Source organism: Methanosarcina siciliae T4/M (assembly GCF_000970085.1).
Taxonomy (GTDB): Archaea; Halobacteriota; Methanosarcinia; order Methanosarcinales; family Methanosarcinaceae; genus Methanosarcina; species Methanosarcina siciliae.
The window spans coordinates 173,015-230,685 of record NZ_CP009506.1 but is presented as its reverse complement, the minus strand read 5'-3'; the positions used below and the strand labels follow the sequence as shown (position 1 = coordinate 230,685).

At 44.5% G+C, this 57,671-nt stretch carries 47 protein-coding genes and 2 tRNA genes (1 of these 49 cut by a window edge); 30 read left to right on the top strand and 19 right to left on the bottom strand.

Features of this window, described 5'->3' with window-relative positions; all coding sequences use genetic code 11:
• Nucleotides 1-222: 222 nt before the first annotated feature.
• On the top strand, nt 223-1,143 hold the full coding sequence (locus tag MSSIT_RS21555) for a type IV pilin N-terminal domain-containing protein (RefSeq protein WP_082088835.1): 921 nt from the start codon (nt 223-225) through the stop codon (nt 1,141-1,143).
• A 28-nt stretch (nt 1,144-1,171) separates the two neighbouring features.
• Entirely contained in the window at nt 1,172-2,089 is a 918-nt protein-coding gene (locus tag MSSIT_RS01065) for a DUF7289 family protein (protein ID WP_048169284.1), read from the top strand.
• 58 nt (nt 2,090-2,147) lie between these two features.
• On the opposite strand, the gene MSSIT_RS01060 is transcribed toward MSSIT_RS01065, so the two are convergent.
• The 3 genes from MSSIT_RS01060 to MSSIT_RS01050 all read right to left on the bottom strand — a co-directional run bounded on the left by MSSIT_RS01060 (nt 2,148) and on the right by MSSIT_RS01050 (nt 4,258).
• Complete coding sequence (locus tag MSSIT_RS01060; protein ID WP_048169282.1) at nt 2,148-2,405, bottom strand: hypothetical protein; 258 nt, start codon at nt 2,403-2,405, stop codon at nt 2,148-2,150.
• 302 nt (nt 2,406-2,707) lie between these two features.
• On the bottom strand, nt 2,708-3,241 hold the full coding sequence (locus tag MSSIT_RS21010; protein WP_156157234.1) for a type IV pilin N-terminal domain-containing protein: 534 nt from the start codon (nt 3,239-3,241) through the stop codon (nt 2,708-2,710).
• A gap of 552 nt (nt 3,242-3,793) precedes the next feature.
• On the bottom strand, nt 3,794-4,258 hold the full coding sequence (locus MSSIT_RS01050) for a type IV pilin (protein ID WP_048169280.1): 465 nt from the start codon (nt 4,256-4,258) through the stop codon (nt 3,794-3,796).
• 301 nt (nt 4,259-4,559) lie between these two features.
• Between MSSIT_RS01050 and MSSIT_RS01045 the strand changes: the two genes are divergently transcribed.
• The 4 genes from MSSIT_RS01045 to MSSIT_RS01030 all read left to right on the top strand — a co-directional run bounded on the left by MSSIT_RS01045 (nt 4,560) and on the right by MSSIT_RS01030 (nt 9,105).
• On the top strand, nt 4,560-5,570 hold the full coding sequence (locus tag MSSIT_RS01045; protein ID WP_048169278.1) for a type IV pilin N-terminal domain-containing protein: 1,011 nt from the start codon (nt 4,560-4,562) through the stop codon (nt 5,568-5,570).
• A 47-nt stretch (nt 5,571-5,617) separates the two neighbouring features.
• Nucleotides 5,618-6,544, top strand: coding sequence for a hypothetical protein (locus tag MSSIT_RS01040; protein WP_048169276.1), 927 nt, complete (start codon nt 5,618-5,620; stop codon nt 6,542-6,544).
• A 164-nt stretch (nt 6,545-6,708) separates the two neighbouring features.
• Nucleotides 6,709-8,268 (top strand): hypothetical protein, encoded by a 1,560-nt coding sequence (locus MSSIT_RS21005; RefSeq protein WP_052721464.1) that lies wholly within the window; start codon nt 6,709-6,711, stop codon nt 8,266-8,268.
• Between the two features lie 111 nt (nt 8,269-8,379).
• A complete protein-coding gene (locus MSSIT_RS01030; RefSeq protein ID WP_048169273.1) occupies nt 8,380-9,105 on the top strand; it encodes a formate dehydrogenase accessory sulfurtransferase FdhD in 726 nt (241 codons plus the stop codon).
• Between the two features lie 121 nt (nt 9,106-9,226).
• On the opposite strand, the gene hisB is transcribed toward MSSIT_RS01030, so the two are convergent.
• From hisB to hisG, 3 genes are all read right to left on the bottom strand, one after another.
• A complete protein-coding gene (gene hisB / locus MSSIT_RS01025; protein WP_048169271.1) occupies nt 9,227-9,802 on the bottom strand; it encodes an imidazoleglycerol-phosphate dehydratase HisB in 576 nt (191 codons plus the stop codon).
• A 56-nt stretch (nt 9,803-9,858) separates the two neighbouring features.
• On the bottom strand, nt 9,859-10,611 hold the full coding sequence (gene hisA / locus MSSIT_RS01020; RefSeq protein ID WP_048169268.1) for a 1-(5-phosphoribosyl)-5-[(5-phosphoribosylamino)methylideneamino]imidazole-4-carboxamide isomerase: 753 nt from the start codon (nt 10,609-10,611) through the stop codon (nt 9,859-9,861).
• Between the two features lie 101 nt (nt 10,612-10,712).
• The gene (gene hisG, locus MSSIT_RS01015; RefSeq protein WP_048169266.1) at nt 10,713-11,582 is read right to left on the bottom strand and encodes an ATP phosphoribosyltransferase; all 870 of its coding nucleotides are present in this window, start codon (nt 11,580-11,582) and stop codon (nt 10,713-10,715) included.
• Nucleotides 11,583-12,074: 492 nt separating this feature from the next.
• Here hisG and MSSIT_RS01010 point away from each other — a divergent pair, with 492 nt between their 5' ends.
• Complete coding sequence (locus MSSIT_RS01010; RefSeq protein WP_048169264.1) at nt 12,075-13,271, top strand: methionine adenosyltransferase; 1,197 nt, start codon at nt 12,075-12,077, stop codon at nt 13,269-13,271.
• A gap of 381 nt (nt 13,272-13,652) precedes the next feature.
• Here MSSIT_RS01010 and MSSIT_RS01005 read toward each other — a convergent pair whose 3' ends face one another.
• On the bottom strand, nt 13,653-13,991 hold the full coding sequence (locus MSSIT_RS01005) for a protease inhibitor I42 family protein (protein ID WP_048169263.1): 339 nt from the start codon (nt 13,989-13,991) through the stop codon (nt 13,653-13,655).
• A 221-nt stretch (nt 13,992-14,212) separates the two neighbouring features.
• On the opposite strand from MSSIT_RS01005, the gene MSSIT_RS01000 reads away from it, so the two are divergent.
• The 8 genes from MSSIT_RS01000 (at nt 14,213) to MSSIT_RS00965 (ending at nt 20,367) form a co-directional block, all read left to right on the top strand.
• Nucleotides 14,213-14,325, top strand: a tRNA-Tyr gene (locus MSSIT_RS01000).
• Nucleotides 14,326-14,435: 110 nt separating this feature from the next.
• Nucleotides 14,436-14,508 (top strand) — tRNA-Asp (locus tag MSSIT_RS00995).
• 332 nt (nt 14,509-14,840) lie between these two features.
• Nucleotides 14,841-15,491 carry a hypothetical protein gene (locus MSSIT_RS00990; protein ID WP_048169261.1) on the top strand — a complete coding sequence of 217 codons (651 nt, stop codon included), beginning with the start codon at nt 14,841-14,843 and terminating at the stop codon, nt 15,489-15,491.
• A 109-nt stretch (nt 15,492-15,600) separates the two neighbouring features.
• Complete coding sequence (locus MSSIT_RS00985; protein WP_048169259.1) at nt 15,601-16,773, top strand: M24 family metallopeptidase; 1,173 nt, start codon at nt 15,601-15,603, stop codon at nt 16,771-16,773.
• Nucleotides 16,774-17,008: 235 nt separating this feature from the next.
• Nucleotides 17,009-17,899 (top strand): type II methionyl aminopeptidase, encoded by an 891-nt coding sequence (gene map, locus MSSIT_RS00980; protein ID WP_048169257.1) that lies wholly within the window; start codon nt 17,009-17,011, stop codon nt 17,897-17,899.
• A gap of 65 nt (nt 17,900-17,964) precedes the next feature.
• On the top strand, nt 17,965-18,759 hold the full coding sequence (locus MSSIT_RS00975) for a hypothetical protein (RefSeq protein WP_048174404.1): 795 nt from the start codon (nt 17,965-17,967) through the stop codon (nt 18,757-18,759).
• A 40-nt stretch (nt 18,760-18,799) separates the two neighbouring features.
• On the top strand, nt 18,800-19,087 hold the full coding sequence (locus tag MSSIT_RS00970) for a YunC family protein (protein ID WP_048174403.1): 288 nt from the start codon (nt 18,800-18,802) through the stop codon (nt 19,085-19,087).
• Nucleotides 19,088-19,320: 233 nt separating this feature from the next.
• A complete protein-coding gene (locus tag MSSIT_RS00965; protein WP_048169255.1) occupies nt 19,321-20,367 on the top strand; it encodes a TRM11 family SAM-dependent methyltransferase in 1,047 nt (348 codons plus the stop codon).
• 157 nt (nt 20,368-20,524) lie between these two features.
• Here the strand turns inward: MSSIT_RS00965 and truA are convergent, their stop codons facing one another.
• Together truA and MSSIT_RS00955 are read right to left on the bottom strand one after the other, a co-directional pair.
• Nucleotides 20,525-21,334 carry a tRNA pseudouridine(38-40) synthase TruA gene (gene truA / locus MSSIT_RS00960; RefSeq protein ID WP_048169253.1) on the bottom strand — a complete coding sequence of 270 codons (810 nt, stop codon included), beginning with the start codon at nt 21,332-21,334 and terminating at the stop codon, nt 20,525-20,527.
• An 11-nt stretch (nt 21,335-21,345) separates the two neighbouring features.
• A complete protein-coding gene (locus tag MSSIT_RS00955) occupies nt 21,346-22,338 on the bottom strand; it encodes an ArsR/SmtB family transcription factor (RefSeq protein WP_048169251.1) in 993 nt (330 codons plus the stop codon).
• A gap of 197 nt (nt 22,339-22,535) precedes the next feature.
• Between MSSIT_RS00955 and MSSIT_RS00950 the strand changes: the two genes are divergently transcribed.
• Both MSSIT_RS00950 and MSSIT_RS00945 read left to right on the top strand, forming a co-directional pair.
• Nucleotides 22,536-23,606, top strand: a complete 1,071-nt coding sequence (locus MSSIT_RS00950; protein WP_048169249.1) for a formate--phosphoribosylaminoimidazolecarboxamide ligase — start codon at nt 22,536-22,538, stop codon at nt 23,604-23,606.
• Nucleotides 23,607-23,789: 183 nt separating this feature from the next.
• Nucleotides 23,790-25,127: an ATP-binding protein gene (locus tag MSSIT_RS00945; protein ID WP_048169247.1), complete on the top strand. Its 1,338-nt coding sequence runs from the start codon at nt 23,790-23,792 to the stop codon at nt 25,125-25,127.
• Between the two features lie 136 nt (nt 25,128-25,263).
• On the opposite strand, the gene MSSIT_RS00940 is transcribed toward MSSIT_RS00945, so the two are convergent.
• Entirely contained in the window at nt 25,264-29,058 is a 3,795-nt protein-coding gene (locus tag MSSIT_RS00940; RefSeq protein WP_048169245.1) for a PAS domain S-box protein, read from the bottom strand.
• Nucleotides 29,059-29,545: 487 nt separating this feature from the next.
• On the opposite strand from MSSIT_RS00940, the gene MSSIT_RS00935 reads away from it, so the two are divergent.
• The 3 genes from MSSIT_RS00935 to MSSIT_RS00925 all read left to right on the top strand — a co-directional run bounded on the left by MSSIT_RS00935 (nt 29,546) and on the right by MSSIT_RS00925 (nt 31,724).
• Nucleotides 29,546-30,034 (top strand): 3-isopropylmalate dehydratase small subunit, encoded by a 489-nt coding sequence (locus MSSIT_RS00935; protein WP_048169243.1) that lies wholly within the window; start codon nt 29,546-29,548, stop codon nt 30,032-30,034.
• A 94-nt stretch (nt 30,035-30,128) separates the two neighbouring features.
• A complete protein-coding gene (locus MSSIT_RS00930; protein WP_048169241.1) occupies nt 30,129-31,256 on the top strand; it encodes an isocitrate/isopropylmalate dehydrogenase family protein in 1,128 nt (375 codons plus the stop codon).
• A gap of 162 nt (nt 31,257-31,418) precedes the next feature.
• The gene (locus MSSIT_RS00925) at nt 31,419-31,724 is read left to right on the top strand and encodes a DUF190 domain-containing protein (protein ID WP_048169240.1); all 306 of its coding nucleotides are present in this window, start codon (nt 31,419-31,421) and stop codon (nt 31,722-31,724) included.
• A 224-nt stretch (nt 31,725-31,948) separates the two neighbouring features.
• On the opposite strand, the gene MSSIT_RS00920 is transcribed toward MSSIT_RS00925, so the two are convergent.
• Nucleotides 31,949-32,974 carry an amidohydrolase family protein gene (locus MSSIT_RS00920; protein WP_197080318.1) on the bottom strand — a complete coding sequence of 342 codons (1,026 nt, stop codon included), beginning with the start codon at nt 32,972-32,974 and terminating at the stop codon, nt 31,949-31,951.
• Nucleotides 32,975-33,323: 349 nt separating this feature from the next.
• Between MSSIT_RS00920 and MSSIT_RS00915 the strand changes: the two genes are divergently transcribed.
• A complete protein-coding gene (locus MSSIT_RS00915; RefSeq protein WP_231590309.1) occupies nt 33,324-34,373 on the top strand; it encodes a class I SAM-dependent methyltransferase in 1,050 nt (349 codons plus the stop codon).
• A 223-nt stretch (nt 34,374-34,596) separates the two neighbouring features.
• On the opposite strand, the gene alaS is transcribed toward MSSIT_RS00915, so the two are convergent.
• Complete coding sequence (gene alaS, locus MSSIT_RS00910) at nt 34,597-37,374, bottom strand: alanine--tRNA ligase (protein WP_048169238.1); 2,778 nt, start codon at nt 37,372-37,374, stop codon at nt 34,597-34,599.
• A gap of 588 nt (nt 37,375-37,962) precedes the next feature.
• Complete coding sequence (locus MSSIT_RS00905; RefSeq protein ID WP_048169236.1) at nt 37,963-38,223, bottom strand: YhbY family RNA-binding protein; 261 nt, start codon at nt 38,221-38,223, stop codon at nt 37,963-37,965.
• A 490-nt stretch (nt 38,224-38,713) separates the two neighbouring features.
• Here MSSIT_RS00905 and MSSIT_RS00900 point away from each other — a divergent pair, with 490 nt between their 5' ends.
• A complete protein-coding gene (locus tag MSSIT_RS00900; RefSeq protein WP_048169235.1) occupies nt 38,714-39,511 on the top strand; it encodes a helix-turn-helix transcriptional regulator in 798 nt (265 codons plus the stop codon).
• 7 nt (nt 39,512-39,518) lie between these two features.
• On the opposite strand, the gene MSSIT_RS00895 is transcribed toward MSSIT_RS00900, so the two are convergent.
• Together MSSIT_RS00895 and MSSIT_RS00890 are read right to left on the bottom strand one after the other, a co-directional pair.
• A complete protein-coding gene (locus MSSIT_RS00895; protein ID WP_048169233.1) occupies nt 39,519-40,457 on the bottom strand; it encodes an SWIM zinc finger family protein in 939 nt (312 codons plus the stop codon).
• A 1-nt stretch (nt 40,458) separates the two neighbouring features.
• Complete coding sequence (locus MSSIT_RS00890; RefSeq protein ID WP_048169231.1) at nt 40,459-43,719, bottom strand: DEAD/DEAH box helicase; 3,261 nt, start codon at nt 43,717-43,719, stop codon at nt 40,459-40,461.
• 226 nt (nt 43,720-43,945) lie between these two features.
• On the opposite strand from MSSIT_RS00890, the gene MSSIT_RS21000 reads away from it, so the two are divergent.
• Entirely contained in the window at nt 43,946-46,453 is a 2,508-nt protein-coding gene (locus MSSIT_RS21000; RefSeq protein ID WP_052721462.1) for a tetratricopeptide repeat protein, read from the top strand.
• Between the two features lie 139 nt (nt 46,454-46,592).
• On the opposite strand, the gene MSSIT_RS00880 is transcribed toward MSSIT_RS21000, so the two are convergent.
• Complete coding sequence (locus MSSIT_RS00880) at nt 46,593-47,132, bottom strand: MogA/MoaB family molybdenum cofactor biosynthesis protein (RefSeq protein ID WP_048174399.1); 540 nt, start codon at nt 47,130-47,132, stop codon at nt 46,593-46,595.
• A 182-nt stretch (nt 47,133-47,314) separates the two neighbouring features.
• On the opposite strand from MSSIT_RS00880, the gene MSSIT_RS00875 reads away from it, so the two are divergent.
• The 4 genes from MSSIT_RS00875 (at nt 47,315) to MSSIT_RS00860 (ending at nt 51,506) form a co-directional block, all read left to right on the top strand.
• Nucleotides 47,315-48,436 (top strand): DUF1786 domain-containing protein, encoded by a 1,122-nt coding sequence (locus tag MSSIT_RS00875; protein ID WP_048169228.1) that lies wholly within the window; start codon nt 47,315-47,317, stop codon nt 48,434-48,436.
• A gap of 306 nt (nt 48,437-48,742) precedes the next feature.
• Complete coding sequence (locus MSSIT_RS00870) at nt 48,743-49,264, top strand: 50S ribosomal protein L16 (RefSeq protein WP_048169226.1); 522 nt, start codon at nt 48,743-48,745, stop codon at nt 49,262-49,264.
• Nucleotides 49,265-49,302: 38 nt separating this feature from the next.
• Nucleotides 49,303-49,911 carry a translation initiation factor IF-2 subunit beta gene (locus tag MSSIT_RS00865; RefSeq protein WP_048169224.1) on the top strand — a complete coding sequence of 203 codons (609 nt, stop codon included), beginning with the start codon at nt 49,303-49,305 and terminating at the stop codon, nt 49,909-49,911.
• A gap of 380 nt (nt 49,912-50,291) precedes the next feature.
• Nucleotides 50,292-51,506 carry a radical SAM protein gene (locus MSSIT_RS00860; protein WP_048169221.1) on the top strand — a complete coding sequence of 405 codons (1,215 nt, stop codon included), beginning with the start codon at nt 50,292-50,294 and terminating at the stop codon, nt 51,504-51,506.
• Between the two features lie 77 nt (nt 51,507-51,583).
• Here the strand turns inward: MSSIT_RS00860 and hepT are convergent, their stop codons facing one another.
• Together hepT and mntA are read right to left on the bottom strand one after the other, a co-directional pair.
• A complete protein-coding gene (gene hepT, locus MSSIT_RS00855; protein WP_048169219.1) occupies nt 51,584-52,006 on the bottom strand; it encodes a type VII toxin-antitoxin system HepT family RNase toxin in 423 nt (140 codons plus the stop codon).
• A 1-nt stretch (nt 52,007) separates the two neighbouring features.
• Entirely contained in the window at nt 52,008-52,412 is a 405-nt protein-coding gene (gene mntA, locus MSSIT_RS00850; protein ID WP_048169217.1) for a type VII toxin-antitoxin system MntA family adenylyltransferase antitoxin, read from the bottom strand.
• A gap of 361 nt (nt 52,413-52,773) precedes the next feature.
• On the opposite strand from mntA, the gene MSSIT_RS00845 reads away from it, so the two are divergent.
• Both MSSIT_RS00845 and pheS read left to right on the top strand, forming a co-directional pair.
• Complete coding sequence (locus MSSIT_RS00845; RefSeq protein WP_187151840.1) at nt 52,774-54,087, top strand: tryptophan--tRNA ligase; 1,314 nt, start codon at nt 52,774-52,776, stop codon at nt 54,085-54,087.
• A gap of 145 nt (nt 54,088-54,232) precedes the next feature.
• Nucleotides 54,233-55,711 (top strand): phenylalanine--tRNA ligase subunit alpha, encoded by a 1,479-nt coding sequence (pheS, locus tag MSSIT_RS00840; RefSeq protein WP_048169213.1) that lies wholly within the window; start codon nt 54,233-54,235, stop codon nt 55,709-55,711.
• Nucleotides 55,712-55,960: 249 nt separating this feature from the next.
• Here the strand turns inward: pheS and MSSIT_RS00835 are convergent, their stop codons facing one another.
• Nucleotides 55,961-56,827: a class I SAM-dependent methyltransferase gene (locus MSSIT_RS00835; RefSeq protein WP_048169211.1), complete on the bottom strand. Its 867-nt coding sequence runs from the start codon at nt 56,825-56,827 to the stop codon at nt 55,961-55,963.
• 258 nt (nt 56,828-57,085) lie between these two features.
• Between MSSIT_RS00835 and MSSIT_RS00830 the strand changes: the two genes are divergently transcribed.
• Nucleotides 57,086-57,671 carry the 5' portion of an MFS transporter gene (locus tag MSSIT_RS00830; RefSeq protein ID WP_082088833.1) on the top strand. Its footprint extends 767 nt past the window's final position, so 586 of the gene's 1,353 nt are visible here — the first part of the coding sequence; it begins with the start codon at nt 57,086-57,088; its stop codon lies off the right edge, out of view.

The following is a 57,671-nucleotide window of genomic DNA, read 5'->3' as shown; positions in this document are numbered from 1 at the left end:
AAACCGATGATTTTGATATCGAATACTATGACATCACCAATTACATTCATAATGCAGAAAAACTTTCAAAATTCAAAGAAAGAATTGAATACTGTGAGATAAATGGGGACTAATGTGTATATATAGACCAACTTACCATATAGATAGAGTGATCTTTGAAAAAAACAGATGATGATGAAAGAACTGGGTTAGAGAAAAAGAGTTCAAAGAGAGGGATCGGTTTTGCCTGGTATAAAAGAACTCATGAAAAAATGCACTGCAGTTTCGGATGTTGTGGGAGAAGTTCTTATGACGACAATTGCGGTAATCTTCATAAGTTCAATTGCAGTTTTCATATTTTCATATGATGGAGCTGCTGACGTACCCCACACCCATGTGAAAGAATGGACAGATTCTCGAATCGATACAATCTACTTAGAACATAACGGGGGAGAATTTATCGAGACCGAAGCCCTTGAAATTGCAATAAACATCAATGGAAACCGATACACTTATTCCTCGCCCCAGATTTATGCAAATCTCGGGAATAAAAGCAGCTGGGAACTGGGGGATAGAATAGAGATCAATACCGACAGCGAATGGAATGTAGATATAAAAGATGAAGATGAGATAAACGTATACCTGATAGATAGGCCTTCCAGAAAAGTGTTTCAGAACCTTCGGCTTTCCACCAAAGAAAGTGCGAATTCCGGTTGGCATACACCTCAAGGCTCAGCAGTTGACACTTCCGAAGGCGGTTCAGCAATCCTCCTCCATGTCCAGAAAGAAAACGATGGATTGTATACCAGCTACCATCCACCTGTAAGTCAAAACGACAACACATATGAAGAATTTAATTTTGGATTAAGTGCTGCCATATGGAGGGAAAATATTACTTCTGTGACCCTGAAGCTCGTCTACAGCGGGAATAATAACACATGTGAACAAATAAAATTGAAGTTATGGGACGAAAGCTCAGGAACCTGGCAACAACAGAATCTCCCTGAACATACCTCATTTACAGCTTACTCCACGGACCTATCCTCATATATAAATAACACCACGGATCTCGAAAACTTAAAAATACAGCTGGTTGCTACGGGAAACGCCGGTGCAAGCACCACAAATCTCCATGTGGATTACACGGCATTGTATGTAAGTTAAAAATTAAAAAGCAGGAAAAGGTAAAAAGATGAAAAATAGGTTCTTTGAAACAATCTCTTCTTTTTGCAGTTCCGAATATGGAGTTTCCTCCGCTGTTGCCGCAGCCCTTCTGCTTGGAATAATAGTTGCCACGATGACAACAATTCAGCTCAATTACGTGCCTGTCTGGAAAGAAGACGCAGAATACGCTCACATGTCAAACGTCTGGCAGGATATGTCCAGACTTAAATCTAATGTTGATATTCTTGCTGCCGGGATTGAAATAAATCCTGATGCAAGAATTGTCCTGAACAGTCCGATCCGGGTAGGAGGAAGTGACGTTCCCTTCATAGGCGGCACAACAACAGGGGGTACCCTTGCTGTAAATAATGAAATATCGGGGCTTTCTATAATTATCACGACAGACAATGCAACCACCGAGTATAACAGCGGAACAAGTCTCTTTTACACAGGTACGGTCACTTACCATCCGACAAATAGCCATTACGTGGACGAGACTTATTGCTATGAAAACGGAGCTCTCATAATATCCAGAAACGGTAGGTCGATGATGAAATTGTCCCCGGGAATAGTGCTTGAAAGAGATACGGGCTCGGTAAATCTTTCCGTAAGAGCTGTAACTCTTGATGGAAACCAAAGGGTCATGGCAAGCAACAGCATTGAAGACATAAGGCTTACATCCGAATATTTTACTCCCCTTTTCGACCTTACAGGGATAGAACAATTTTTCAACATAACCTCGGCCAATCTCACGGTCTATACGGGAAACCAGGAAGCTTGGGAAAGATATTTCGAAAATTCAGCCAGAGAAGTCAATCTCCAGAAAGGTACTGATTACAACATTACCAACGGCACCTACACAGTTACCCTATCTCTCTCCCCTGAAGATGAAGACCTATATGTTAACATCTACAAAGCCGCGATAAAAGTAGAAACGGGGATTTAGTCAAAGTTGCACTGGCAAGCCTGCTGTAAGCAACAGGGTATTAACCTAGTATAAGTACTTACAGCCATCCAAAACTAAAGAGAAAAGAAACCTTTGGTAGTGCATGTCCATTTTTAAGAATATAAGAAGCCTTCATTTTCCAAATGTTCACTATATCAAATCTGAAAACTGAAACCGAAAAAGAATCGGCCGCAGAAATATGGATGTCGGTTATTTTCAGTTCAAACAGGAAAATAACCTCATTTTCCTCCAGTATGATCTTATCATTTTCATCAATATAATCCCGTAAATAATCTTCAATTGAATCCTGATCCATAGCCCCGGAATTTAAGGGATGGCATCACCATTCCTGAGTACTTTTAAATTTGGAGAATAACTCGTAGAACGATCGGTGTCTGGAAGAATCCAAGAATCCGTATCATGTCCATTGAGGTTGCGGGTCACCGACAAATTATAATCTCCCCGGGGATCAAATGCTTCATCTCCGACCTTCAACCGAGAAGTTACCATCCTGTTGTTACCATCCTGATATACGTATGTCCATGATATTGATATTTATGTGAGCTCCAAGCATCTTAAAACTGCTGATGAAGTCCTCCTGTGGAACTACTGTATCGTCTATAATCTCAAGGACACATCATCTTCAGGTACATTGTCCTCAGACACATCATCTTCAGGTGAACTGGCAGAAGACTCTGGTGAGAAGCCAATTCTATATTTGGGAAGTACTTCCTTTGAACGCGTATCAACTAATTTTACATTTATATCTTCATCATTTGCGATGCCGATACCCCATTCCTGGCTAGTATTTATTTGAATAACATCTGCCAGTTCCCAGAAACCTTTCCCACCTAAATTTTTAGAAATATTAGAAGGAGAATATACATAAGTGGTACCATTTATCTGGACATTGATCTTCATGTCTTTAGTATCGATCGGTTCTCCTCCAGCGTGGCGCAGGAAAATAGTATCAGAAGGTGCATCTATCCATTCTTCTGCCAAAACCCTGGGAGAATCAACCGGCTTGTCAATGGAAGTTATAATTACGAATAGCGAACCAAATGCAATAACAACAATCCCTGCAAGAAGAACCTCAGCCATGACAGATGAGACCCCTACGTAATCCTTGATGAGTTTTTCAAGTATATTCAAAGTAAATCCCCCTGAATAATTTTCAGGCTTTGCCTTCTTCTGCAAAAGGAAAAAATACTGACCTTTAAAGGAGGGAGTGGACAAACTAACCTAATTAGTAGTTACAAACTTCTCTCTTTCAGGATCAAGATTATACAATTTCCCTTTTAGAACACAAGATAAAATAATGAAGATAGTTATAATCTACAACTATAGAAAAAGATATATATAGCTAATTCGGGCGGGGAAACAGTGTGAAAAAACAAACCAAGCCCCGGAAGAAGTAAACAATATAAATAAAAGTAGACTGTTTTGTAAATAATTCTTATAAGAGATATTTATTTGGCAGGTTTATTATCCGAAAGAATTGAAAATAAATCGACATATTTCAAGTAAGAGGATACATACAGTTAGGAAGTTGAAAAATACAAATATTTAGTATGATTACTTTACAATAAAATTAAACTTTAAATAAGGAGTTTCCAACAAACTCAATACGAATGTAATTCGACCTTAGTAAGATGTGGATATAAAAAAGAAAAAAGCAACTTTTTAAGGTGCTTGAGATTTAATTTAGAATCTTACATCCGTGTCACAGATAAGCTGCTTGGTTTGGACATCTATAATTTTGATATTGACAGTGTCACCGGAAGAAGGACCGCCACTGAATGCAGCAGAGGTATTATTCGAAGCATCATTCAACCCGATTGTGACCATATCACCCACATCTAATGTGCCAAGACCAGTAGCATCAATTTCTACAGATGTACCATCAAGAGCTGCCATAACCTTAGTGGTGGAGTTTTCATTGAAATAAATAGGCTCACCACCAAGGTGTTCAAACTTTATATACCCGGGATCTGAGGCGTTAACTGCTTTAATATCTATGTTAGCCTGCGGTGCAGATTTGGCGGGGCCCTGGCCAAAGACAGAGGAACCGATTGCAGCAGCGAGGATGACAGTAATTGCAACCATCAGCACGACACCGATAACTGGGGACACTGCCTTATTATCATTAAATATTTTTTTGAGATCCATATATGATTCTCCCTCCTGAGTTAAAGACATCCAGACAGGACAGTCTGTCCGAATTTTAACACTTGAATATACACATCAACAATTACTAATTTTTATAACTGCTTTTAAAGATATTCTTCATTCGTATATAAATTTTTGCTGACACTTCAGTAGATTATTAAGTGATTATCTCACTTATTTTTCATAAATATTCCCAAAGACCTCAATGGACTTAATGAATTATATTTAGATAGTCAAGTTAATATCCAATCCATAATATTTAGATAGTTAAGCAAGAAAATTAGAAAAGGTGACTGTTGTCGTGGAGGATAAAAAAAACGGGGCACTTGGGAAGGACTGCCAGGCAGTTTCAGAGGTAATGGGACAGGTGCTCATGTTGGTCATAGTTGTGTTGGCTTTTTCTTCAATAGCCGTGATCATATTTTCGGACGAGGTAAATATAAATCCGCCTCACACGCCAAAGGCTGACCTGCAAGAAAGAATCGACACGGATGCGAATACCGTGCAGATCTTCCATAAAGGGGGAGAAGCTATTGATCTGAAAGATGCGAAGATTGTTCTCAATATTAACGGGCAACAGGAAGAATATGAGTTGTCTTCCGACCCCAGCGTTAGTTACGACGCCACAAATAATGTCCTGATGACCGGGGATTACATTGTAATCGATACTAACCTTAGCAGAGGGATAGACCTGAAGAGTACGGACACAATCGATATGTACTTTGTAGACACCGAATCAGATCAGCTAATCCAGAGAGTTATGCTCCAGAGCGGAGGCGAAGAAAGCGAAATTTCTGATGATACTGATGATACCGACAGATACTGGATAACTCCTTATCCGAATGGAACAGCAGATGATACTTCCGAAGGATGGATATCTACAGAAGCGATTAATGAGATCGGAGATGGGATTTTTACCACTTATTATGCCCCGAATAAAAAAGATGGAAACCCTAACTCCACAGCCCAGGTATTCGATTTTGACATCGACGTAGATGAGGAAGGACTTACAGAACCATTCAGCAACGTAACCTTAAAAATAGTATACAGCGTGCACGATAAAAATTACGAATATATTGCACTTGACATCAGTGTTGACGACTCTGAAGAAAACCCCGAATGGATAAGAGTCGAACAAAACATGCCGGAGTACAATGAAAATTTCGAACCTTATTACATAGATCTTACTTCCTATGTGGAAAATATTGAAGAAATTGAGGCATTCAAGGTAAGGATAGTTGCTGTCACACATGCAGACAAAAAAGCCGATAAAACCTCATGGATAGACTTCCTGGGAATCCACGTCGAATAAGAATAAACACACAAAAGAAAGGAGATGGGCAGGAAAATGAGGGAAACATGGATAGAAAGAGCATCGCACTAAAATTCGGCAAGGATTCTTTTTATCGATCTGATTCTGCTGCATCTACAGCTATTGCAGCTATTTTACTTTTAGGGATAATATTTTCAGTTTTTTCCGTGATCCATCTCGGATATGTTCCAGAATGGAAAACTGACGCAGAATATTCTCACGTATCCAGTATATGGGAAGACTTGACAGAACTCAAATCTAAAATAGACAGAACCACAATACTCCTGATGTCAGACCCGGATTCCTCTTCCCCAAAAATCAGGATAACAATGCCTCTTCACACCGGAAGCATGGAAATGCCGTTTACCGATTATTCAAAGTTCAGCGGGACGGTTTCCATAAATACTGATACATGCAAAATGGCAATCAATCCTGCAAACGACAGTGAAAAAATTATAAACTGTGGCACCATTTCCTATAGTTCTAATAATAATTATTATGTTGACCAGATATTCAAGTATGAAAACGGAGCCTTGATTCTTGCGCAAAAAGAGCAATCGGTAATGAAACTGTATCCAATGATGTTTGTCTCCGAAGTTTCAGATGGGAATTACAGTTTCTCGATAAATGCAATTGAGATACAGGGCTTGGAAGATACCCTTTCATCAAGATCTGACTGTTCTGTTTATCTGAAAAAATGTTCATTTACCCCTTTCTATGACAGTAATGAGTATGAAAATGTAGACTTTTTCATGTTGAAAATATACACAGCCCATCCGGATGCCTGGGAAGCGTATTTTGACGAAATGATGAAAGGGGCCGGGCTTGAGAAAAATAAAGATTACACCCTTGACCTTATAGAAAACGACTATCTATACTTCTCATTCCCTGAAAATGGAAGCGACAAAAACCTCAAAAGGCTTTATGTTAGCAAGACTGCAGTTAGTGCAGAGCTGATAAATGGTTTAAACTGAACTTTTTAATTATTGGTCCAAATAACAGACTAAATTGAAGAATAAAATAAACCAGAGTTTTTAGCTTTCAGCATAAAGAATTAAAAGACAGAAAAATGAAAAAACGGAAATTTAAGGTTCAATATCTGAAACATAGTAAATAAAAAATTATGTGATGTTCCGCTATGACGACCGGAAAAAACAAAAGCAGGGAAAAGGCCAGAAAAAGCCTCTTCAACTCGGAATCTGCAGGAGCTACCGTAATTGCGGCAGTCTTGCTGCTGAGTATCATATTTACAGTACTTGCAGTTGTCAGGATTGAATATGTTCCGGCATGGAAGACTGATGCAGAACAATCACATATGAGTGAAGTCCAGAACGATATGGCCGAACTCAAATCAACTGTAGATATGGTATCCCTCTTTACTTCTTCAGACTTTAATTATTCAGAAAATAGATTTCCAGTAACTATTTCGTTTAGTATGGGGGGAGGAGAGATCCCCATTCTGGAACCATCAAAATCAAGCGGAACACTTTCATTAAATAGAGAATATTGCAGAATGACCATAATTCCAGAAAAATCTTCGATCTCAGCCTCCCATCAAATAGTGGACTGTGGAGGGATTACCTATTATTCGAACAACAGAGAGTATATAAACCAGGTTTTTAGATATGAAAACGGAGCCCTTATCCTTTCCCAAAAAGGCAGATCATTGATGAGGCAGTTTCCCTCATTCAATATAAAACACACTGATGAAGATAACTATACAGTTTCGATCAATGCGATCAAAATTACAGGAGAACCTGACAGCATCTCTTCTAACACCGATGCTTCTTTGAGGCTGACAGGACTTTATGCAATCCCTATATATGACAGCAATGATTCAGAAGGAATCGACTCTTTCACCTGCACAATTCTCACCGGATACCCGGATGCCTGGATCTCCTACCTCAACGAAACCTCAAAAAATGCAGGTCTTGAATACGGCACGGATTATGCGCTTGATAAAATAGGTTCAGACACCGTATACTTTTCTTTCCTGCCCGGCAGTAATAAAACTCTTGAGAGGCTCTGTATCAGCAAGTCTGTGATTGAAGCAGAACTGGGGGCAGGAGGCAGTCTGAAAGAGGGAGAAGTCGACGGTTCTGAGTCCGGCGAAGAAGAGGATGGATCTGAAGAAGAGGAGGATGAACCCGAAGAAGAATTAATTCATGGAAACAGCATTATATTGAATAAACCTGGAATTGGAGGAGTTATCTCTTCGGGAACTTACATCCAATTCAAAAATAATGGAAATAGCGGAAATAATAACTATTATTGGATTAAAATTAATGGCTCCGAAAATAAATTTAAAAATAATGACATTGTAAAGCTCATAATAGATGGAGACCAGACATCCGGAACTGCAGATATGAGCAACAACCAGATCACCGACTTCAATTTTAATGTTAAGATGTATATTGATGGGGAATACGTGGATCAGGGAAAAGTCACTGGGATATATGTGAAGGATTATACAGACTATGAATCGACTTTAACATATTTACTTCCTTCATATTCATCTGGAACTCAATTCCAGGTTGATGGGGTAAGCCTTATTGGCTGGTGGCCGGAAAATGACTCTGCAGTTAATCTATACAATATAGGACCATCACCTACCAATAATGAGTTTCTGAGAATTGATTTTAACTCAGGAAATACATACTTTGACTGCAGTGCAGACTATGAAATTGTAAGCAGTTAAAAGTAGAAAGAAGAAATTGAAGGGACATTCAAAAGCTAAACAGGCAATAAAAAATGAACCGCTATCAATGAAATAATAAATCTGAAAAACATATCAAAATTCAGACCAAAAATGCCTGAGAGATACACCACTCCTTACCCTGCAAAAAGAATCCATTCCGACGGCAGGGTAGAAGATACGGAAGTATTGCTTGCAAGGGAATGCCCTGTCAAACTTTTTCTGGACGGGAAAGCTTTTACAACCCTTTTTGCCTCTCCTTTCGAGCTTAAAGAGCTTGCAGTAGGGCATCTGATCACTGAAGGAGCTGTCAGGTACGGAGAGATTGCAGGGATTGAAGTGGAGGGTGATGAAGTCCATATCCTGACTAAAAAGAAAAGCTCCCCTCCTCGTGATGAGCCAGCCCCGGCAGAGATTTACATAGAGGCAGATACTGTTTTTGATCCAGAAGCCATTTTTGCAGGCACAGGACACCTTGAATCCGAGACTTACAAACTTACCAGAGGCACCCATCTTGCCGCCCTTATAGACAAAAAAGGAAAACTCGCAGTCCAGATTGTTGATATAGGCCGACACAACGCCGTAGACAAGGTAGTTGGAGCCGCCTTCCTCCGGGGACTCGACCTTTCACAGCACTACATGCTTTCCACAGGCAGGCAACCTGCCTACATGGTAACAAAAGCAGCTAGGGCAGGAATTTCCCTTGTTGCCACCAAAGCCATGCCGTTTGACTCTGGAGTGAAGGCTGCAAAAAAAGCAAACATGTGCCTTGTCGGGCAGCTCAGACCTGAAGCAATGCTGGTCTTTGCAGGGGAGTGGAGGATCAAAACAACAAAATAAAGAGCTTAAAACTTAAATGTTAAGTATTGCTACCAAAATGATACATAAGTTAGTCCTCTTGAGCGGAGAGAAAAGGATGGCGGGCTCCCGAATCGCAATTCGGGTGGCGCAACTAAGGAATTCATAGAGTGCCCTTCGTGCTTTTTACTTCTTTGCCTTCGATTTTTACAGCCCTTTTCATTGCATAGGCAAAAGCCTTGAAGAGGGCTTCTATCTTGTGGTGGTCGTTATCTCCATAGACACTTGCATGCATGGTAATTTTTGCATTTGAGGCAAGGGTTTCGAAGAAGTGCCGCACCAGCTGGGTACTGAACTGCCCCACCTGAGGACTTGAAAACTCGGCTTTCAGAACAAGATAGTTGCGCCCTCCGACGTCCAGCGCAACTTCGGCAAGGGATTCGTCCATGGGAATTCTGGCTTCCCCGAAACGGGCAATACCGGCCATGTCTCCAAGAACTTCGGCAAGAGCCTTCCCGAGGACTATCCCGACATCTTCTACCAGGTGGTGCTCGTCTACATAGAGGTCGCCTTCGGCACGCACCTTAAGGTCAAATTCCGAATGCCGTGAAAAAGAAGCAAGCATGTGGTCAAAAAATCCCAATCCGGTGCTGATGTCTGCACTACCTTTGCCATCAAGGTTCAGTTCAAGCTGGATATCGGTTTCCTTTGTCTTGCGGGAGATTCTGCAGGTTCTCATACACCATCACATTCTCTTTTAAATTTCTTAAATACTTTGCCCCGGAGTAACTGTAATTAACCATCTAAAAAGCAATCATCTAAAATAGCTTCGATAGCCTCCTCAAGGGTGAACCTGCCTGTGTAGAGGGCACTACCTACCACAACCCCCGAGGCTCCGGTCTGCTTTAAAACCTTCAGATCTTCGAGGGAACTCACCCCTCCGGATGCAATCACAGGGATGATGACAGACTCCACAAGTTCCCTCGTCGGGTCAGGGTTTACTCCCTGCATCAGGCCTTCATTATCTATATTCGTAAAAAGGAGGCTTCCGGCTCCAAGCTCTTCAAACTTTCTGCCCATTTCGACAGGAGTTTGCGCGCACTCTTCGGTCCAGCCTTTGATCGAGATTTTCCCGTTCTTTGCATCCAGCGCGACATTTACACATGAACTTCCAAAGGCACTGGAAAGCTTTTTTACAAGTTCGGGATTCTGAAGGGCAGCAGTTCCGAGAATTACCCTTGAAACCCCAAGCTTAAGCAGGGAAGCCGCATCTTCAAAGCTCCGGATTCCCCCTCCCACCTGGATACCCACGCCTTTCTCCCTGCAGGCCCGGACTATATTTTCAATAATAGGAGCATTTTTTCGATCCCCTTCAATTGCTCCGTCAAGGTCTACCAGATGAAGGGTCTTTGCCCCTTTTCTTACCCAGTCAAGCGCAACTGCGAGAGGATCTTCAAGGGACACGATCTCACTGCCAGGCACGCCCTGCACAAGCTGAACGCATTTCCCACCCCTCATGTCCACTGCAGGAATCACTTCAAAAGTCATAGAAAGCTACATCTCCGGATATCTGCAAGAAAAATTTTCCGTATATATCTGTTTACTCTTCATTAATTTCAGGGCTAATTTCCTTTAAAGAGCTATTTCCTTTAGGGCATGATCCTTTCGATAGGAACGACAAGTATATCCCTTGCACCTACATTCTTGAGCTTGTTCACGATGGTAAAGATCAGGTCTGCGTCAACAACGGAATGAACGGCAAGGAAGGATTCTTCAGACGACCTGCTGGATTCGACCTTCATGACTGTTGGTCCGGACATTCCCGGAAGGAGCTCTTTTACTGCTTGGAGAGATGCCTCGGGAACATTCATCATCAAATAGCGTTTTTTCTTTGCATTAAGCACACTTTCGAGTGCGGTTTTTATGTCCAGGATTTTTTCCTTTTCCCTGAGGCTTTTTTTGTTAGCAATCAAATGGACAGTGGAAGAAAAGACTGTGTCAATAGCTTTCAGGTGGTTTATCAGAAGGGTTGTCCCGGAACTGGAAATATCTACAATGGCATCTGCAATTCCCACATGAGGAGTCATCTCACATGCCCCGCTGACCGTTATAACTTCAACGTTGATTCCAAGGCTCTTGAAGTACTGGCGCGTGATCTCCGGAAACTCTGTTGCCACTTTTTTGCCTTCAAGATCCCGGGCACTCTGGAAAACAGAGTCCTCAGGGACTGCAAGGACAAGGCTTGCCCTCCCGAATTTAAGATCCAGAAGAGCCTCAACCTCTGCCCCTCTTTCCGTAATAAGATCCATGCCCGTAATACCTACATCCGCAGCTCCGTCCTGAACGTACTCAGGTATATCAGCAGCCCTGGCAAAGAGAATATGAATATCAGGGTCCGTAGTTTTTGCGAAAAGTATTCGACTTTCGGCTCCACCGCTAATGGGGAGCCCCGCATCTTTAAAAAGAGACATTGTGGGTTCGTGAAGGCGACCTTTGTTTGGTATTGCAATGCGAATCATCTGCTATGTCCTCTAATAGAGTAGTCTGTCGGGAAACTTATCCCGGGTATGCTCATTCCGTATAAAACATTTATCCAGAATACTCTCGTATAAAATACTCTCGTATAATATAGACTTCACGGTAAGGTTCAGGGTAAACTTTTTTCACGAAACCCTGTTAATTAGAGCGTTAAATCCAAAATGAGATAAATTTTTACACAAAGATAAGGGGTTAATTTTTGAAGTCGAAGTAGAAAGATAAACCATTTAAATATGATATAACTACCAGTAATGAATATATGGGAAGCATTATATAGCCGTAGTAATTTAATAGAAACAATCTATCGAATCATAAAAATAATAATATAAATGTTACAATAGCATCGCAATTAATTTAAGTTACCCCCGGGAAAATAAATTATGAAAACAGAGTAAAGATTAATAAAGTGGTAATATTAACATCTAACAATCTAACAATAAATGTACCAATAATTTTGAAAAAAGAGGATCCAAATGGCCCGAAATATAAAAGTAGAAGAGCTTTTGCAAACTCCTATCGAAAAACAACGTATAGAGCTTGTAGAACGCAAAGGGATAGGGCACCCTGACAGCATATCGGACGGACTTGCCGAAGCCGTAAGCCGAGCGCTATGCAGGGAATACATAAGCAAATGTGGAACCGTACTCCACCACAACACTGATGAAACCCAGATAGTAGCCGGAAGATCAAGCCCGGAATTCGGAGGAGGAGAAGTACTGCAGCCAATTTATATGCTACTCGTAGGCCGGGCCACTAAAGAGTTCGAAGGTGTAGAACTTGCCACCGAGTCCGTAGCCCTCCAGGCTGCCAGGAATTACCTGAGAAAGACTATGGTAAACATGGATCTTGAAAGAGACGTGATTATGGACTGCAAACTCGGAACAGGATCCTCAGACCTCAGAGAGGTCTTTAAGAGAGACAGGGTTCCGGTTGCAAATGACACCTCTTTCGGAGTTGGGCACGCTCCCTTTTCCGAACTTGAAAATATAGTCTACAATACCGAAAGACAGCTCCTTACCGATCTGAAGTCCCGCATGCCTGCAATAGGAGAAGACATGAAAGTAATGGGGCTCAGGGATGGAGAAGATATAACCCTTACAATATGCAGCGGCATGATCGGACGCTATGTTGACGACCTGGACAGCTACATAAACATGACTCAGGAAATGAAGACCTATGTAAAAGAGCTTGCAACTCGCTATACCGAGCGGGATGTAAATGTCTACATTAACACGGGCGATAACCTGAAAACAAGCTGTATCTTCCTCACCGTCACCGGAACCTCAGCCGAGATGGGGGACGACGGCTCGGTAGGGCGTGGAAACCGTTGCAATGGGTTAATCACACCAAACAGGCCTATGAGCATGGAGGCAACCAGCGGAAAGAACCCGATTAACCATATCGGAAAAATCTACAACCTCCTCTCGACCCAGATGGCCAGGGATATCGTAAAACAGGTTCCGGAAGTACAGGACGTATATATCAGACTGCTCTCGCAGATTGCAAAACCAATTGATCAGCCCCTTGTGGCAAGCGCTCAGATCATTCCAAAAGAAGGTACTTCCTTTGAGAAGGTCAAATCGGAAGCTGAAGTTGTAATTGACGACTGGCTTTCCAATGTAACAAAAATCACTGAAATGGTCATCAGGGGTGAACTGAACACCTTCTGATAAAACCAAAAATTTCTGAGCCCGGAGATATCAAGAAGAAACTTCGGGTTCCTTTCGCATCTTTTTGCCGTACCTTTCTTTTTACTGGATCATTATTTTGTTGCAACTTTTTTGCCTCAACTTTCTTTTACCATCCCTTTCCCAATATCCAGCCCATTAGCCGTTCAGAATTTTAAGATAGAGTTTAAAATGGGGCTTATAGCTTAGAAAGGAATTATTAAAGAAGGAATTTTTCAACCTTTCAGATCCTTTCCAAAATCAGGTGTTAAATAGTGAAAGCAGCCTCAGGAACCAGGCTGACATCTCCAACTATATGAGGCAGACTTTTAATTAGATAAGAAGTCACAAAAAAATAAAAAATGTTTGAATTCAAAAAATTTCTTAAACAACCTTAACAGTTAGTTTGAACTTTCTCTCGCCTCCAAAACGGAAAATGGTGTAAGTGCCTTCAACATCCCAGGTACCCGGTTTTACAGCCTCGTATTCCCATTCATGAATTCCTGGAATAGTCTTTGTGTCCGGAATATCCGGAGTGAATTGTTCCCGGAGCAATTTGAGACCCTCTTCGGCCTCCATTTTCCATACAGTTTCAGCAACGGGTTCTTCCTTACTGTACAGGTGCTCTCCAGGTTCATCCCTGAGTTTTATCACAAAGGTGTCTCCAAGGCTGACGCTGACCGTATCGAAACAATTGGCGTTCGTAAAAATTTGGGCGACCATATTCCTTACCCTTTCTATTTGTGAGATCTGTCCGTTTTCTTACTTTGATTATGCTTTATGTTCCCTGTAATATACAAAAGTATTTTTGATATATATGAAAAATGTCATAAATGTCAGCTATTATTCCAACTTCCAGCGAAAAACATAAATACCATCACCATATATGGAGATGGTGCACTGAAGCAGTGTAGCCCTGTGCAACACTGAAGCAGTATCATAATCCCGCCTTAACTCAGTGGTAGAGTGCGCGGCTGTAGTTCGGCTCGTGCGGGTTCCTCCCGTACATCTCTGCGCAGGCACCGCGATGTCCCCGGTTCGAGTCTGGGAGGCGGGACCTGAACATTCACCAGAATCGAAGTCAGTCAACGGGAACATTTATATATCGGAAAGACATTTAAGATTTGCTCGCAATGCGGGAAAAACAGCAGCTAAGAAGACCGAAGTGTCCGGATAGTGTAGAGGCCTATCATGGAGCCCTGTCGAGGCTCCGACTCGGGTTCGAATCCCGGTCCGGGCGCTTCTTTTTTTTCAATTGGCCGACTGTGTAAATTTTGTTTTACATTTAACTGTTGAACCTGTTTTTATATAATTCAAGATTTTTACCGGTGGTATCCATTCCTAATAAATAAGGCCGTTATTCCTGAAACTTCTGGCCCGGATTACTTGCTTCTGCCCTTTACTTCCCCGCTCTGTCAGTTACCCCTGCTTCCTGCCCAATCCTTCCGCTTTTATGGACCCTTTTAACCGCATTTTATCAAATCCATAATCTTGAAACCCCGAATACTTTTCCATAAAAAACATGTAAAGAGAAGAGCATTAAGGAATGAAACTGAAAGAAGAGGTTAGAAAATGGGAATTAAGTCCCATACTCAGGATTGTTCCGGAGAAAAAGTCGACATAGTTAGAGAGCTCCATAAGAATATGGATAGTACCAGAGAAAAAATGGAAAAGGAAACTCTCATTTTTATCGAAGCCACTAAAAGTTTCACCCTGGAATGGATTCAAAGGGAGCTGGAATTAAACACGCTTCCTATGGGAAAAGACGTTTATCCCAGGAATAAAGACACCGACAAAAAGAAACCGGATAAAATGTCACACCTGAAGGAAATGAATTCCGGAATCCCTCTTATTGTTGAAGAGAACCTCAACAGGGATGAGTACTGGGCCCACAGGGATCAGCTGCTTCAGAACGACGTCTTCCGCGACTACCTGGAGTTTAAAAAAGATAAAATGAAAAAAGGGTTGACATCAAGCGTCCGGATGATCCTGGGCTGCGCGGCAGAAATTTTCGCCGACCTGAAAGATGAAGCCCCTGGAGATAGGATATGGGTGAAAGAGCGGGGGAGACGAAAATATATATGCATTCTCAGGTTTTCAGACGAGATGACAGCTTCCCTTGACAGATATTTCACTATGCTGGAGGAACTTTTAATTCTTGGGAACGAAATGAAGGAGATAGAAAAAAGAACACAGGCAAGGGAAAATAAAAAGGGAAGATGAAAAAGTAAGAAATGATCCTGGTCAGTATCCACCGGGTAAGCATCCGTACACCGGCCTGCCAGCAAGCCGACGATAACAACTTTATCTACAAACACCAGAATTACCTTGCATGAAAGAGACAGACTTCAGTATAAAAAAGGCCCTTGAGGAAGCAGGAGCAGACGCCTATCTGATGACAGGGGATATTCACAGTGCCGATATTTACTACGTAACCCGCTTCCTGGCATCGGACGAGTTCATTTACCTGCAAACCGAAAGCGGGAGAGAAATTCTTTTCATCTCAGAAATGGAGCGCGGAAGAGCTGAAATCGAGTCAAGGGTTTCGAATATAAAAACCACTCAGGACTTTGGCTACCGTGAAAAAATCAAGGAGAAAAAGGATGCATCTATTGCCTATGCAGCCTGTATATCCGAGCTGCTCCTTGAAGAAAAAGTAAAAAAAATTGCTGTAGCCTACGATTTTCCTATCTTTTACTCAAAATACCTTACAGAAGCAGGTTTTACCGTACTGCCTGTAAAAAGCCCTTTCAGGAAAATGAGAACTGTGAAGGGACCGGAAGAGATTGAAGCCATAAAGTATGCTCAAATGGCGGGAGAAAAGGCAATGGAAGCAGCAATTGCCCTGATAGCAGGAGCAGAGGAAAGGGATGACATACTCTATTTTGAAGGGCAGGTCCTTACCGGGGCTAAAGTAAACTCGGTAATTGACCATACCCTGCTGGATTTCGGGTGTGAAGCCGAAGAGACAATTGTTTCCTGCGGGGAAGACACCTCAAACCCTCACGGAACTACGGAAGGCTCTCTCAGGGCAAATGCCCCAATCATCCTGGACATATTCCCAAGGAGCAAAAAGAAGCGTTATTTTGCAGACATGACGCGGACCGTGACCAGAGGCGAAGCTTCGGAAAAACTAAAGGCAATGTATGAAACCGTACTTACAGTCCAGCAAAAAGCGCTGGAAATGGTTAAGCCCGGAGTTCATTCATCTGAAATACACAGGGCGGTCTGTGACCTTTTTGAGGCAAGGGGGTATCACACCTACAGAAGCGGGTCAAAAGCCGGATTTACTCATTCTACAGGCCATGGGGTAGGGCTTGACATCCACGAACTTCCCAGTGTAGGAGAAAACGGAGCTATCATGGAGGCAGGCAACGTGATAACCATCGAGCCGGGCCTGTATTATCCGGGAATAGGGGGTATCCGGCTTGAGGATATGGTACTGGTTACCGAAACCGGATGTGAGAACCTTACAGGACTGGAAAAGAGATTTGTATTAAAATAATATATAAATTAAGCCGCCGGAGATCGTCAGAATTTGCTTTAATTTGCCTTATATAGCCCCGGATTACAGGAAATAAGCATAAATACAGCAGGAATCTACCATAATAAGGGGGTATAAATCAAAATTTCACAGATAGGATTTCATAGTCAGAACTGCTGACAGAAATGCTTTAACAAGGTTCAAAATCAGTATAACAATCAGGATAAATCAAGAGAGATTACTAAGTGGGGTTAACATGACAGATAACGTATACAACAAAGAAGATATCACTGAAAAGTACAGAGAGGCCGGCAGGATCCTGAAGATTGTCAGGGCCGAGGCCGCAGACATGATAAGAGTCGGAAACAGCCTGCTCGAAGTTGCTGAATTTGTTGAAAAGAAAACCATAGAACTCGGAGGCAAACCTGCCTTCCCCTGCAATATCTCAAGAAACCAGGAAGCTGCCCACGCAACTCCTAAGGCAGGAGACCAGGACGTCTTCGGAAACGATATGGTAAAGCTGGACCTCGGAGTCCACGTTGACGGATACATAGCAGACTCGGCAATAACCGTGGACCTTTCGGGCAATTCAGATATCGTAAAAGCATCGGAAGGAGCCCTTGCAGCAGCTATTGACCTTATGAAACCGGGAATCAGCACAGGAGAGGTCGGGGCTGCAATAGAAGAGAAGATCCGCAGCTATGGCTTAAATCCCATTACAAACCTCACAGGCCATGGGCTTTCCCAGTATGAGGCCCATGATAATCCCTCGGTGCCCAACAAACATGTAGAGGGGGGAGTTATCCTGAAGGAAGGAGACGTTCTTGCAATCGAACCCTTTGCAACTAACGGAACGGGCCTTGTGCACGATGGAAGCTGGGCAGAGATCTACAGCCTTATAAAGAAAAAACCTGTCCGCCTCCCAGCAGTCAGAAACGTCCTGAAACAGGTAGAAGCGTACAGGGAACTCCCCTTTGCAAAGCGCTGGATCGAGTCGGACAAACTTGATTTTTCATTGATCCAGCTTGAAAAAGCCGGAATTCTCCACTCTTATCCTGTACTTGTTGAAAGTGCCGGAGGGCTTGTGGCCCAGACAGAACATACGGTAATAATAACCCGGGACGGGTGTGAAGTTACGACAAAATAAAGCCCGGAAAAGAAAAAACAGAAAAAAGAATAGGATGAAGGACGGATAAAAAAGAGTTGACAATCTTGAAACTGTATCCCCTCCTTTCGGCCAGTCTTTTACTGGCAACTTTCCTCATTCCTTCCCTTCTTTCAGAACCCTGTTCTGCTGCCTTTATTCCCGGCAACAATATCACAGTGGAAAGAGACGGAATGACATGGAATTACGATGAGAAAATTACGGATGAAGAAGCTGTTTTTTTCAGGAATCTCATAGACATCGAAACAGGTGAAGGTGACGGTTTTGTTAATGCCTGGGAAATCCTGAAGATGGAAGTTATTTTAAATGGCAAAATGAAGAAATCCCTAGAAGAGGAACCGGATGTAAAGCTCAACTCGAGTTCGGAACCTGTTGAATTGAAGGACGTTGAATTCTGGATCTCAAAAGAGGCCCTCGGAAGAACTGGAAAAAAATCGGCAATTACAAACAGCGCCAGCGTAACCTACAGTTTCAAGGAAGAAGCCGGCCCCGGAACAGACATATGGCTGATGGGCACTCCGGATTCAAGTGTTACGATTATCCTTCCACCGGGCTTTGATGTAGAATTAACGGAAGGGCTTGAAAACAAAAGCCTTGAGTTTAAAACTAACCGGGCCTTACTGAAAGGAAATTTCGGCTCAGAAAAAAACATTACCATATTGCTTTCGGAAAATGAGACTTTCAAAGCCGAACTGCAGAACATGGAAACTAATAAAGACAAAAGTCCGGAAAACGGAAGTGAAGAAAACGTAACCCGGACTGCCGGGGAAAATACTGAAGCAGGTCAAGTAGCCGGTTTTTTCAGAAATATCCTTAAAGAAATTAATCGGAACCTGACCTGAGCCCAAAAGTTAATCTGGCTTGAAGCTTATTGAGAAAAACATGCTCATTGAACAGATCTCACTTGAAAACGGATGCGCACTTGGCCTCCGGTTTGAAATGCAGAAGTATCCTCTGCTGGTCATAAGGGCAGAGAAAGGTTTTCTGATGTGCGGATATCTTAATGTCAGTGCCGCAGAGACCCTCGGAGATGCGGCAGCAAAAGTGAAAGGTGTGCAGAGTTTCGAAGATATGCTCAAAGCCCCTGTTGTCGAGATAACGAAGTTTGCCGGAGAACTTGGAATTGAGATAGGAATGACTGGAAGGGAAACACTTGAAAAGATGTTTTAATGAGTCCGATTCACAGGCAGTCCTCTCCGGAAACATCATAATAGAAATCTTGCAGGCTGCCTCCTGTCAGGTAGCTTCTCTTACCTGTAACCCGCTTTTGACTTCATTGAGACTTTAATTTCATTGTGATCTTGTTTAGACCTCAATACTCTACACGAAACTCGAAATTGAGTTATTTTGAACTGCCTGAAGATCATTTTGAACTATATTAATCAACTTATTTCCGATCATCAATGTTATACGCTTTTGAACTATCCGGAGAACACGAAGAACTGCCAGCTGCCGAAGTCCTTGCCTGCCTTAAAATTGAGGGGCTTGATTTCCGGCTCCATTCAAGAGTAGACCAGTGCCTTGTAGTGGATATAGCAGGCAGAGAAGAGGATGTTGAAAAAACCCTTGCAGGTCCTGTAACCGGAAGGCTGGCAATGACCCACCATATCCTGAAGGTGGTGGGAACTACCGAAAACAACCCTGATGCATTCCTGAAGCTTGCAGAAGCCTTTGAACCTGAAGGGTATATCAGGGAAGGAGAAAGTTTTGTTGTCAGGGCAAAGCGGATCAAACACCACGTTGATTTTCCGTGCGAGTACCTGGAGCAGAAAATTGGAGGCTTTATTTACAGGAAAGGGTTCAGGGCAAACCTGAAAAACCCTGATGTGGAATTCCGGCTCATCCTGAGCGAAAAAGCTGTGCTTGGGACTCTCCTATCTTCAGTTGACCGGAGTGCTTATGAAGCCAGGACTCCCCAGAACAAGCCATTTTTTCACCCCGGAGTCCTCATGCCCAGGGTTGCCCGCGCCCTTACAAACCTTTCCGGGATAAAGCCCGGGGAGCTTTTTCTTGATCCTTTCTGCGGCACTGCCGGCATACTCGTAGAAGCCGGGCTTGTGAGGGCGAGGGTCATCGGGGTCGATGCCCAGGAAAAACTTGTCCTCGGGGCTCACATGAACCTTGAGGCCTACGAACTGGACTACCTACTGATGGAAGGGGATGCCTGCAGGATCCCTCTGAAGGACTCTACAATCGATGCCGTTGTCACCGACCCTCCCTATGGAAGGTCTGCAGCAATCCTTGCAGGGTCCTTAGAAGAGCTTTACTCCGGCGCCCTTGAAGAAATCCACCGTGTCTTAAAACCCGGAGCTATCGCAGTTGTTGTCTCGGACAAAACATCATTTGAGTATGGAGAGAAAGCAGGACTTAAGGTTCTTGAGATTTACGTGCAGAGAGTTCACAGGAGCCTCACGCGAATAATAACTATTTTCCAGAAGGATATGAAGTAGAATTTTTCGGAAAACTGAAAGAGTAAAGGGCAGTAAAAAGTGAAGAACAAAGTGAAGAACAGGAAAAAAGAATAAAGTAAGGTGAATAAAGTTGGGTAAAGGGATTTAAAAAGAGGTTAACGATAGAAAGGTGATTTTTCACATTTAAAGGTATTTCTCACTCATGGGAAATCAGTTCTTCCAGCACCTCAGCCATTACCCTGTGTCTGAGAATGCGTTTGTGGTTCTGCTCACCTGCCCGCCTGATCGAGTAATCATCTTCAATCCATTCTATATTTTCTCCATAATTTACTCCCATAAGGGTTAGCCCGTAGGGAGGAGCCGGTTCGATTCCTTCTTCATAAATATCGGGATTCAGCATCTGGAGCAACCAGTCATTATCACGCACCCCGTTTCCGATCATTGAGAGAGCTGTCACTATTTTTCTTACCATGTTCCAGAGAAAACTGTTACCAACAACATCAATCTTTGTAATTTCCCCGTCTAAACGGACGTTGATCCTCTCCAGAGTGCGAACAGTACTTTTTTCACCGTTTGCCCTGGAAAAATTTTCAAAATTGTGGGTTCCGAGCAACAGTTTTGAAGCTTCCCTCATCTTTGAAATATCATAATCATCGCCGCTCATCACGTAGCGGTAATGCCTGGAAACCGCACTTCTCCTTGCATCAAAGTAGTAGGGGACTTCCGCATGAGCCCATGCCCATATGGCCGGAGGGAGTTCGGAGTTGATAACTCTTGGAATTGCCAGGTTCGGTTTTTCCGTATCAAAAGCAACAACCTGTCCGAGGGCATGGACTCCTGCATCAGTCCTGCCCGCACAGGTATAGCTCGCAGATTTGGGGCTTTCTATAATCCTGAGGTTCCGAAGAGCCTTGAAGAGTTCTTTCTCCACGGTCTCAACATTCGGCTGAATCTGGGACCCATGAAACTCGGTGCCTATGTATGCAAGTTTTAAAGCGACTCTCATACAATCCCTGATTACTTGGTTTTTTTCTTATAATAGACTTCTCTTACAATTATCAAAAATATTACAAAGATGCAGCCGAAAAGGAACCAGACCCCCGGGTGAAGAGAAAGAGTATCGTAAAGCCCATGAAGCCCTCCGAGAGGGGTGAGCCCTTCCGAAGGAACCGAAGGCAAATCCGAAGTAGAGTCCAGAGTCTCAGAGGCAGAGACTTCCGTTGCAGCTTCTCCCTGGAAGGTTTCCCCTCCGGTTCCTGCTCCCGATGAAAGATTTTCCGCACCCCCACCGTCTTCTACCTGCTGCCCGGCAAAGGTTTCGGGGGTCTCATCCATTGCCCCCTCTACCACTACTTCCTCATCCATTACCTCCTCTTCCGGCACTACCTTGTCAAAATCCGAATTATAACTATCTGATTCCGGGCTCAGGTTTTCTGTTTCAACGGTCTCCATAATTGTTGCTTCTGGATAAGTCTCATTTACCGGACCCGTGATCCCCCTCCGCAAAGGAGCCGTGGCATCAATAATCTTTTTTGCCCGTAGATAGGCCGAGAGGTATTCTATTCCTGCAGCAGCAAAGACGGCTGCTCCTATTACTCCGATGTATTTCTGCAGCAAGTTTATAATGGAGAGTTTATCCATCGTGCTTCTGGAAGGGACAAGGACAATCAGCTTTTCCGCTGACTCGTAGATCTTGACCTGCCTCCCTTTCTGGCTCCACTTTATCTGTTTGACCTTAATAAGGTCGGATTCGGCCAGAGAATCCAGATTATACTTGACTGTGGTAAGGGGGAGCTTCAACTCTTCTGCAATATTGGTTGCAGACATGCTTTTCTTCCCGAGAAGTTCAAGAATTTTCAATGAGGTTTCGTTGGAGAGGACCTGGGTAATTTTTCTTGAATCCCCGTTTACAGGGAGAACAAGCACCCTGTTATCCTGCTCCTCTGATCCAGGCCCCTGGGGAGGCGCGCCGATTTCGGATAAACCGTCTCTATCTTCAAGCCCTTTCATGCGTATTTCCTGAATTAAAAACCTTATTATCAGTATTTTAAGTATACTCTGTACTGTACTTTGAACCGATCTTAATATAAAGTTTTTATTTCTTCAATTTATTATAGATAGGCTGCTATATTTATATATAGAAGCCTGCCCTTAACCTTAAATACAACATTGTGTATTCTAATCTAAATTTTCCGCTGGTAGCAATCATGATCACAAAACAGCAGATTCTTGAATTTCTGAAAAATTACGATATAGAAAACATTACTATTGCAACAGTCTGTTCTCACTCAAGCCTTCAAATTTTTGATGGAGCTCGAAAAGAAGGTTTCAGAACTCTGGGGATCTGCGTTGGCAAACCGCCTAAATTCTATGAGGCATTCCCCAAAGCAAAACCCGATGAGTATCTTATTGTTGACAGCTATTCGGATATCATGAATAAGGCTGAGGAACTCAGAAAGAGAAACGTAATCATTATCCCTCACGGCTCATTTGTTGCTTACCTTGGCACTGAGAACTTTGCAGAGATGGCCGTTCCCACCTTTGGGAACCGGGCTGTACTGGAGTGGGAATCGGACAGGGACAAAGAAAGGGAATGGCTGCTCGGAGCAGGCATCCATATGCCCGGGAAAATAGATGATCCCCATGACATTAACGGGCCTGTGATGGTCAAGTACAACGGGGCAAAAGGAGGAAAAGGCTTCTTCGTTGCAAAAACCTACGAGGAATTCGACGAACTCGTTGACCATACCCAGAAGTACACTATTCAGGAGTTCATTACAGGAACTCGCTATTACCTGCATTACTTCTATTCCCCTATCCGAAACGAAGGATATACTTTAAGCGAAGGAAGCCTTGAGCTTCTCAGCATGGATCGCAGAGTGGAATCCAATGCCGATGAAATCTTCAGGCTCGGTTCCCCCAGAGAACTTATCGAAGCCGGGATCCGCCCGACATATGTAGTCACAGGAAACGTCCCTCTTGTCGCAAGAGAATCCCTCCTGCCCCTTATCTTCTCCCTTGGAGAAAGAGTAGTTGAAGAGTCTCTCGGGCTTTTCGGCGGGATGATAGGGGCTTTCTGCCTTGAAACCGTCTTCACGGACTCCCTTGAAATCAAGGTATTTGAGATTTCTGCCCGGATCGTGGCAGGGACAAACCTTTACATTTCAGGCTCTCCCTATGCGGACCTGATTCAGGAAGACCTCTCAACCGGACGGAGAATAGCCCAGGAAATTAAAGAAGCAGTATGGAAAAACCAGCTGGATAAAATAATATCCTGAAGCTGTTGGAGAATTCAGAAGCTTTCAAAATTCATACTTTTTCAAAAATCATACTTTTTTTCACTTTCCGGCTTGAAACAAGCTTTCAAGCCCTGATTTGGATATATTGTCGGGTTTGGGAATATTATTTTATTACATAGTAATAAATTATTTTAAGTAGAAGTCAATCCGATACTATCAAGGATGCCTGAAGGAAAGAATAAAAAGTTCAGACCTGTTTTCGGGGGAAGGCTCAGCGGGACGCTGCGAGTGCTCGGGAACGAAGAAAATAATGGAGAAGGCCTCCTGTTTCTTGGGAACTATATGGCACTTGACCATTCAAGGGGTGCCGCCGTTTATCTGGATGCCCTTAAGCCCCATGCTGTTTTGATCTGCGGGAAAAGAGGATACGGAAAGTCCTACACGATGGGATGTATGCTGGAAGAGCTTGCCTTTCTTCATCCTGCCATCAAGGGAAAACTTGCCTCTCTTATCATCGATACCATGGGGATATTCTGGACAATGAGTTATCCGAATGCTTCCGAAACAGGAAGACTGAAAAACTGGGGTCTCGCCCCCAAAGGCCTCGAGACCGAGGTTTTCGTGCCAGCAGGAAAGGTGGAAGCCTATAGGAAGCGAAACATAGAGGTAAAACCTTTTTCGATTTCTATCCGGGACCTATCCGGAAGCCAATGGTGCAGGGTTCTCAAAATTGAAGAGGTTTCTCCTCTTGGGATCCTGCTCGTAAGAACCATTGAATCACTCCGGGAGAAAGGCCACCATTATTCTTTTGAAGACATCATCAGTGAGATCTTCCTGGACACTCGTTCGGACCCGACAACTAAAGGGGCTGCAGAAAACTATTTCAGGGCTGTGAAAGCCTGGGGGCTGTTCTCAAAAGAAGGAACATCTCTATCAGAATTGATATCCGGAGGCAGGACAACAGTTCTTGATGTAAGTCCCCTGGAAAACGAAAACGTTTGTGCTGCGGCAGTATCAATTCTTGCGGGCAGGTTTTATGCGGAAAGGCTTGAGGCAAGAAGATCCTACGAAAAAAAGCAGATGGGAGAAAAACCTGAAGGAAAAGAATTTCCCATGGTCTGGCTGTTTATCGATGAGGCCCACATCTTCGTGCCTGCGGGAAGAGAAAGCCTGGCTTCCGAAATGCTTATTAACCGCTGCCTCAGGCAGGGCAGGCAGCCCGGGCTCTCCCTGGTACTGGCAACCCAGAGGCCTGCAAGCCTTCAACCTGATGTTGTCTCGCAGAGTGACCTGCTTATCTGCCACCGCCTTACCTCAAGTGATGATATCCTTGCTCTTGAAAGTTCCAGACCTCTTTATATGCAGGAAAGCCTCAGGACATACCTTAAGAAAATGGGAAGCGAAAAGGGAGCAGCATTGATAGTGGACGACCACTCAGAATCTGTCCATATGGTACGCATCCGGCCGAGAAGAAGCTGGCACGGGGGAGGTGAGCCGAGTGCTCTTGAACCTTATGCCGAGGAAAGAAATGAAGAAATGACAGTTCAACGATCAAAATAATTTTTTGCATTATTCAGGATTAACTGGATCAAAAAATGAGGTTCTTACAAATCTTTTGAACCAAATATAAATGAGGTATATTAAGCTAATTTTATTGGTATTTCTTAAGCTAATTTTATTGAGATTTCGCCGATGCTTATTCATTTTTATCTCTTACTGTGAACCTTACAGTAACCTCTGTCCCATTGTTCCTTTTCAGTTCAAGTTTCCCATCTAACTGGTCTACAAGAGAAGTTATTAGCTGAAACCCAAGACTGTCAAGATCTTCAATATCAAAATTTTCAGGAATGCCCACGCCGTTATCTGAAACGGTTAGAGTAAAATTTTTACTCTTACAGCCTTCTTTTTTGCTTTTTTCTCCATTGTTTATACACTTTCCTTTTTTTTCTCTACGGAGTTTGATTCGGATTTCTCCCCTGCTTCTTCCTTGAAATGCATACTTGAAGGAATTGGAAACAAGTTCATTAATGATCATCCCTAACGGGACTGCAGTATCCATATCAAAGAAAATATTTTCTTCCAGATCCATGTTTAAGCTGAAGTCTGTATTTCCAAGCCTGTATGTCAGGAAAAGATTCTCAGTGAGTTCCTCAATGTAAGACGAAAAGTCAAGTGTATCGAACTCTCCACCTTTGTACAGTTCCTCATGGATAAGAGCCATAGATATTACTCTATCCTGGCTTTCCCTGAAGGCTTCCAGCACTTCCGAATCCTTAATATCCTCTCTTTTATTGAACTTTTCAGCCTGCAGGTCCAGCAGAGAGGAAATTACCTGCAGGTTATTCTTAATTCTGTGGTGAATTTCCTTTTTGCGGGCAATCTCGATATTTGCAAGGGTCTCTTCAGCTTCTTTTCGCTCGGTGACGTCAGTAAGCATGCTCAGAGAGCCTGCAAACTTGCCACCCATATCAAAAAGAGATTTAGCGTTTATAAGTACCCACAAGGGTGAGCCATCCCCACGTATCAATTTCAATTCGTAGCTTCCATTGGCACCCCGCCGCCTCCTTCCCAGGTTCAGTTTGGCGATAGCCTTACTTTCTTCACTGATGAAGTCCCATATCAGTCTGCCAATACTTTCTTCCAGACGGTATCCGGACATATCCGTCATTTTTTTATTAGCATAAGTGATCATGGTCTTATCATCAATTATGAGCACACCTTCGTTGGCTGTCTCTACGATGTTGCGGTACATCTCCTCACTTTCTCGAAGTTTATGTTCTGCTCTTTTGTTTTCGGTTATATCTCTGGTAATAGCCGAAATAGCAGTGAGGTTTCCATGAATGTCAAAAACAGGGGAAAGAGCCATTGAAACGGATATTCTCGTACCGTCCTTTCTTAACCGCATAGTCTCATGATGATGGACCCTTTCTCCCCGTTTAACCATCTCAGTTAATTTCTTCGTTTCTCCTCCAAAAAGGGATGGTTCCAGAATAGAGATAGGCTTGCCCAGAACTTCTTCGGCCGAATAACCATAAACCTTCTCTGCGCCCTTATTCCAACTTGTAATAATACCATCAAGAGACTTGGTTATAATTGCATCGTCCGATGACTCTACAGCATTCGCAAGTATCTGAATTTTCTCTTCTGCTCTTTTACGTTCCGTAATATCCTGAACTATTCCCTTTATTCGAACAGGGATATTTTTCTTATCACAAACAACTTCGCCCTGTGTATGGACTATACGCTCTGCCCCTTCAGCTAAAATTATTCTAAAATCAATGCTACAGGGCTCTCCATCTAAGGCTTTTTTAATGGCATCATTTACATGGTCTCGATCGTCCGGGTGTACGTAACTTAAAGTTTCACTAAAAATTGAGCTGAATTCTTGAAGATTAAGTCCAAAAATACGATATAATTCATCGGAACAGTGTATTTCACCAGTTACAAGATTCCAGTCCCAATTTCCCAGGTGTGCCATTCTTTGAGCTTCAGCAAGACCTTTTTCGTTTTCCTTCAACAAATTATAAGCTTTCTCAAGCTGTGTTGTCCGTTCTTTAACCAGGTTTTCTAAATTGTCGAGTGTTTCTTTCAGCTTAGCTTCTGCTTCCTTAATAGCAGTTATGTCACGAGAAATGGCAAGAACAAAGGTCACTTTGCCATTAATGAACTCGGGTACTATTCGTGTATTAAAGTGGTATTCTTTTCCTTGAGGCGACGTATAATGGAATTCCATTGTTTCGGAGTTTCCTGTAGTAAAAACTTTCTCATTATGTTTTTCCCAGAACTTTACATGCTTTGGGTTTCTTCCCAGTTCACTATGAGTTTTCCCAATAATTTCTTCTTGAGAAAGATCGTAAACCTCCGCAGCTGCTGGATTAACATATATATGGCGACTTTGTCTATCAAAGCGGGCAATCATGTCAGGAGAATTTTCAGCCAATGTTCGAAACTCATTTTCTCTCCTAATCAGTGCTTCTTCAGCCCGCTTTCTCTCCTGTTCCGCCTTTTTTCTCTGGAGAGCCTGCATCACCGCCGGAGCGATAGCTTCGAGATCCTCCTGCTGCTCATGGTTATAGCCGCCCTCACTGTTCGCGACCGCAAGTACGCCTATCGTTTTCCCATCCTGGACAAGGGGAACGCCGAGAAATGATGTGAGCTGGGGATGACCTTTCGGCACGCCGATACTATCGAAATGAGATGGGGGATCGTTGGTAAAAAAGCTTTTTCCACTGTTGACGACACTGCCGTACAAGCCATGTACAACAAGATTGCCTGGACGGTAGCGATGCCCTGTCTTGTCGTACATAAGACACTGATCCCATCCCGATTCACTGAATGCGATATCGTGCAATATCCCATCGGTGCCCAGTTCACCAATGAAACCAATCTGGCTGCCAGTCATTTCCAGGGCTACAGACAGACATGCATTTCCCAATTCTTTTTCTGTTTTTGCCTGCACTACATTGCTGAAGATTCTGTTAATTTCCCCGAGAATACGGTTGTATCTGTGTATTCGGTGCTCTTCTTGTTTGCGTTCATTGATATCACGGGCTACATGAATACTCCCGGTGAGTTTTCCTTTAGAATCATATAGTGGCGAGACGCTCACTATGGAATAACCACCAAGACAATCCTCGTAAACCTCTGCGGTATGTTCAGCCCCGTCCTTAAGCAACTGCCGTTGCGGGCAGGAAGAAGGAGGTTTGCTCTTCCCATGAATAATCCGATAGCAAGTCTGTCCAATGCACTCTTCTGGTGTCATTCCTAATTTTACCGCCATAGCTTTGTTTGCACGAACAATTTGATATTCGGTATCAAGTATAGCTATCAGGTCCGGTATAGCGTCAAAAGTTTGTTCCCAATCCCCTGCATCTCGAACAGCTGCTTCTTCAGCTTTCTTCCTCCCAAAATTGTCTTCCCTTTCCCATTTTCCTTCCTTTTTGATCAAAGAAAATTGATGGCTGGAGACGACTTCAATAATCTCAGTTGCGCTGCACCTGTTAAGTGAGCAAGTAGAGAGAGCTATCATATGGTAGTTGCCGATGACTCTGTCTATTTCTTTTTCGGAGTTAACAAAATTATTCCAATCCTTGTTTCCCACCCAAAAAGTGTTTTCACTCAACCTCAAACCGTCGTATCCATTTGCCAGGGCCTGATCAAGTTTTTCAACATAGTCGTTTAAGGTCCTTCTCGAATCGAAAATGCCCTCCTTAAAATACCAGCAGGTACAGGGAATAATTTCTATTTGCCTTTTCTCCAGATAAATATCAAGATCAGGAACAGATTTTCTAAGTGCTTCTTTTGCCTTTTCTACTTCCAGAGGTTGCGATGTGACCCACATGCAGAATTCGTTACTTTCCAGTCCTGCTTTAAAATAAGGAACAAGCGTGTCTATCAAATCTTCTTTTGTCTGATAGAACTGGCAGAAGTGCGTTCCAAAAGGCACGTCCCCAACAATATCAATGCCAGAATTTCTCAAATTTTTTTTCATTCCATATTTTCTCCAACTTTGATAATACAAAAGCGTAAAAATTAATTGTTTGATTCTGTAATTTAGATTAGATTAAGGAAGTTGTTGAAGTAAGATGATTGCTCCACTCATCCGTCTCGATTCGTATTACGAGCTTGTACCCACTCTTTTCATTGTCGTAACCTCTAACCACCAAAATATACTATTAATTAAAAATAGACTATTTTCAATAAAAAGTAGACTATTTTTAATATAAAACATACTATTTTTAAATAGATAAAGAATCCACAATTTAGTTTATCTCATCTCGCAATTTTTGCTTATAAAATTTAGTGGGTTATAGAAATTAATAAACAGAAGGTATTTTTGCAAAAAAAAAACCTGTAGGAAAATAATATAAATATTACCTGTGATACTTCAACCCTGTAAGTTTAGCTGAGTTACAGGCTGTGAACATTATATCAACAATATCAACAGCATTTAATTACAGCAAATTACTGGTGATTTCATGAAAGGAAGAGCCTGGAAATTCGGAGATGACGTGGATACGGATGCAGTAATTCCCGGAAGGTACCTTATTTTCAATACCCCGGGTGAGCTTGCTAAGTATACATTTGAAGGCGTACGCCCTGATTTTGCAAAAAAAGTTCATGAAAATGACATTGTGGTCGCTGGAAGTAATTTCGGCTGCGGGTCCTCGCGCGAACACGCCCCTCTTGCCCTTAAAGGGTCAAAGGTATCCTGTGTGATCGCAAAGTCTTTCGCAAGGATCTTTTTCCGAAATGCGATCAACATCGGAGTTCCGGTCCTTGAATGTCCGGACACGGATAGGATCGATGACGGAGATGAACTTGAAGTGGACCTTTCAACAGGGATCATTCAAAACATAACAAAAGAAGAGACCTATCAGGCAACCCCCCTTCCGGATTTCGTCCGCGAGATCGTAGATGAAGGAGGGCTCATAGAGTATGCCCGAAAACTGGTCTCTGAACGCTAAAAACAGGAAAACTGTCCGGAGACAGTCCTGATCCACGTTTAACATCTCGCAGTAAGAAGGCATTTTTGCCTCTAAATTTGATAGGAGTATTAACATGACGCAGTATAAGGTTCCGGTCCTCCCCGGCGACGGGATAGGCCCAGAAATCATCGCCGAAGGCAAAAAAGTAATAGATGCCGCAGGCGAAAGATTCGGTTTTGATGTAGAATGGATTGAATACCCTCATGGAGCAGATCATTACCTGGAAACGGGAGAACTGATCTCAGAAGAGACCTTAAAGGAATTATCCGGCTACCCTGCCATTTACCTTGGCTCCATCGGAGACCCCAGGATTGCCCCCGGGGTTCTTGAAAAAGGAATCTTATTAACTGCACGCTTTTACTTTGACCAGTACATCAACCTTCGCCCGATAAAACTCCTCGAAGGAGTCTGGACCCCGATTAAGGACAAGACGGCAAAAGACATCGACTTTGTCGTGGTCAGGGAAAACACCGAAGACTTCTATATCGGGATTGGCGGCAGGGCAAAGAAAGGAGAGAGCAAAGACCTCCTTGAAGTAAAAAGAACCCTCTATTCTGCAAAATTCGGCCTGGACATTGAGACCGACAGCGAGGAAATAGGCTACCAGATAGGCCTGATCTCCAAAGAAGGCACAAAAAGAGTTATCGAATACGCCTTTGACCTTGCCGAAAACCGGAAGAAACACGTCTCATCGGTTGATAAGGCAAATGTCCTTTCCGATATCTACGGCTTCTGGAGAGAAGAGTTCAATGCAGTTGCCGCAGCCCACCAGGACGTCACCACGGACTTCAACTTCGTTGACGCCATCACAATGTGGTTTGTGAAAAACCCCGAGTGGTTCGATGTGGTCGTAACCCCGAACATGTTCGGAGACATCATCACCGACCTCGGAGCCATGATACAGGGCGGCCTCGGGCTTGCCCCCGGCGGAAACATCAACCCGAAAGGCACAAGCATGTTTGAGCCCATCCACGGTTCAGCCCCGAAATATAAGGGACAGAACAAGGTCAACCCGATTGCCACAATCTGGGCAGGCGCCATGCTCATAGAACAGCTCGGAGAAAAGGAAGCTGCTGACACCATAGTCAATGCAATCCAGAAAAACATCCTGGAAGGCAAGGTCAAAACCTACGACATGGGCGGCAAGAATACCACCTCGGATGTCGGCAACGACATTGCAAAGATTTTAAAGGGAGAATAATTCAAACCTCCCTCCATTATATTTTATTTAAAACTCACTGGCATAATGAACCTGAACATACAGGTTTCTTTTTTAGGATTCGGGGCCCTTTCTGATCAAATTTATATCCTGCCCCGGAAAATAAGGAATCAGCTTTTTCAAAAAATCACATGAGGTTTAACCATGCAATCCGTACTTCTCCGTATCTACCTGAAACAAAATACGACCTACCAGGACAAATCCGTCCATGAAGCAGTCCTCGAACTTTTACGCGATTCCGGCGTCAACGGTGCAACCCTGCTCAGAGGAATTGAAGGTTACGGAGCGGACGGAAAGATCCATACCCTGAAGATCCTGAACCTGAGCAATGACCTCCCGGTAGTTGTGGAGGCTGTTGACAGCGAAGAAAAAATCAGGGCTCTGGTTCCGAAGCTGAAAGAAATTGTAGGAAAAGAGCTAATGACGATGCAGACGGTGGAAGTTCTTTAAACCGGGAATTCGGATTTCAAACCAGAAAAGACTGAAACGCAATTATTTTCTCTTTTATTTCCATCGAATCAGCCGACTTCAGTTTTCGTGGAATTCAGTTCAGAGACGGAAATCAGAGACTTCAATGATCTTTAATCATATATCGAGTTAATAAAAATACATAAAAAATATAATTTAAAGTAACCATGAAAATTCATTAATGCCTAAAAAAACTAAACCCCGGGTCATTCAAACCATAATTTTTCCGCATTTTCCCACAGAAGTTTCTTTGCAACATCCGCAGGAAGCAATTTGATCAATTCGTTATACCTGGCCATGGTCTGTCCGAGTTTGTCAAAGTGCCCGCACAGGTCACTTCCAATCATGAACCTGGAAGAGTGTTTTTCTATAAGCTTCACCCATTTCTCTTTTGGGACCTTGGAGTTCTCCTTGCAGATGATGTCGTCGTACACAACCCAGGAGATGTCTACATGAAGATTGGGGTAGTTATCCAGTGTAAGGTCGATCATTTCCCAGTACTTTTTACCGGTAACTCGTCGGGAAGCCCCGCAGTGAGCCCAGACAATAGTTGTATCCGGATGGCTTTCCAGAACCCCCATCATTTCGTGCAGGTACTCGAAACGGTCGTGGGTCCCAACCGACGTACTGTTCTGATGGACGTTTACAGGAAGGCCTTTTTCAGCACAGAATTCGAAGACCTCGTATAGGGCAGGATGATTAACCCTTGCGGTTTCTTCGAGAGTTAGGTTTGTCAGGTCGTCGTGGCGCAGTAGCAATTCCCCGATTCCTTTCCATATGGGGAATTTTTTGAACATTTCCTCGATATAATAGATCGCGCATTTGTCTGTCGGGTTAAAGCCGCAGAGTGTAGGGGCGATTCTCTTTTGTTCGGCAGGAGAAAGCTGCATGTAATGCTCTGCCACAATCTGGTCAGCCAGGGCGTAGTAATAACATTTCGAATTGTCATCCAGATAGTACTGGGGCATGTCGGGTTCGAAAAATTCCCATTTTTTCTTTACCGGCAAGCCAAAAACCACGGTTCTTGCAATATTTGCATTATTCATTTCCCGAAGCAGTGCCTGCATGCCGTCAGTCCTCTGGAGAAAGTCTACGAAATGAAGATGCATATCGATTGGCCCTTTAGGGACTTCAGGTGAGGCTTTTGAAGCCTCTTCAGATTCTTCAGGCTCCCCGGATTTTTCTTTCAAAAACTCCGCCGGGAATTTTATCTGTGTTTCAGAAACTTCCATAATACGTTGCTCAAAAATCCGGCTGTAACTCATATTATCACCATTTTACTCTGCAACTTCCTTTTATCCCTATAACTTCTTTCGTTCAGGGCATATTTTTATCTTTCAGGATGTTTTTATCTCCATCATTATATAAGAATTTAATCTGTTCTCCATTGAGCCATGAATTATCCATCACCCACCTGCCTTGCTCCCTAATGTTACCTGAATCTACATACCCTGTATTCGAATATTCCAGGTTGAAACACCGGATTAAAAATACCTTATAGACTCCAATTCCAAAATAGTTAGTACTGCTTCCTGATTAGTCTCCAGTTGTCTTTAAATCCCAGAAACTTCCTAGTATCCCGTGATTGACGTGGCACGGAAAAAGCAATTTGAAAAACCCCTTCACGGGGATAAGGAAAGCGTGCGCTTTGCAACTCCTGAGCCTATTGCCCGCTACAGGGCACAGCGATTAAGATGCAAGACTCTTGCTGACATCAGCTGCGGGATAGGAGGGCAAACTGTTTTTTTTGCACAGCAGTGCGAGTTCGTATATGCAGTGGAAATTGATCCGAAGAAAATCGAGTATGCAAAACAGAACTGCGAAATGTACGGGCTTGACAATGTAGAATTCATCTGCGGGGACGCCCTTGACCCGGAGGTAATCGAGCAGATCCCGACAGTGGATGTGGTTTTTTCTGACCCCTTCCGCCCGGCAGAAGAGGACGAAAGGCACGTCTCAAGCCTTGAGCCGGGGATCCCGAATGTACTTTCAGCTTATGGGGAAAAGACAAAAAACTTCGCCTTCGAAGCCCCACCCCAGATGCCGCCTGAAAGGATTCCTTTTGATTGCGAAAAAGAGTATATCTCCCTGGACGGGCAGCTCAACCGCCTGACTCTCTACTTCGGCGGATTAAAACAGCATGACCGGCTTGCTGTGGCTCTTCCTGCAGGCGAAGGGCTGGTCTCAAAGAATCTGCCACTTCCGCAAATAAAGGAAACGGGAAAGATGAAACTCTGCGCTTACGAACCCGAACCCTCGGTTGTTGCAGCAGGGCTGCTTCCCGAACTTGTGGAATCCATGATGCAGATGGCAGGCCCGATTGTCGGGGCTTTCGAACTTTTCAGGGTTGACAAAAAGAGGCTTTTGCTGACCTCGGATGCCCTGATAAAACAATCCATGATCAAACATCACTATCTGGTCCTGAAGGTTTGTCCTTTTAAACCCCGCGAGATCAATAAGTTCCTGAAGGACGGGAACGTGGGAAGTGTCGTGCTCCGGGCAGGCATAAAACCCGAGGACTACTGGGAAGTTCGAAACGAAGTCGAAAAAGGACTTGAAGGGAAAAAGGCCATCCACCTCTTTGTAAAAGACAGGATAGCAATCCTCTGTGAAATGCTCTTTAAGGTGTGAAAGGTACAAAAAGTAAAAAATGCATAAAAAGGGTTAAAAAGAGCAAAAATAAAAAAAAGATAAAAGAATAGGAATTTAAAATCCGGTGATTGTTTTGGATTTTCAGGTTCAATCCTTTCATTGAGCTGTTTGTTGAATCGCTCCTGGTTTTACCCTGGGCCTGGGGGTCTGCCCAACTTTTCAGCTTTGCTCAAACTTCTCAGGCCAGGTTTTATGCAATATTTCAGGCTTCTTTGCAAGCCTCTTTTATGAGTTCAAGCCCTCTGGAAAGTGCATCCGGAATCTTTGTGGGGTCAGTTCCGCCGCCCATTGCAAGGGCAGGTTTTCCACCTCCGCCTCCGCCTACTATCTTTGACATCTCACGGACAAGGGTTCCGGCATTAATTCCGCATTCTATGGCTTTTTCTCCGACCGACGCCACAAGCTTGACGCCTTCAAGATCACTTGCAAGAAGGGTAACTACGTTTTCCTGTTTCAGGAGTTCTGTAGCTATCTTCTGGAGTTCAAGGGAATCGGCTCCTGAAATTTGTTCGGAAATAACCCTGAAACCTGCAAGCTCGGTAGCGCCCCCGAGCATCATGTAAACCCTGGACCGCGCAAGGTCTTCCTTGAGCCTTTCGTTTTCTTTTTTTAGGTCTTTCCATTCTCCGAAGAAACGCTCCACACTTACCGGGAGGTGTTCCGGAGGCACGCTCAGGGTCTTTGCAGAATCAACAAGAAGAGATTCCATTTTCTGCATGGCACGCACGGCTGCGATTCCGGCTGCAAACTCGACCCTTTCCACCCCGTCCTGAATCCTCTCGGTTTTAAGGATTTTAATGGGGCCGATAACACCCGTACTCAGGCAGTGGGTTCCGCCGCAAGCTTCCACGTCGTCTCCGACCTTTACAATCCTGATCTTCTCTCCTGGGGGCACTCCACCCTGATAGAGCCCGAAACCGTATACCTGCTCAGCTTCAATCCTCGGCATCCATTCCGTGACCACCCGTTTGTTTTCCATAACCGTCCGGTTTGCGAGAAGCTCAATCTGCTTCAGTTCTTCAGGGGAAATATGCTTGTAGTGGGAAAGGTCAAGCCTGGAGTGGTCTTCAAACTTCTGGGCTCCGGCCTGCCAGATGTGTTTTCCGAGGACCTTTCTGGCTGCATCGTTTACGATATGGGTTGCTGTGTGGTGCCTTGCAAGAGTCATCCTGCGCCTTTCATCGACCTTTCCGGTTATGATATCGCCTTTGGTGATCGCAGGTTCCCCTTCCGGGATGTCAACTATGTGTACGACTACGCCTTCATAGACCTGGACGTCAACTACCTTATATACAAGATCTCCAACAGTGATGGTCCCTATATCTGCAGGCTGCCCTCCGCCTTCCGCATAGAAGAAAGTGTTGTCCAGCACAATATGGTTGTCAAACACATCAAGGACAACTGCCTCGAACTCCAGACGGGTGGGTTCGTCATAGAAACAGCGTTTGGTTTTAGGGAGGTGCTTGAGCCTTTCTGCAAAAGGAATTACCTCTTCTTCCTTTTCTTCCGCCTTGTTATGCAGTTCTCCAATAATGGAATAGAAATTGTCAGGGAACTCCACACCTACCCCGATCTCGGCTGCAACTTCTTTTGCCATCTCAGGCGGGATCCCGTGTGAGTCGTAGAGTTCGGTTAACTGGGATAAAGGAATTTTTTCTTCGCTCTTCTTGAAATGGGACGCCGATTTCTGGATGATCCTGCGACCTCTCTCCATAGTAGCGTTGAACTTTTCCTCTTCGGATTCCAGAATGTCCTGAATGACAGGGAAGTTCATCCTGAACTCGGGGTACTCGGGCATGTTCCTTATGTGCATATCCACGATTTCGGTAAGGGGAATCCTGATATCAAGGTCTTTCATCATGCGCAGCGTCCTTCTAAGGACGAGGCGAGCCAGGTACCCTGCCTTGACATTGGAGGGAATGATTCCGTCCCCGAGCATGAAGGTGAGACAGCGAGTGTGGTCGGTGATAGCATAGACCTTTTCTACGGGTTCCATGATAGTCGAGAGTTTGTCCACGGTCATCCCGATGCTTGAAGCGACCTTTTTCCTGAGTTCTAACAGGTTTGCCTTTTCGCTGACATCCATAAACCCTGCGAGCCGGGCATTCTGCGCCAGGATGTTTGCATACTCGGTGTTATTCAGTTCATGTTCAAGCCCGGCAAGTCCCATGAGCTCGTTTACTATGCCGGGGAAAAGCGCATCATAAATCGTAGGGGAACCCTTGGAAGCCCAGACAAAACGCTCAAGACCATATCCGGTATCCACGATGTAGTTGTCCATCTTTGAATAGGGCTCGCCCTTGATCACTATGTCTCCTTTCTTATCGGCCTTCATATCCATGAAAACAAGGGTCGCAAGCTCAAGCCCATGCACGATGACCTCAACACAGGGACCGGCGTTGCCTCCGCCTGCCCAGGGCTCTTCTTTGTAGGTTACGGCGAATGGGTCTACCTTGAGAGAGTAAAAGAGCTCGTCGCAGAGTTCCAGGGTATGCTCCTTCCAGTAAATTTCATTGTCCCTTTTGTTGAAAGCATGGTGAGCCATCATTTCAAAATTGGTCAGATGGCGACCGCTCCTTCCTACAGAGTCCAGGTCGTTTAACCTGATGCAGGGCTGGGATATCGTTAGGGGGTTTGCAGGAGGAGGAACCTGCCCTGAAGTTACAAAAGGCTGGAAGTCTGCGATTGAAGCAATAGTCAGGTAAATGTCGTCTCTCCATCGGGCTACTACGGGATAGCGGTTAAGCCTTGTATGCCCTCTTGCTTCAAAGAAGGAAAGATAGTATTCGCGCATCTCTGAAATATTGAATTCCCTGGAAAAAACAGGGCTTCCAATAAAAGAATAGGGATCACAGGGCGCATCTCCGCACGTATTTCTTTCAGGGTCACGTGTCCAGAAGAATTTGCCACATTTCTGACACTGCTTCCGGACAAAACCGTTGTTTTTGAAAAAGTCAAGTTGATACTCATCTTCAAGCATGATAATCTCTCCGGATGGTGGGTGCCATCTGCCCAGCGTATATGAAAATAAAAAGAAAGCAGAAGTATCCCAGCTCAACCGTCTCAGGGGTTTCAGACACTTTAGTGCTTACATGATGATCTTAATACGTTTATTCGTTAATTTTTACATACAGAGGTGAAAAACAACCTCATAAAGTGAGATACTGTGGGCCTGTATACGAATAAACTTCTACAGCTAAACTTCTACAGCTAAACTTCTACAGCTAATTTTTTTCGATATTTTACAGCCAGTTGTTTTTCGTTATAAGTATTTACATAATACTGAAGAGATATATAATAATGTCACATAATAATGTGTATTTAAACAGGCCCACACATACAAACCTTAACTATTACAGGCACTTCTACAGAAAAACTTTGTTCTTCATTATTAAAGATAAAAAATGTTTTTGTTGCTGGAAAGGAACCTTCACCCGTAAAATAGCCCGAAACAATGAGATTTCAGGGAGAAGGTTAAAGGAGGAGTACTTCAGCCTCCAACCAAATGACACTGAAAAGTACCGAGAATCAAGCACCTTTTAAAAAGTACGCCTGCTCCCAAATATCATTACCTGTACAGCACAACTGTCCTGCCGCGTACGTCAATTATTGTGGACCTTGTAGCCTTGGCAAGCTCTTCTGCGATAGTTTTCAGATCTTGTCCTTCCTCTGCACTCTTGAGAACCTTGACCTTTACAAGCCTATTAGCTTTTATCTGTTTGTTCAGTTCTTCGACCAAAGTCTCAGTGACCCCATTCTTTCCAATATTAAGAATAGGACTTATCTTGCTTGCATCGGATTTCAGCTGGTATAGTTTTTCTTTCTCCATTGCCTTTCCTCACATCGCTAATAATAAAACTCGCCTACCAGTTATAAAAAGCTCACATCATCAATATGATAACATCATCAATATGATAACATCATCAATATGATAACATCATCAATATGATAACATCATCAATATGATAACATCATCAATATGATAAGAAATGCACAACATCGATGAAATAATTCCTTCTACCTTGAAGCTAGTTTACCCTTTGAGTATGATTTCACCCATTCTCACCAGCATCTATATCAAAGTTTCCCGACTAACCCTATTTCAGGTACAGTTGATTTCCAGAATAATTAATTAGTTTTACCCTGATCCGGGCTTTTTGTATTTACAGATACAGATGCCGAACCTGAAAAGGAATTCCAAATAATTTCGACATCTTTATTATCGGCTTGCTACTCAATAAACTATAGAGATCCTAAACTATAGAGATCCTAAACCGGAAATAAAACCCCTCTCTTTCACCTCCGGATGGCGACCGTAAATGAACACTAATTTGCTTGATTTGATCCTTTTTTCAGAGAAGAGGAAAGCTTTTCTCCTGCTCCTGAAAGAGGGACCGAAGAATACCCAGGAAATTCTTGATAGGCTTCAGGTTCCAAGAACCTCTCTTCTCCCCCAGATAAAGAAGCTGAAAGAACAGAACCTCGTAATCCACGAAGAAGGCATGTACAGCCTCAGCCTGATAGGGGAGATCATTATAGAGAAGATGCAGCCTCTTCTTGATACCCTGGAGGTTTTTGAGAAAAATGAGGATTACTGGGCTGACAGAAAACTCACACCCATTCCCCCTCATCTTATGAAACGGATAAGCGAACTTGGGGATTATTACCTGATAGAACCGGACCTGAGCCATACTTTTGATCTTAGTCCGGAATTCGTAAAACATACTTCGAACTCAAGCCGTATCCACATGTTTGTCTCTTATTTTCATCCCCAATTCCCCATCTTCTTCCTGAATCTTGCCAGAAGAGGCACTGAGGTCTCCCTCGTCCTGAGCGAATCTGTGTACTTACGGTTTGTGGAGGACTTCAAAAAAGAAGGAGGTGAGTTTCTCAGAATGAAGAATACAAGTATCTTTATTCTCGACAAAGAAGACGTGGAGATCCCTGCAGTTGTTGAATCTTCCGATAAAATAATGATTCTTGGACTGTTTAATGAAAGTGGACGGTTTGACCGTCAGTATATAATGAGCTTCGAACCCGGGGCAATAGAATGGGGAAAAGACCTGTTCGAATACTTAAAAAGTATGAGCAAAGAGATAAAAATTAAAGAAAAATGAAAGGCATTTACTTACGTTCCCCAAGGAAAATTAGCACCCCTGCTGGTGAAGCTTTTTTGTAGATTTCCTCCAGTACTTCAAGCAGGTCTTCTTCACCGCACCAGAGCGGAAATTTTCCAAGTCTTTTTGGAAGGGAGGCCGGAACCTGCGGGATGTGGGCCTCAAAGGAGGAGATTTTTTCCTCCCCCGGGCTTTCATAAGGCATCCCCCAGAAAGCTTCGGGGTCAAGGGGCAGAGGTTCGGGGGAAACAGGAGAGACCTCAGCTTCGAGTGCAGTTCCGGTTTTATCATCGGCATTTTCTGAAAGCACCCCTGCTTCTGCTATCCTGTCTATGGTTTCCGGAACAAAACCCTTCCCAAGAATGGACATAAAATCGTCCATGTCAACGCCCCTTAGCTTAAAGATAAGAAAGGGGTCCCTATCAAATTCTTCCCCGAGCAGGTAATAGACAGCTGCAATATGCTTGCAGGGGTTTGACCAGTCAGGGCAGGAGCAGTCGGTTTCAAGGTCGTCGAGCGTTTCAGGGAAGAGGGAAAGGCCCAGTTCCTTAAATGCAGAGTCGATATCTTCCGGCATCCCACCTGCGAGGAGCTTTGCCGCAAAGATCGGTTTCAGGGCAAGCTTTTCTGCAAGGAGTTCCCATTCGGAACCTGTAAGGGTCCGGACTTTGATCGTTACCGAATAGGGTTTAGGGTCCGAACCCTGGACTTTAGCCCTTACAAGTCCGGTCTCTATTTTTATAGAGGTTACCTGGCCTTTACGAGCATAGCTTTTTCCGCGGCTTAACCTGGCTCCTATATTAAAGCTTTCAAGGGTTTTGATCCAGCGTTTTGCCCACCAGCTCCGGGCAAAACTTCCACGTTTGGACTTTGCCTTGATGCCTCCTTTGACCTCAATTGGTTTTGTTGGCTCATAATTCTCATAGCCGTCCCAGTAAGCTGCCATTTTATTCACCTACCGCCTCTTCTCGAAGAGCAAGAATATCCTTCAGTTCCTCGTTGGAAAGTTCCGTCAGCCAACCTTCCCCGGTCCCGACAACGTTCTCTGCGACCTGAACTTTGCGCTCGATAATCTCGTCGATTCTTTCTTCAAGCGTGCCCGCACAGATGAACTTATGCACCTCAACGTTTTTCGTCTGGCCTATACGGAACGCTCTGTCCGTAGCCTGGTTTTCAACAGCCGGATTCCACCAGCGATCGAAGTGAAAAACGTGGTTTGCTCCTGTAAGGTTAAGCCCCGTGCCTCCGGCTTTAAGGGAGAGGACAAAGATAGGGAGGTATTCTTTTCCCTCCTGGAAGCGCTCAAGCATCCGATCCCTCTGCTTTCTGGGGACTCCCCCGTGCAGGAAAAGGACTTCACAGCCGAAGCTTGCCTGCAGGTGTTCTTTTAGCATTTTTCCCATCTCCGCAAACTGGGTGAAAACAAGGGCTTTTTCCCCGTTTTCCAGGACTACGTCCAGCATTTCGGTAAGCCTTGCAAGTTTTCCTGACCTTCCGGATACAGTGGAGTTATCCTTCAAAAACTGAGCCGGGTGGTTGCAGACCTGCTTGAGCCTTGTAAGGGCAGACAGGATTATACCTTTTCTCCGGATGCCTTCTTCAGCCTCTTCCATCGCCTCTTCGATGTCTTCGAGGACTGCGGCATAGAGGGAGGCCTGTTCTTTTGTCAGCGTACAATAGGTCTTCATTTCCATTTTTTCCGGCAGGTCGGAGATAATCGAAGTATCGGTCTTCAGACGGCGCAGGATAAAGGGACCTGTAATTTCTTTTAACCTACTTGCAGCTTCCTGATCCCTTTCGGCCTGAATGGGAATAAAGAAATTCCGCTTGAAACCTGCCTGGCTGCCAAGGAAGCCGGGATTTAAAAATTCCATTATGGACCAGAGATCCCCCACGTTGTTTTCAACCGGAGTCCCCGTAAGAGCTATGCGGTAATCAGCTTCAAGAGCCCGGGCGGCTTTTGCCTGTTTAGTTTCCGGGTTTTTGATATTCTGGGCTTCATCAAGTATCACTCCGGCCCAGGAGACCCCTTTTAAAAACTTAAGATCCCGCTGCAAAAGCCCGTAGCTTGAGATAACAATAGCATGATTTATGGCTTCCTTTTTGAATTCTTCTTCTTTTTTCCGGCTGGTCCCGTGGTGGACCATTACCGAAAGTCCCGGGGTAAAGCGGGCCGCCTCTTTTTTCCAGTTGTTGATGACAGAAGTCGGGCAGACCAGAAGAACCGGTTTTGCAGCTTTAAGTCCGTCAACTTTTTCTTCAGCAATTTCTTTAGCAATTTCTTCAACTTTTTCTTCAACCTGATCAACCTGATCTTTAACCTGTTCCAGGTCGTGCTGGATAAGAGCAAGGGTCTGGACGGTTTTACCAAGCCCCATGTCGTCTGCAAGGCAGGCTCCTATGCCCCACTGCCTCAGGAAAGCCAGCCAGGAATAACCTCTGAACTGGTAGGGCCGGAGGGCACCTGAAAAACCGTCAGGAGCCGGGAGTTCTTCAAATCCGGTTTTGTCCTTCAGGCGACGGATTAATTCTTCTATCCAGCCGGTAGCATTGAGCCCTTCAACGTCCACACCATCGGTTTTTTCGGAAACTCCAACTGCCAGTTTTAAAACTTCACGCAGACTTGCTTCCCCGTTGGGAGTTTTCTTCCAGAACTCAAGGGCAGCCCGGATTTCCGCATCGTTTACCTCGACCCATTGTCCGCGGAACTTCACAAGCGGAGCTTTGAGCTTTGCAAGAGACTGAAGTTCCCTGATCGTGAGTGCACGATCTCCAAGGGCGATTTCCCAGTCAAAGCTGACGATTTTATCGAGGGTTAGCCCGTATCCGGCCTGTAACTTCTTTTTGCCCTTAACCTTAGCCTGGGCTTTTAAACTAGTTTTTGTACCTTTACGAGTCCACCAACCGGGAAGAAGCAGCCCGAAACCCGCCTGGCTTAAATTCGCTGCACTTTCAGTCAGGAAGCGGTAAGCCTCTTTCGTATCAAGGGAATATCCGGATGGGTTGGGAGATTCAAGACTGGAAGCAATTCCTGCACTGATGCCGGCAGCCTGCCCGAGGGAAGATAACAGAAATTGGCGAATGTTTTTCACATCATATCGTTTCAACGGGCTGCCCTTTTTTGGCTTCCACGCCTCTTTTACAGGAATAAGAAGGCTCGGATCTTCATAGGACTGAAGCATGTAGCGGACATACCAGAGTTCTTCAGGAACTTCTATGTCAGCTATCCCTTTCCCACCTTTTTCAGTATCAATTTTTCCGGCTTCGGTTTCTTCGGTTTCTTCGGTTCCTTCTTCCATAGCCGGTTCTTCTAGCCTGAAACAGAACCTGAAGGGGGAAGTTGTAAGTACAGTAAGGGGGCGCTGCCATTCACGGGCTCGAACCGCAAGCTGCAGGAGTTCATTTTCTTCTCCGTAGATCAGCCCGTCAGAGCTTTTAAGAGCAGAAACCCAGGCATCATGGACGCTATCAAAGGATTTTCTTTTGCGCGTCCCTTTTGCAAGCTCTTTTTCCCCTATCTCGGATCGGACTATCCAGTCAAGAGACTCTTCGATAAACTGCCTTGCCACTACAGCAGCAGGCATTTCCGGCGGCACGGAAGAGGCTTCAGGAGCAAGAGCCTTTGCAGCCGGAGGCATTTGCTTTGCAAGTTTTGCCAGCTCTCCCGCATCTTCTCCGGAAAATACGGGTTCCCAGAAAGCCCTGTACTCTCCCTCCCCGCCCCTGACGCCAGGCAGGTATTTCTGGCCTGCTACCAGCGAGCCTGCAAATTTCAGGGCATCCGCCCACCAGAGAAGGTCATTTCCCGAGATTATGCCGGGAGCAAGAACCTTTTTTCCCATACAGGCACAGAGGAGAACAACAGCTTCTTCAGCTTCCAGGGGATATGCATGAACAGTCCAGGGAGCAAAGGCAGGTTCTGCTTTCGAAGCAGGAGTTTCAGCAACGAGAGGACTGGAAGGGATTGGATTCCAGCCTGCTGTAGGGACCCAGACATTGATTTCCTCTGCCTTTTTCCGGCCAGTACTGCCTAGCAGCAGCTCAAGGGCAGAAGACAGGTTTTCAACGCCTGAATCGTAAGGGTAAGGTTTCGCAACCGGCTTCTTAGGCTTTCTCCCGCGCCGGACAGGCGGAGTTTCATTTTCAGCCGGGCTTTCACCCCATAAGAAGAACTGTTTTCCGACTCTTCCTGCATGAAGAATTATCATATATTTGTATAAAGAAGGAAGATATATTAAAAATGATAGGGGAAAGCTGTTTCAAAGATTTGATTTTACAATGGTGCTCCGGCAAATTTTCGGCTTATTATTAATGCGCCTCTTTTTGTCTGATTTTTGAAATTGAAAGATTTCAGTAGTGTAATATAGGGAAAGTTGAAAAATGCTTTAATTGGTTGGAAAAAGCTAACTAAGAACTTATTTTCAGAGGAATTGGGTGTCGGTTTGTCCTACAAATTTTAATGAAAAAGTAGAATGTCCATTCGTTGACAGGAAAGAGTTCATTGAAGCTTTTGAAAAGGCCTTCAATAACATCGACCAACAGAACTACAGTATCCTGGTCTACTATGGCGTTGCCGGGATTGGAAAAACCAGTCTTAGAAAGGAACTTCCAACCTTGCTTGAAAAACACAATGAATCGGACCTGCACACAAGAGTTATATGGACTTCAATAGACTTCGCCACCGAACAATACAGGCAGCCTTATAAGTTCCTCGAAGTTCTTTCTAGCCAGCTGCACCAGAAATACAACATCAAATTCAACTCTTTTGACATTGCCCTTGCCACCTACTGGAAAAAAATCAATCCACATAATCCCCTGGTAAAAGAAAACTACTCTGAAGGCAGCATTGTTCGTGATGTTCTGGACGTCTGCGACGAATTTGTTCCTGTAAATCTGATACCAAACGTGTATAACCTTGCAAAAAGTTTACCAGAACATTATCAGAAATGGGTTCTAAAACGCAAGGAAGATATTTCCGGACTTCAGAATCTTGAACCTGCAGAGATATACGAACGATTACCTGTTTATTTGGCCCACGACCTTGCTGACCGCCTGCAGAACACTTCAGAATTCGCAGTTATTTTCATAGACACTTACGAAGCTCTCTGGGAAAAAGAAAGAGATAAAGGAAGTTTCAATTCCAGGGACGGATGGCTCAGAAAACTTATTGAAAACATACAAAAATCCTGTCTTTGGGTAATCTGTGGAAAAGAATCCCTTTGCTGGGAAGAAGTGGATGAGGACTGGAAAAATTACCTTGACCAGCGTAAAATTGGAAAACTTCCAGAAAAAGATGCTCTCGATCTGTTGAAACAGTGCGGAATCACTGAAGAGGATATCCAGAACGTACTCATTGAAAGCAGTGAAGGCGTACCTTACTATCTTGAACTCTCTATCGATATCTACAGAAAAATAAAGAAGAAAAAGCAGCCCACTCCAGGAAACTTCGCAAAAGTTCCGGAAGGTATTTTCTGCAGGTTTGTCAAATATCTTGACAGGGAAGAAAAAGAAACACTGAAAATCTTATCGGTTCCCAGATACTGGAACCGTGAATTATTCAAAATCCTAGTCGAGAAATTTAATACTGGATATCCTGCAACCAGTTTTTCAGAACTGCATAGCTTCTCTTTTATGGAAGTTGACGAGAAAGGAAAATGTTCCATGCACCAGCTTATGAGAAAAAGCCTGCAGGATTACCAAGATCAAGATTTGAAAAAAGAAGTCCATAATTTTATGCTTGACTTTTACAGTAATCAACTGAAAGATCTCGATATCAAAGCAATCACCCCAGAACACGAAACCGCTTTAACTGAAGCCTTCTACCACGCAAAAGAAGCACTTGAAGCAGAAGAATTTTACGAATGGTTTGTTTTTGTATCATATCCATTTTACAGAGCAGCATTCTGGCAATTAATTACCCCTCTGTATGAAGAAACGCTGCAAATTCTTGAAATAGAACTTGGACCTGAACACCTAGATATTGCAATAACACTGGACAATCTAGCAGGACTCTATGAAAGTTTGGGAGATTATGAAAAAGCTCTCCTACTTTGCCAAAGGGCACTTGAAATTTATGGGAAGGTACTAGGACCTGAACACACAGATGTTGCGATAAACCTAAACAATCTAGCATTACTCTATAGTCATATAGGAGATTACGAAAAAGCCCTGCCACTTTTTCAAAGGGCACTTGAAATTAGTGAGGAGAAGCAAGGATCTGAACATCCAGATGATCCCTTCTACCGAGCAGCAGTTATTGCAACAACACTAGACAATCTAGCAGGACTCTATTATCAGATGGGAGATTATGAAAAAGCGCTCCTACTTTGCCAAAGGGCACTTGAAATTTATGAGAAAATGCAGGGACCTAGACATCTGGATGTTGCAGTAACACTAAACAACCTCGCAGAACTCTATTATCAAATGGAAGATTACGAAAAAGCATTACCACTTTATCAAAGGGCACTTAAAATTCGTGAAAATACGTTGGATCTAAAACACCCAAATGTTGCAATAGCCTTAAACAATCTAGCAGGACTCTATTATCAGATGGGAGAGTACGAAGAAGCACTACCACTTTATCAAAGAGCACTTAAAATTCGTGAAAATACGTTGGATCTAAAACACCCAGATGTTGCAAACTCACTAAATAATATCGCATCACTCTATCGTCAAATGGGGGACTACGGGAAAGCACTCCTATCATACCAAAGAGCACTTGACATTAGTAAAAAGGCGCTGGGTCCGCAACACCCAAATGTTGCAATAACTCTGAACAACATTGCAATTCTTTATTGTTATATCGAAAAATATGAAGAAGCTTTGCCCTTGTTTGAACGCTCTCTTAAAATATTTAATCTTAAACTTGGATCTTCTCATCCATACTTCAAGAAAACTGAAAAGAGTATAGAGTTTCTTAAGGCTAAAATGAAAGAAAAATGAAACTCAATTCACAGTACGTTTTATACTTGGATGCAGAAATTGATTTTGAATTTGCTTTATGGAAAAGCCATTCGCTAAGCAACCTCACTCTCATCCAAGCCTACATATATTAAAAAACTCATCTACCAAAATATCAGAATTATTCCTTCACATGCTTTACAACGTGCCCGGCTTCAGGAATAATAATCTCAGAAAGGGCAAGCTTCACCGCATTCGGAGACCCCGGCAGGCAGAATACAGCCTTTCCTTTTATTACACCGGCCGCCGCCCTGGTAAGGATTACCGATGTCCCTATATCTTCAAGGCTTTTGTACCTGAAAAGTTCCCCAAAGCCTGGGATTTCCTTCTCAAAAAGAGGAGTTACGGACTCTATAGTAAGGTCTTTCGGGGCAAGCCCTGTGCCTCCGCTTGTTATAACAATATCCGCAGAGCTGTCAAGCGCGGCAGAAATGGCATCCAGAAGTACATTATTTTCATCAGGCACAAGCCTGTAGAAAGAGACATTGTTGCCTGCAGCCTCAAGAAGTTCTTTCATAGCTTTTCCCGAAAGGTCTTCAGCCTCGTCGGGAGAAACTGAATCCCCATACTTTTCGTACCTTGAGGTCGAAACCGTAATTAAAGCGAAAGAAAAAGATTTTTTAGCGTTTTTTTTGTGAATTTCCGGTGTAGATTCTATCATGAAAACGGCACTCTCCATAAGATTCAGATATATCCAGATTATTTTTCTCTTCTGGGTATCCGGTTCAGTTTCAACGTTGATTTTGATATTATAATTTTCAATTATGCTTATTTTTCCTCTTTATCCTTCAAGCTTACTTGCCTGCCCATATTTTAATAACTTATCAACCCAATGCTCAGGTTATGCATATATTAGCAGCGGATATAGGTACAGGTACGCAGGATATCCTGCTCTTTGACTCGGCAAAAGAAGTTGAAAACAGCCTGATAATGGTCATGCCCGCCCCCACACAGGTTACTGCGGAAAGAGTGCGGAGAGTGACAAAGGCAGGAAAGGCGCTTGTACTTACCGGGACCATAATGGGAGGAGGGCCCTCGGCATGGGCTGTCCGTGCTCACTTAAAAGCAGGGCTCCCTGTATATGCCACGGAAGACGCTGCCCTGACCATTCATGACAACCTTGAGCGAGTGAAGGCTTTTGGAGTCCGGATTGTCTCAAAGGAAGAGGCAAAGAAACTTGCAGGATCGGGGGAAGCGCTGGAGGTTGTTATGCAGGACTTTGACCCCTGCGCCGCTTCCTGCGCACTCTCAAATTTTGAGGTCAGGATGCCGGAAAATTATGCAGTTGCGGTGCAGGACCACGGAAACGCCCCGGATAAGAGCAACAGGGTCTACAGGTTCGAACTTCTAAAGGAACTTATCGAGAATGGGGGAAAGCTCGAAAACTTTGTGTTCCTGCCCGAAGAAATCCCTCAGGCTTTTACCCGCATGAAAGCCCAGGCGGATTCGCTTCTTAAATCCACGACTGTCCTCAAGACACGGGCAGTTTTCATGGACACGGGACCTGCAGCCGTATTCGGGGCTCTTGTTGATCCTGCAGCTGTCCAGCCTGCAATCGTTGTCAATATAGGAAACGGGCATACGCTCGGGGCACTTGTGAATGAAAACAGGATCACAGCCATTTTCGAACACCACAGTTCCCTCATGGACCCGGAAAAGCTCCAGGACTATATTATCCGGCTTGCCGACGGGGTCCTTGGCTTTGAGGAAGTCTTTGATGACGGAGGGCATGGGGCTTATATAAAGGAAGCCTGCGGCTTTGAACAGGTGCACTCAATAATGGTTACAGGCCCGAAGAGGGAGATGCTTGAAAAGCTCCAGGACTTGGAAATCAGGCAGGAAATTTCAAAAAAACTGCATTTTGCCGCACCTTTCGGGAGCATGATGCTTTCAGGCTGCTTCGGGCTTCTTGCAGGATTTTTAGAGAAATACCCGGAACCATCAATAAAACTTATAAACCACTAAGTAGTAGGGGGTAAGTCACCTAAGCCCGGGATATATAAAAATTCAGGAACTGTAGAGTTTCAGATACGAAATTCCCTATCAGAGAACCCGGGGACACCGAAGTTTCCTGCCGGAACCCGTGAGGGAAGATTTACAGATAAATGTAAATACAGGCAGGTATCTCTATATGCACATATCTCCATACTCAACGGTTTGCCAGACAGTTTTTTCGTAAACTTGAAGCAAACGCTTATAAATGGGTTATAAGTGGAAAAAGGTTCCACTCAAAATTTATCAAAATCATCATCTTTCAGGAGAATCAGACTAATGGTACGAAAGCCAGGAAGTATGTATAGAAACGTGAGACAGCGCTCATTTACCAGAAGAAAATACATGGGCGGTGTTCCCGGAAGCCAGGTTATTCACTATGATATGGGAGACAAAGCAAACACAAGTTTCCCTGTAAAAATTTCCCTGGTCGTAGAAGAAAAATGTCAGATCAGGCACACTGCGCTTGAAGCAGCCCGTATCACAGCAAACAGGCACCTTGTCGCTGACACAGGGAAAATGGGCTTTTACATGAAGCTCCGTGTTTACCCCCACGAAGTAGTCAGGGAAAACAAACAGGCAACAGGCGCCGGAGCAGACCGTGTGTCCAGTGGGATGCGCAGGGCTTTTGGAAAGAACGTCGGTACCGCAGCAAGGGTAAAACCAATGCAGAAGATCTTTACAGTAGCCGTTGAGAAGCAGAACTTCAAGGCTGCAAAGGAAGCTCTCTGGCACGCCGGACAGAAGCTGCCCACCCCTTGCAGAATCGTTATCGATGAAGGCGCGGAACTGGTACAGTAACCGGGAAGAAGCCGTAAAATTACGAGGGAGTCTAAAGAATGTATGATTACGAAGAGCTTTTGAACCGTGCAATGGCAAAGATGCCGGACACAGAGACTACTGATGCTCGATTCGTAATCCCTGAACCCAAACTCTTTTCCGAAGGAAAGACCACAATTCTGGACAACTTCGGAAATATTGCAGACACCCTTAACCGGGACCCTGACCACCTGATGAAATATCTCACCAGGGAACTGGGGACTGCAGGGAAGATAGAAGGCACACGTGCAGTCTTCCAGGGCAGGTTTACGAGAGCTCAGATTTCAGATAATATTCAGGCATATGTTGACGAATACGTCATGTGTTCGGAATGCGGACGCCCGGACACCCAGCTTGTCAGGGTGGACAGGGTGCTTGTCCTGAAATGTTCTGCCTGCGGAGCTCACAGGCCTGTCAAAAAGAGAAAGGTAAGTAACGTGGTTATCAGGGATGCTATCGAAGAAGGTGGAACCTACGAACTCCGGATAGATGCCGTCGGGTCCAAAGGTGACGGGATAGCAAAAATTGATAAGTACACAGTCTTCGTGCCCGGAGCCACAAAAGGCGACGTGGTAAAAGTAAAGATTAAGAAAATCAGCGGAAACCTCGCCTTCTCGGAAAGGATATGAGGTTTAAGCTTTTTTAAATACTTTAAGAGGCAGTCCAGGCCGATCGTGAATTTATTCACCCCTCGAGTCAGGACGGCCAAAGCTCTTATTTTCAGATACATTTTTAAGACCATACATTTTAAACCGGATATATACATAACTTCATGTTCGAGATTCAACATAGCTTCAGATTCCCGCACGACCTGTTTTTAAAGAGTTTACCGCCCTCTGAGGCTGGTTTAAAGTGGGTTTCAAATAGAACAGCTCCATTTATCCCGGGAAAAATAGTTATTTGAATGAGCGGTTTAAAGCAATTTGAATGGGCTTTTTAAATCAGAGACGGTTTTAAATATTTAAACAATTAAACCAGGAACTCGTAAGAAAATGACCTGTGAGGAAAAATGACTCCTGAAAAAAAGAATGTGACGGGCTCTCCTGTAAAGAGTGGAACTATAGAACTTTTTTCCATGCCAGGGCTGTCTGTGAACCTTCAGCAGCAGGAAGGAAAATCTCTGAAGCTTATAACAAACGGGCCTCTGAAAGCGGCCTGCAACCCTGTACTGAAAAAGATGAATTCACGCCTGCAGGAGGAAAAACCGGCTCTGGTACAGGAGGAGAGGATTATTCCATCCGCCTGGCTGCCTCCCATCCCGAGTCCTGTTTTCAAGCGCCTCATTTTTGCAGAAATCCAGATAGCTATGGGAAAATACGTGCCCGAAACCGTCTCAATCGAAATCACCCGCCGGAACAGTGCAAAGTACCCGCCGGAAACCGCTGCTGACGAACTTGATACGGACATAATAAAAAGAGTAATAGACGAAGCCCTGGAACTTGGTACCCTCACTATCAATATTACTGAAAATGATCCCCTGCTGCGGGAAGATGTCTTTGAGCTCATCGAATATGTGGACAAAACCCGGGCCATAGTTAACTGTTCCACCTGGGGTACGGATTTTTCAAAAGAAACCGCCCTTAAACTGAAGGAAGCCGGGATTCATGCCCTCATGGTAGGGGTTTACTCTACCGACCCCGAAAAACACGATGCTGTCCGAAACTCTACAGGAGCATATGAACGGGCCGTCTCTGCCATAAAACTGGCTCTTGAAGCCGGGCTTCTTGTTGTAATGACAACTCACGCCTCTCCCTCAAACATGAAAGAACTTCCTGCCCTTTATGCCCTTGCAGCGGAACTTGGGGTACATGAGTTTTCGGTCTGGGAATCAATGCCGAAAAACAGAGGCGAACCTGTGATTACGGATCGGGACCGGAAAACAATTCTTGAAATGTATCACAGGATTAACTCGGCTCCTGAAGGCCCAAGGATGTTTTCAAACACCTATTTCGAAGGGCAGATGATGGGGGCAATGGCAGGCAGGCGCTGGATGCATGTAACCGCAGAAGGCGATGTAAAACCAAGCCCTTACCCTCCTTTCAGGTTTGGAAATGTAAAAGAAGTGTCCTTAAAAGAGATCTGGCAGAGGATCAGGAGTTATCCGTATTTCCAGAGGCAGAAGAGTTTGAGCCCCATGCACGACCCTGAGTTTATGGATCTTGTAGACAAAATTCCCGAAGAGGCAAAACTACCCTATCCTTTTGAAGAAATCTGTGAAAAATAACCTCAAGATGATCTGCTGTCTGAATCTTCGTTCAAGGCAGCTTTTCTCTGGTATTTTAATGCACCTCAGATCGAGATTCATTCAGCAGATAAATCCTGATCTGATAATTTCTTAACTTCCTGTAAAAAGGATTTCAGGGTCTTAAGATCGTTTTGCAGGACGCCATATACCTGATCAAGGTCTAGCTGCCAGTATATGTGAACGAGGACATTTCTGAACCCCGCCAGATCCGAAAGCTCTTCAGCAAGTTCTTCCGGAATCAACCCTGCCTGACCCAGTATTTCAAAGGCTTCTCTATATGTCGTGGGTTTCCCCAGTCCCTCTTTAACTATTAACCCGGCAGCTACATCTATTGCAGCCTGGATGCTGACCAGCATGGCATGAAGAACCATATTCCTTTTGTCCCTATCTCTCTTCAGATCTTTCAGGGATATGGCCTGATATCTTTCCCAGTCCTTCTGGGATTCATCAAGCTCTCTGAGATGGGCCAGTATTCTCATTTTATGCCCTCGCCAGGAATTCCTTGTCTATCAAATCATACATATACTTCAGGTCCAGATAAGCCGAAATTACCTCAGATTCGTAATCGATTCTGTTGGGCTCGTTCCTGGAGAAGATAACATGTCCTTTTTTAATAACCTCGAACTGAAATTCTATCGGAGAATTGTTAAGTATTTTTACGTCAAACTCAAATCTGGGCCTGATTCGCCTCTCCAGCTCACCTGCAATTCTTAAAGAGAACTTGAGACTTTGATAAGGATCTAAACTTTCGGACAGGAGCAAAGCTACATCGATATCGTTGAAATTTGTTCTTTCAAGAAATGAGCCGAATACGTAGGCTGTATCTACCTCTTTTAATCCGGCTAAAATCTTGCTTATATCTTCTAAGAATGAGCTCTTATCCATCTAATTACAATTGAGCTTTTGAATATATATTTCTGGGGGTCAGAACCTGATACCAAGATTAATTAGCCAAGATTAATTAGAAGACAGAAAAGGCGTGGACTAACTCCTAAATTTTTTACAGATTATATTTCAGTTTTTGAGAGGAAAATTTCTTCCAAATAACTTAAAGAAAAGAAGTGCAAAGTAATATTAAGTTCCGGAACTTAACGCCAGAAGATAAACATTTACATATAAGCAGGTATTTTTAAAGAGCAATTTAGCCGGAAAGAAGTTTTCACCCTTATTTACGTTACCCTATTTATGTAGCAAGAAAAAGCTGCCTGCGGTTGCTTTCCGGAAAAGGCAGCCCATGAGGGACTTTATGAATACTAAACTTGACCCGTGGAGTTCAAGCGATATCACTGACTATTCCAAACTATTCGAAGAATTCGGGATTTCTCCTTTTGAAAACATACTTCCGGAAATCCCTTCCCCGCACATGTACATGCGGAGAAAAATTATCTTCGGGCACCGTGATTACGAACAGATTGCAGAGGCCATGCGGACAGGTGCCCCTTTTTCGGTTATGGACGGTTTTATGCCCTCAGGAAAGGTCCATCTCGGGCATAAGATGGTCATGGACCAGATAGTCTGGCATCAGGAAATGGGAGCTTCCGCCTTTGTAGGGATTGCAGACAGGGAAGCCTTTTCCGTACGCGGTTTTTCCTGGCAGAAGTGCAGGGAAATAGGAGTTGAAGAATACATATTAAGCCTGATCGCCCTCGGATTCAAACCCGACGGCCTTATCTATTTCCAGTCAGGCTGCGGAAGCGTCAAAGACCTGGCATTTGAACTCGGGGCCAAGGTCAATTTTTCGGAACTGAGTGCAATCTACGGCTTTTCGGGAGAAACAAGCCTCTCCCATATGCTCAGCGTGGCAACCCAGGCTGCAGATATCCTCCAGCCCCAGCTTGAAGAATTCGGAGGACCGAAGCCGGTTGTGGTCCCCGTAGGCCCGGACCAGGACCCTCACCTCCGCCTGACAAGGGGACTTGCAGGCAAGATGAACATGTTCAGGGTAGAGGAGCGGGAAGACGTAAAGACAGGCAGGAAATACCTGAGCGTCAGGGGAAAAACCGCCCAGAAAGAGGCCCTTCAGGAGCTTAAGAAACGCATTCCCGGGAAAGTAAAGCTCTATGAAGAGCACATTGACGTGCTCGGGTATCCCGACCTTGCAGGACTTGAAAAGCTTGTCAGGGAAGTCGCAGTCGAGTTCGGAGGCTACGCTTTTATTCCTCCAGCCTCCACCTACCACAGGTTCATGAGCGGACTGCAGGGCGGGAAGATGTCCAGCAGTATTCCCGAAAGCCAGATTGCCCTTACGGACTCCCCGAAGGATGGGGCAAAAAAGATAAAGCGGGCAAAAACCGGGGGCTGCGTAACCCTCGAAGAGCAGAAAAAACTGGGAGGAAAACCCGAGGAATGTTCGGTCTTTGAACTCATGCTTTTCCACCTGATTGCCAGCGATGAAGAACTGCTGGAAATCAAGCAGGAATGTATCTCCGGGACAAGGATGTGCGGCTCATGCAAGCAGCTTGCAGCCGAAAAAATGCAGGAATTCCTTAAAGACCATCAGGAAAAGAGGGAACTTGCACGGGAACATCTTGACGAATACAGAATTATCTACAAGGACTGAACTATTCATAATTTACAAAGACTGAATTATTCATAAACTTACAAAATCAGATTATTAGCAGACTTATCAGATTCCGATAAAAGATCGGATCCTTATAACAATCAAATCCTTAATCATTTCAGGAAGATCAGGACGTGATTACAATATGAGTGCTCAGGATAACCTTACAATCAACGAAAAAAAGGTCTTGCTCGCCCTTGAGGAGCTGGGGTCGGCAGCTCCCGATAAACTGGAAGAAAAGTCCGGGCTGCAGGTGGATGCGGCAATGCAGGCAGCCTTCATGCTCCAGGAAAAAGGACTTGCTTCCGTCTCCGAAAAAGTGCTCGAACGTTACTCCCTTACAAAGGAGGGAGAAGAATATACGAAAACCGGACTTCCGGAGCGCCAGATAATTGACGCCCTGAAAGCTCCCGCCCCTCTTGAAGAACTCAGGAGCCGCTTTTCCCCCAAGACCGTGGGGATCGCAACCGGCTGGCTCATAAAAAAAGGGTGGGCAAAGGTTGAAAACGGAGTTATGGTACCTTCGGGAAAAGCTCCTGCAGGCAAGGACGAAGAAGCTCTTGCGACTTTCGCAGGCCAGGCAAAAACTCTCGAAGAGCTTGCAGCCGACGAAGGAACTGTAAAGGAACTGCTCAAGCGCAAACTTGTCATAAAGCACGAAGAGAAGTCCAGAACTGTTTCCGTAACAGGAGCAGGGTGCGCTCTTGCTGCCGAAGGCATTGTCCTTGAAGAAGAAATTGCCCAGCTCACTCCCGAACTGCTGAAGAGCGGGGCCTGGAAAGGGAAAAAGTTCAGGCCTTACAGGCTCGACATCACCCCGAAACCCCTCTACGGAACCAAAATCCACCCTTACAGGCGCCTGATTGAACAGATGCGCCAGATCTTCCTGGAAATGGGCTTCACGGAAATCAAAGGGGGCATAATCCAGAGCTCTTTCTGGAACTTCGATGCTCTCTTCCAGCCCCAGGACCACCCTGCAAGGGACATGCAGGACACCTTCCACCTCGGCAGCACCTGCCAGCTCCCGGCTGAATATTTCGAAAAAGTGGCGGCAATGCACGAGAACGGGGGAGATATCGACTCCTGCGGCTGGGGGGGGATCTGGGACAGGGACCTTGCCAGGCGCAATGTGCTCAGGACCCATACCACTTCAGTAACCATAAAGTACCTCGCAGACAACCCCGAACCACCTGTAAAAGCCTTCTGTATTGACAGGGCGTACCGCAGGGAAACAATTGACCCTACCCATACTCCCGAATTCGAGCAGCTTGAAGGCGTGGTAATGGACAAAGATATGTCCTTTGCTGACCTGCTCGGGCTCCTTGCAGAGTTCTACCACAGGATGGGGTTCGAAGAAGTCCGCTTCCGCCCGGGCTATTTCCCCTACACCGAACCGAGTGTGGAACCTGAGGTCTACGTGGACGGCCTTGGCTGGGTCGAACTCGGAGGAGCAGGCGTCTTCAGAAAAGAAGTCACGGAACCTTTCGGGATCAAAGAACCCGTCCTTGCCTGGGGGCTCGGAGTAAGCCGGCTCGCCATGCTGAAACTGGGGCTTAAAGACCTGAGGCTCCTCTACCAGTCCGATATCGACTGGCTCAGAAAGAGCGAGGTTTGTAGGATTTAAAGCTTTAAGCAAAAATTCAAATTTTAAACTTTAAAGCGGGTCATGGGCTGAAAAAACTGCCTGCTTCAGCCCGCAGGCAATTTTCCTTTTTTCACATTTTTTGATCTTCCGTTACCAGGCTGTTGAAATTTCAATGCTTAATTTTCCGGCGCAATCGAAGATAGTTCGTCAATTTGCTCGAAACCTGCCGGCTTAGCAGTTCCCGGCCCCTCCTGACATAGAAAAAGTTAGGCAAACATACGCAGTCGATTACACTTTCTCCGCATAGACTATCCTTTCGACCGGCGTAGAGGCAAGTTCCCGACCTGTAGGCCTGATATACCGCGCGGCAAGTTCCTCGTAACCGACATGCTCGACTACCTGCCAGCCGTACCCCTCAAGAAAATCCGGCCACTCTTCAGGGTCCATCCCGAAAAGCCAGATCTTATCCCTTACGTACTTTTTGTAGATATTCTCCCAGCCGTACATTACCCGGCCATCGAGAAAGTCTTTGCGAGTATATGTGAAAGCCAGAAGGCTGCCGTGCTCGGCTTTAGCCAGAAAATCAAAAGTCACTCTGATTCCGGTTTCAGTCAGATACTGCGTGACAGCCTCCCATATGAAAAATGTCCGCATGTCCTTAGAGTAGCCATAAGAAGCAAGAACGGGACCCAGTTCTTCTCGATCAAAATCTATCGGCACAAGCCTGACGTGGGACGGAACTGCTCCGAACAACTTACACAGCCGGGTCTGCTTGGAATTAATGTTTTCAGGCTGATCAACCTCCCAGACCGGCATTTCAGATAGAGCTGGTAACCGGTATGCTCGGGTGTCAAAGCCTGCACCCAGATTCACGACCGCATTAACCTGATTGACCGACTTGATAAGCTTCTCGTCTATGTACCGTTTTCTGCACATCATCCCGCCCCAGATACCGGGAGTGTCTTTCTCGGTAACCCGAATCATCCAGGCCCTTACCGAATTAAACCGCATCAGCCATACAAGAGATCTCATGCCTAACGGCAGTATTCGATAAGCAAGATCGTCTTCGATTATGCGTTGATTCTCAGGAAAATATTGCTCGATAGCGACCAGTACTGTTGGGCCTACTCCTGTTTTAGCTGCAGCTTTTGTCATGATGCTTCTCTCTATTCACCCTCCATTCACTCTCTATATTCATTTAGTCGGCCTATGCGTTTAATTTTGCTATAACGAAAGCAACAAAAAAGTTTCCGGGTTGCAGATAACATCGAGCCCGTGCATTGAATATTTCACATCCGGTTGTATTCGAGCAGCTATTTCTGCACTCAGACCTGAAAATTTCATGGGAAATAAGGGTTAAGTAGCTCCGGGCCCTTATTTCTGGCACAAAACCTTAAAAAGAAAAAAACTGGAATGAATATGGAAACAGGTCCGGAAAGCGTGAGACAGGAAAATAGGCCTGACCCTCCTGCACGAGAGAGGATTTCCCTTCTCCCTCTCCTTACGGTCAATTTTATAGGCACGCTCGGGTTCAGCATTGTCCTCCCCTTCCTTGTCTTTCTGGTAAACCGGCTTGGAGGCAATGCTTTCATTTACGGACTTGCAAGTTCCATGTATCCGGCTTTCCAGCTAATAGGCGCCCCGGTCCTCGGCAGGTGGTCTGATATTTACGGGCGTAAAAAAATACTGCTCTTGAGCCAGGTGGGGACCCTCCTTTCATGGATTATCTTTCTCGGAGCTCTTTTTCTCCCGGTTGTAACCCTTTTTCAGGTCGATTCCGAAGTCCTGGGGACTTTTGCCTTCACCCTGCCCCTTGCAGCGCTCTTCTTTGCGCGGGCTTTCGACGGGCTGACCGGAGGCAACGTGTCCGTAGCCAATGCCTATCTGGCAGACATTACCGAAGAAAAAGACAGGAACCGAAATTTCGGAAAAATGTCGATTTCCTCAAACCTCGGGTTCATAGTGGGCCCTGCCCTTGCCGGACTTTTGAGCATAACAG

Coding starts and splice junctions, on each gene's coding strand:
- MSSIT_RS01065 (WP_048169284.1), top strand. CDS start 1,172: ATGAAAAATAGGTTCTTTGAAACAATCTCTTCTTTTTGCAGTTCCGAA.
- MSSIT_RS01060 (WP_048169282.1), bottom strand. CDS start 2,405: ATGGATCAGGATTCAATTGAAGATTATTTACGGGATTATATTGATGAA.
- MSSIT_RS01050 (WP_048169280.1), bottom strand. CDS start 4,258: ATGGATCTCAAAAAAATATTTAATGATAATAAGGCAGTGTCCCCAGTT.
- MSSIT_RS01040 (WP_048169276.1), top strand. CDS start 5,618: ATGGATAGAAAGAGCATCGCACTAAAATTCGGCAAGGATTCTTTTTAT.
- MSSIT_RS21005 (WP_052721464.1), top strand. CDS start 6,709: ATGACGACCGGAAAAAACAAAAGCAGGGAAAAGGCCAGAAAAAGCCTC.
- MSSIT_RS01030 (WP_048169273.1), top strand. CDS start 8,380: ATGCCTGAGAGATACACCACTCCTTACCCTGCAAAAAGAATCCATTCC.
- hisB (WP_048169271.1), bottom strand. CDS start 9,802: ATGAGAACCTGCAGAATCTCCCGCAAGACAAAGGAAACCGATATCCAG.
- hisA (WP_048169268.1), bottom strand. CDS start 10,611: ATGACTTTTGAAGTGATTCCTGCAGTGGACATGAGGGGTGGGAAATGC.
- hisG (WP_048169266.1), bottom strand. CDS start 11,582: ATGATTCGCATTGCAATACCAAACAAAGGTCGCCTTCACGAACCCACA.
- MSSIT_RS01010 (WP_048169264.1), top strand. CDS start 12,075: ATGGCCCGAAATATAAAAGTAGAAGAGCTTTTGCAAACTCCTATCGAA.
- MSSIT_RS01005 (WP_048169263.1), bottom strand. CDS start 13,991: ATGGTCGCCCAAATTTTTACGAACGCCAATTGTTTCGATACGGTCAGC.
- MSSIT_RS00990 (WP_048169261.1), top strand. CDS start 14,841: ATGGGAATTAAGTCCCATACTCAGGATTGTTCCGGAGAAAAAGTCGAC.
- MSSIT_RS00985 (WP_048169259.1), top strand. CDS start 15,601: ATGAAAGAGACAGACTTCAGTATAAAAAAGGCCCTTGAGGAAGCAGGA.
- map (WP_048169257.1), top strand. CDS start 17,009: ATGACAGATAACGTATACAACAAAGAAGATATCACTGAAAAGTACAGA.
- MSSIT_RS00970 (WP_048174403.1), top strand. CDS start 18,800: ATGCTCATTGAACAGATCTCACTTGAAAACGGATGCGCACTTGGCCTC.
- MSSIT_RS00965 (WP_048169255.1), top strand. CDS start 19,321: ATGTTATACGCTTTTGAACTATCCGGAGAACACGAAGAACTGCCAGCT.
- truA (WP_048169253.1), bottom strand. CDS start 21,334: ATGAGAGTCGCTTTAAAACTTGCATACATAGGCACCGAGTTTCATGGG.
- MSSIT_RS00955 (WP_048169251.1), bottom strand. CDS start 22,338: ATGAAAGGGCTTGAAGATAGAGACGGTTTATCCGAAATCGGCGCGCCT.
- MSSIT_RS00950 (WP_048169249.1), top strand. CDS start 22,536: ATGATCACAAAACAGCAGATTCTTGAATTTCTGAAAAATTACGATATA.
- MSSIT_RS00945 (WP_048169247.1), top strand. CDS start 23,790: ATGCCTGAAGGAAAGAATAAAAAGTTCAGACCTGTTTTCGGGGGAAGG.
- MSSIT_RS00940 (WP_048169245.1), bottom strand. CDS start 29,058: ATGAAAAAAAATTTGAGAAATTCTGGCATTGATATTGTTGGGGACGTG.
- MSSIT_RS00935 (WP_048169243.1), top strand. CDS start 29,546: ATGAAAGGAAGAGCCTGGAAATTCGGAGATGACGTGGATACGGATGCA.
- MSSIT_RS00930 (WP_048169241.1), top strand. CDS start 30,129: ATGACGCAGTATAAGGTTCCGGTCCTCCCCGGCGACGGGATAGGCCCA.
- MSSIT_RS00925 (WP_048169240.1), top strand. CDS start 31,419: ATGCAATCCGTACTTCTCCGTATCTACCTGAAACAAAATACGACCTAC.
- MSSIT_RS00920 (WP_197080318.1), bottom strand. CDS start 32,974: ATGGAAGTTTCTGAAACACAGATAAAATTCCCGGCGGAGTTTTTGAAA.
- alaS (WP_048169238.1), bottom strand. CDS start 37,374: ATGCTTGAAGATGAGTATCAACTTGACTTTTTCAAAAACAACGGTTTT.
- MSSIT_RS00905 (WP_048169236.1), bottom strand. CDS start 38,223: ATGGAGAAAGAAAAACTATACCAGCTGAAATCCGATGCAAGCAAGATA.
- MSSIT_RS00900 (WP_048169235.1), top strand. CDS start 38,714: ATGAACACTAATTTGCTTGATTTGATCCTTTTTTCAGAGAAGAGGAAA.
- MSSIT_RS00895 (WP_048169233.1), bottom strand. CDS start 40,457: ATGGCAGCTTACTGGGACGGCTATGAGAATTATGAGCCAACAAAACCA.
- MSSIT_RS00890 (WP_048169231.1), bottom strand. CDS start 43,719: ATGATAATTCTTCATGCAGGAAGAGTCGGAAAACAGTTCTTCTTATGG.
- MSSIT_RS00880 (WP_048174399.1), bottom strand. CDS start 47,132: ATGATAGAATCTACACCGGAAATTCACAAAAAAAACGCTAAAAAATCT.
- MSSIT_RS00875 (WP_048169228.1), top strand. CDS start 47,315: ATGCATATATTAGCAGCGGATATAGGTACAGGTACGCAGGATATCCTG.
- MSSIT_RS00870 (WP_048169226.1), top strand. CDS start 48,743: ATGGTACGAAAGCCAGGAAGTATGTATAGAAACGTGAGACAGCGCTCA.
- MSSIT_RS00865 (WP_048169224.1), top strand. CDS start 49,303: ATGTATGATTACGAAGAGCTTTTGAACCGTGCAATGGCAAAGATGCCG.
- MSSIT_RS00860 (WP_048169221.1), top strand. CDS start 50,292: ATGACTCCTGAAAAAAAGAATGTGACGGGCTCTCCTGTAAAGAGTGGA.
- hepT (WP_048169219.1), bottom strand. CDS start 52,006: ATGAGAATACTGGCCCATCTCAGAGAGCTTGATGAATCCCAGAAGGAC.
- mntA (WP_048169217.1), bottom strand. CDS start 52,412: ATGGATAAGAGCTCATTCTTAGAAGATATAAGCAAGATTTTAGCCGGA.
- MSSIT_RS00845 (WP_187151840.1), top strand. CDS start 52,774: ATGAATACTAAACTTGACCCGTGGAGTTCAAGCGATATCACTGACTAT.
- pheS (WP_048169213.1), top strand. CDS start 54,233: ATGAGTGCTCAGGATAACCTTACAATCAACGAAAAAAAGGTCTTGCTC.
- MSSIT_RS00835 (WP_048169211.1), bottom strand. CDS start 56,827: ATGACAAAAGCTGCAGCTAAAACAGGAGTAGGCCCAACAGTACTGGTC.